This window comes from Streptomyces sp. 8N114, from assembly GCF_052245835.1.
Lineage (GTDB): Bacteria > Actinomycetota > Actinomycetes > Streptomycetales > Streptomycetaceae > Streptomyces.
Map to the genome: position 1 here is coordinate 167,845 of NZ_JBQQBT010000003.1, position 57,671 is coordinate 225,515.

A 57,671-nucleotide genomic window follows, 5' to 3' on the forward strand; every position below is an offset into this window, starting at 1 on the left:
GGCGATCACGGGCGTCACCGAAGAGGCCACGATCAGTGCCGCGGCCGCGGGCAGCAGCCACAGCCCCGCCGTGATCGGTGAGAGACCCTCCACCAACTGGAGGTACTGCGTGATGAACAGATACAGCCCGCCCATCAGGCCGAGACCGAGCAGCAGCACCAGCAGAGCGGTGGTGAACGCTCGGTCCGAGAACAGCCGCAGATCCAGCAGCGGATCGGCAAGCTTGCGCTGGCGCAGGACGAACAGCACGCCGAAGACCACGCCGGCCAGCAGCGTCACGACAGCCTGGGCGTCAACGCCGTGCTCGGCCACGCGCTTGATGCCGTAGATCACCGGCAGCACCGTCACCAGGGACAGCACCACGCTGGCCATGTCGATACGGCCGGCCTCCGGGTCCTTGTACTCGGGGATCAGCAACGGCGTCGCCACCACAAGCACCACCATCACCGGCACGGCGAGCAGAAAGACCGAACCCCACCAGAACCACTGCAGCAGCGCACCGCCCAGGACAGGGCCGACGGCGATACCGACGGAGAAGCAGGTCACCCACACGCTGATGGCGACCCCGCGCTGCCGGGGGTTCTTGAACATGTTGCTGATCAGGGCCAGCGTCGAGGGCATCAGCGTGGCGCCGGTGATGCCGAGCAGCGAGCGGGCCGCGATCAGCGTCTCCGGGCTGGTGGACTTCGCGGCGAGGACCGAGGCGAGGCCGAAGCCGAGCGCCCCGATCATCAGCAGCCTTCGACGGCCGATGCGGTCGCCCAGCGTGCCCATGGTCACCAGGAATCCGGCGATCATGAATCCGTAGATGTCGACCGTCCACAGCAGTTCGGTGCTGGTGGGCTTGAGGTCCGCGCTGATGTGCGGGACCGCGAGGTTCAGCACGGTCGCGTCGAGGGCCAGCAGGATCGTGGGGAGCGTGAGCACGAAGAGCCCGAGCCACTCCCGGGGTCCGGCCCTCAGGTCCGCGGGGGCCTGAGCTTCTGTCGTCATAGTGAACCCTCCAAGGTTCGTGGATCGTCTGCGCCCTGGTGGTCCGGGGCAGGGGGAACGGGGGTGAGGGCACCGTCGAAGGCACTCCAGGAGCCAGAGCTCTTACGGACGGACGTCCCGGGCGTCGTGCAGCACCGCGCCCACCAGGTGAGCTGGTCGAGCGCCGTGACGGAGGCCGTGAACCCCGCGGATGTCCTGTGTCAGCGGCCGTCGGCGCCGAGGCCCCCGCGCCGACGGGCCTCTGCGGCGCGCCGGCGGGCCACAGTGGGAACCGAGGCGACCCCGGCACGTACTGCCGATGCGAATCGTTGACCGCAGACGGCGGTTGTCGGACATCGGAAACGCTCCTGTGCCGGGTCGGCGTACCGCCGACGGTGGTGGACATGGCCCAGCTTGCGTCGAGGCACTCACCACCGGCTCACCACCCGCTCACGGCCGACTCCCGGTACGCCACGGGGGCTGCATTACGGTGGCGCTCATGCGATTCGGGGTACTGGGGCCACTGGCCGTGTGGAGGGCGGACGGCAGCCCGGTCACCGTGCCCGGACTCAAGACCCGAGCGCTGCTGGCCGCACTGCTGTCGCAGGAGGGGCGCCCGGTGTCCGCGGACCGGCTCGTCGACCAGCTGTGGGAGCAGGGGGAGCTGCCGGGAAATCCCTCCGCAGCCCTGCAGACCAAGGTCTGGCAGCTTCGGAAGGTGTTCGAGGATGCGGAAGCGGGCGGCCGTGAGCTGCTGATGCTGCGCGACGACGGCTATCTGCTGCGTACGGAACCCGAGAGCGTCGACATGGACCGGTTCGCAGCCCTTACGGCGCGTGCCCGGGCTGCCGAAGCGCCGCGCACCCGCGCAGCGCTCCTGTCGGACGGCCTCGCGCTGTGGCGGGGCATGGCGTTCTCCGGCTTCGAGGACGCCGCGTTCGCCCGCCCGGTCATCACCCGCCTCGAAGAGGCCCGCCTCGCCGCCCTCGAAGCGCTCGCCGAGACCCGGATCGAACTGGGCGAACCCCTCGACGTGGCGGGAGAATTGCATGAGCTCGTCGTGCGCTACCCGCTGCGCGAGCGGTTGCGGGCCCTCCATATGCGCGCTCTGTACGCCGCCGGCCGGGTGGGCGAAGCACTGGCCGGCTACCAGGAGCTGCGGACCCGGCTCGCCGACGAACTGGGCCTCGACCCCGGCCCCGAACTCACCGCTCTGCACCAGGCGATGCTGGAGCAGGACACGGAGCTGAGAACAACCACCGGCGTCGCGGACCCGCTGTGGCGCACGGTCTCGAACCTGCCTGCTCCACTGACCGAGCTGGTCGGCCGCCGGCGGGCGGTTGCCGAGTTGAAGGGCCTGCTCGCCACCGCGCGGCACGTGACGCTGACCGGCTCCGGCGGCGTCGGCAAGACCAGGCTCGCACTGGAGACCGCAACTCAGCTCGCCGCTGACTTCCCCGACGGCGCCTGGCTGGTCGAGCTCGCGGCGCTGGGCCGTACCGGCAGCGCGAAAGCGGTGGACCCGGTGGCGGAGGCCGTCATGACGGCGCTCGGCATCCGGGAGGAGCCGGGGTCCGCATCCCCCGGCACGAACAGGTCCTCCTCACCCGCCGAGCGTCTCGCCGAGGCACTCGGCGGCAAGCGGCTGCTGCTGCTCCTCGACAACTGCGAGCACATCATCGACGCGGTCGCCGAACTGGCGGCGCTGCTGCTGAAGCGCTCCCCGGGCCTGCGCCTCCTGGCCACCAGCCAGGAACCGTTCGGCATTCCCGGCGAGGTGGTCCGGGCCGTGCCCCCGCTGGAGGTGCCCGACCCGGCCGGCGAGCCGGGACTCGACGAGGTGGCACGCTCCAGCGCCGTCGAGCTGTTCGTCGCGCGGGCAGCCGCCGCGGCGCCCGGCTTCGCGCTCGACGCCGGCAACGCCCGGGACGTGGCGGTGATCTGCCGTCGGCTCGACGGAATTCCCCTGGCGCTCGAACTGGCCGCCACCCGGGTGCGCGCTCTCAGCGTACGAGAGCTGGTCCACCGCCTCGACGACCGCTTCCGGCTCCTCGCCACCGGCTACCGGGGCGCCCCGCCCCGCCAGCAGACACTCCGAGCCATGATCGACTGGAGCTGGGGCCTGCTGACCTGCCCCGAGCGTGCCGTGCTGCGCCGCCTCGCCGCCCATGCCGAGGGATGCACCCTTCAGGCGGCGGAGGCTGTCTGCGCCGGGGAAGGTGTGGACTCCCACGACGTTCTCGATCTGCTCGCCCGCCTGGTGGACCGCTCGCTGGTCGTCATGGACGACAGCGGCGACGAACCCCGCTACCGGCTCCTCGAATCCGTCGCGGACTACGGCCTCGCCCGCCTGGACGAGGCCGGCGAGAGCGAGGAGGTACTACGGCGCCACCGCCGGTACTACACCGAACTCGCCGAGCGCGCCGCACCGCTGATGCACGGCCCCGACCAGCGACGCCAACTGCGCCTCCTGGACGCGGAGACCGCCAATATCCGCCGGGCGCTCGACCACGCCGTACAGCACGGTGCCGTCGAGGACGCTCTCAGGCTGGTCAACGCTCTGACCTGGTACTGGTTCCTGCGTGGCCGACTCCGGGAGGCGGGCCGGTCACTGGAGGCGGCGCTCGCCGCGGCAGAGCAGACCGAGACCGCCCGGAACCCGGAGGCAGCTGCGTCCCTGCGGGCCCAGGCCCGGGCGTGGCGCGCGGGGTTCGCCGTCCTCGTCGGCGACGGCACCGAGCGGACGCAGTACAGCCGCGTCGCCGTGGACCTGTCCCGGGAAGTGAAGGACCGGCGGGAGCGGGCCAGAGCACAGTGGTTCCTCGGCTTCGCCCTGTTCGGCGTCGGCGACCAGGCTGCCAGCGAGGTACTCATCGACCAGGCGCTCGAAGCGTTCCAGGCCCTCGGCGACCCCTGGGGAACCGCTGCGGCGCTGAGCGTACGGGCCAACCAGGCACATGTGCGCGGCGACCTCACCCGGCTCGCGCACCACGGACAGCGCAGCGCGCATCTCTTCTCCGAACTGGCCGATAGCTGGGGGCAGTTGCAGACCGTCGAACCGCTCGCCTCGCTGGCTGAGATGGCCGGTGACTACGAACGCGCGGCGAAACTCCACCAAGAGGGGCTGCGCCTGGCCGAGGACCTCGGATTGTGGCCCGAGGCCGCCGACCGGCTGACCAGCCTGGGCAGCACCGCCATGCTCACCGGTGACCACGCCAGGGCACGGGAGTTCCATCAGCGGGCGCAGCGCCTCGCCGCCGAGCACAGCTTCAAGCCGGGAGAGATCCACGCCGAGGTCGGCCTCGGCCTCGGCGCTCGCCGCGAAGGACGGCTCGAGTCCGCCGAGGCCCACATGCGCCAAGTGCTGCGGTGGCAGACCACGATGTCCTTCGAACCCGGCCGCGCGCTCGCCCTCGCCGAACTCGGCTTCATCGCCGAACAGCGCGGCGAAGCGGACCAGGCTCTGCGCCTGCACCAGGACGGCTGGACCTCGGCCCGCAACACGGGAGACTCCCGGGCCATGGCGCTGGCCCTGGAGGGCCTGGCAGGCGCCCACACCCTCGCGGGACGCCACGCGCACGCCGCCGTGCTCCTCGGCGCCGCGTACGCGGCCAGGGACTCCGTGGGCATGCCGCTTCCCCCGGCCGAACGAGGCGATGTCGACCGGATCACGATGGCGATACAGAAGCACCTGGACGAGGACGCCTACCGGACCGCCTACCGGCGCGGCAGCACGCTGACACCCGAAGAGGCACTGTCTGCAGAACCCGGCTGACCCGCCCGCACCCGGCGTTCGCTGCCCGAATCAGAGGCAGCCTGGTCGGGAATCGGCGGGGAAGAGGATGTACGAGCTCTTCGACGAGCTGGAGGTCGGCGCCGGCGAAGTAGCCGGACCCGTGGGGGAGTCAGTGCCGAATGGCAGGATGCCTTCATGAGTGCGTCATCCGTCACCGCTGCCGATTTCACCTGGCTCGCCGAGCGCTACCCGACGCTGAGCGAGGGGCACTGTCTGACGTACGTCAGAGGGCTGGACCCCGACGAAGCCCTGCGCCGCATGGGCGTCACTGAGGCGATGCGCACCCTGTCCGGTGTCGCGGAGGTGTGCAAGGCCGCCGAGGAGGCGTGGGACGAGTACGACGACGACAAGCTGTTCGTTGCCGCCGTCGAGGCTGAGGGCGCCGGGGAGGACGGTACGGCCGCTCCGTGGACGCTGCTGGTCGAGCCGAACGGCTTTCTGGGCAACGATTCTTCTCGGCAAGAGGCGCTCTCGAGGCAGAGTGCCCTCGTCTCGCATTACTACAACATCGGGGCAGGCGACCACTTCCATTGGGTGGAGGACGGCAGGCTGCGGCTGCACTTCGAGCCGCTGTTCCCCGCACAGCGCGAAGGCAGCGACGCCGAGCAGGTGGCCGGTGTGCTGCGGGAGTCCGGCTTCGATCTGCGGGAGGGCGAGGAGCGTGACTTCCGGCTGTGCACGGAGGCCGCTTTCGCGCTCGCCGCCCGGCTGACCGGGGTGCTGCTGACCCCCCAACTGCTCGACTCCCTCAGGTACACGGGTGGCCTTGTCCCATATAGGTGAGGCCCTGCTGAGGGCATGCTATTCAGGCCGCCGAGGCTGAATGCAAGATCAGGGTATCGACTGCCGATGAAATAGCCATGTCCGCGGGATTTCCGTCTCCTTTCCTGGCGTACTGGCCGTAGTGCCGTTCCTGTCGTAGTGCCGTTCCCGCGCACCACTTTCCCGCCATACTGCGATACCGAGGCCCGGAATGGGACGGAGGCGGGAGCGAAGCGGTTCCATCTCGACGGTGCGACGGGCGGACGAACTCCACTCCTCGCTGGTGCGACCCTGCTGACCTGCGTAAATCCCGCCCTTCGCAGGCTACTTGGGTGGAATCGGGTGAACTGGGAAAACGCGACTTCGCGGGAAGGTGATCGTTGCCTTCCCATCTCGTAGCCGGTCATGTCAACCGCGTCTACGCGCGGTGATGCGCTCTTGCTCAGGGGCGAATAGGTCTGGTTAAACTCAGCCTTCATGCATCACACCCCCCACGGTACGACGCAGAACAAGCAGGGCAACCGCCCGATATTCATTGAACGTTCAGGTAAACGAAGGAGGGTGCTCCGGCCTATTGCCGTGGCACTCGGAACTGCCTGCGGCGCGTATTTGATGTTCGTCGCAGTCGTCCTCGCCGGGATCTGGCAGCCCGCCGGACAGCAGCAGCCTCCCCGTACCGGCGAGGCCGCCCCCACCGGCCCCGCACAGCAGGGGCGTGCCCCGCGCGGCGGCACCGATCTCAGCGACACCGAACGGGGCGCCGCCGCGCGGCACGGCACCGACCCTGCGGATGACACTCGGCGGGACACCGGCGCCGGGGCCGAACGGCGCGGGCCCGGCTCCCGGCCGCCCTCCCGTACCCCGTCCCCCGTCGAGTCCCCGCATCCGGCCATCCGCGGATGAGCGCCCGGCACGCACTGCGCCGTCCCCCACGCGGGCACTGGGTGCTGTTACTGCTCGTCCTCACGGTTGTCATCGTCACTCTCCTCTTCGAAGGCTGGACCACGCACGAAGTCGACGCCGCCCGCACCAAACGTCCCTGCGCCGAGCCCATTCCGCGCAGCGCCGACACCGGGCAGCCGGTCCTGAGATTCACCGGCGACGGCGTGGAGACGGCCGCCATGCCCGCACGTACGGCGGCCCTCACCTTCAACGGCGGTCCGGACCCCGTCTGGACCCCGCGGCTGCTCGACCTGTTGGCCGCGCACCGCGCCCACGCCACCTTCTTCGTCTACGGCAAGCAGGCCGCCCGGCACCCGGAACTGATGCGGCGGATCCGTGAGGACGGACACGAGATCGGCTCGTACACCTACACCGGCGGCGATCTGGGTGCCGCGTCGCCGTTGCGGGCCCGTATGGAGCTGTCGTTGACGCAGACGGCGCTGGCCGGTACGGCGGGCGTGCGCACCCGGCTGCTGCGGCTCCCGCACACCACGGCGGCGGACACACTGTGTGGCCCGGAATGGGCCGCGGCCCAGCGCGCGGCCCGGCAGGGGTATCTGGTCGTCGCCGCCGACCGGAAGAGCCACAAGCCCGCCGAGGGCGTCGTACGCCAGTACAGCCACACCGACCTCGGCTACCGCGAGGCGCGGGCGCTGCTGCGCGACCGGGAGGTGGAGAGGTTCACCACCGTCTCGGCCGGGCTCGGGCAGCTCTCTTTCACCGCGCCCGCACCGCTCTCCGAACGGGTGAAGGGAGAGGGCCTGATCCGTGCCCAGGAACTCGGCCGGATCTTCTCCCGGGCGATGGCCTGGGCGCTGGTCGTGGCGGGCGTGCTCGGGCTGCTGCGGCTGGCGATGCTGGCCTGGTTCGCCCGCGTCCACGTGCGCCGCCGCGACCGGTGGCGACCCGGCGCACCGCGGTTGCGCGAGGTGACCGGCCCGGTGACCGTGCTCGTCCCCGCGCACAACGAGGAGGCAGGCATCGGCGCTACGGTGCACTCGCTGCTCGCCTCCACCTATCAGGACCTCCAGATCATCGTCATCGACGACGGCTCGACGGACAGCACGGCAACGGTCGTGGACGGCATCACCGACCCGCGCGTCACCCTCGTGCGCCGGCCCAACGCCGGCAAGCCGGGTGCGCTCAACACCGGGCTGGCGCACGCGCTGCACGACATCGTGGTCATGGTCGACGCCGACACCGTCTTCGAACCCGACGCGCTCCACCGCCTCGTCCAGCCGCTCGCCCACCCCGCCATCGGGGCCGTCAGCGGGAACACGAAGGTCGGCAACCGCCGTCACCTGCTGGGCAAGTGGCAGCACCTGGAGTATGTGCTGGGCTTCAACCTGGACCGGCGCATGTTCGAGGTGCTGGAGTGCATGCCGACCGTCCCTGGCGCCATCGGGGCGTTCCGGCGCGACGCGCTGATGGGCGTCGGCGGCGTCAGCGAGGCCACCCTCGCCGAGGACACCGACCTGACGATGGCGCTGTGGCGGGCCGGGTGGCGCGTCGTCTACGAGGAGTCCGCCGTCGCCTGGACGGAAGTCCCGGACAACCTGCGACAGTTGTGGCGGCAGCGCTACCGCTGGTGCTACGGCACCCTCCAGTCGATGTGGAAGCACCGGCACGCCGTACGCGAGGTCGGGCCGGCCGGCCGGTTCGGCCGCCGCGGGCTGAGCTATCTGGCTCTCTTCCAGGTCGTGCTGCCGCTGTTCGCCCCGGTCGTGGACGTTTTCGCGCTGTACGGCGTGTGCTTCCGCGACCCGACAGAGGCGGTCGCCGTCTGGCTGGGTTTCCTCGCCGTGCAGATGGCCACCGCCGGATACGCGCTGTGGCTGGACGGGGAGCGGCTGCGCGCCCTGTGGTCGCTCCCTCTCCAGCTCTTCGTCTACCGGCAGTTGCTGTACCTGGTCGTCATCCACTCGGTGATGACGGCCTTGCTCGGCTCGCGCCTCAAGTGGCACCGCATGCACCGCACCGGCACCGCCGATCCGTACCAGGTGGAGGAGGCGGCGGAGCGCGGCCTGCTGCACCAAGGACCGAGGGGAGAACTGCGATGACCCGCCCGCTCGACGTCCCCGGGGTCCCCGATGTGCCCGACGCCCCCGATGCGCCCGACGTGCCCGGTGCGACCGCGAGTGAGCCGAGGGCCGCGGCCGTCGCGCCCGGTCGTCCTGCCCCGCCCGTGCTCGGCGCCCGGCGCGAGGTGTACGGCTGGCGGGGCACCGCGCTGGTGCGCATGCGCACGCCCGCGCAGAGACACGCCCGTCCGAGGCGTCGCCGCCGGGTGCTGCGGCCGGCCCTCGCGCTCCTGGTCGCCATGCTGGCCACCGCCTGCGGCACCTACACCTGGGCGGAGACCGAACTGAACCGGGAGGTGAACCTCGGCGCCTTCGGCGGGCGCCACCCGGCGGGGGAGGGGACCAACTACCTGATCGTCGGCTCCGACAGCCGCGAGGGCCTCTCCGACACCGACGTGCGGGATCTGCACGCGGGCGGCGGCGGAGGCCGCCGGACGGACTCGATGATCGTCCTGCACAAGGGCGCGCACGGCACGGTGATGGTCAGTCTGCCGCGCGACTCGTGGGTCACCATCCCCGGCTTCCACAACCCGGCGACCGGCAAGCAGGTCCCGCCTGCCAAGAACAAGCTGAACGCCGCGTTCGCGTACGGCGGTCCGGAACTGCTCGCCCGCACGGTCGAACACAACACCGGCCTGCGGATCGACCACTACGCGGAGATCGGCTTCGCCGGCTTCGTGAAGATCGTCGACGCGGTCGGCGGGGTCCGTCTGTGTCTCGACCGGGACATCAAGGACGAGAAGTCCGGAGCCGACCTGAGACGCGGCTGTCAGACGCTGCACGGTCGGGAGGCGCTCGCCTTCGTCCGGCAGCGCCACCAGGAAACCGAGGGCGACCTCGGCCGCTCCCGCAATCAGCAGCGTTTCCTCTCGGCACTGGCGCACAAGGCCGCCAGACCGGGCACCGTCCTTGACCCGTCGCAGCTCTACCCGGCACTTCACGCGGGCCTGGAGACGCTTGTGGTGGACCAGGACATGGATCTACGGCGTCTGATCGAGATGTTCCGTTCGGTGCAGGGCGCGGGCGGCCGCAAACCGCAGCGGGTCACCGTGCCGGTGGACGCGGTGGGCCTCCCCACGTCCAAGGGCAACGTCATCCGCTGGGACGCCGAGCGCTCCGCCCGACTGTTCCGGCAGCTCCGTGAGGATCACCCGGTGACCGTCACTGGCGGACGCCGCGGCTGACCCGGGCCCGGGTGTGCCGTTGGCGTACGGGCGGCACACCCGGGCGGGACGCTCGGCCACCCGCTTCCGGACCGGGCCGGTTCACCCTGCCGGATCGATGCCGCCCGCGTTCCGTCCCGCGTTCTCCGCCTTGTGGTCGAATGTGTCGTTGTCCGCCGCCGAGGTGGAGTCCGACCAGTCGCTCAGCGCCTTGAGCTTCTGCCGGAACACCGCGTTGGGGTCCTTGCCCTGCGCCTCGTTCCGGGCCTCCTGCTGGAGCTGGTCGAGGGTTTTCAGACTGCCGTCCGCGTTGAGGAGTTCCTTCGGCGGCGGGGGCTGCGCCGGGTAGCCCGCGTTGTAGAGGTACTGGATCATGCGATATTCCTGGATTCCGGCGAAGTTCTGATACTCCTGCGTCGCCTTTTTCTGATTCGGGTCGTCGCCGGTGGCCCAGCTGCCCACGCCCTTGCCGATGGCGAACTTGACGCCCTTCCAACCGTAGTTGAGGGCCGTCTTCGCGATGGTGAGCTCCCCCAGGCCGAGCGTCATGATGTCCTTGAAGACACCTCGGACCGATGCCTGCTGGGCGTCCATGTCCTTCCCCGCCGCAAGCTCCGCGTCGTACTGGGCCTTGGCCAGGCTTCCGAACGCTTCGGAGAGACGGGAGAACTGCTCCGGGTCCTTGCCGCCGCCGCGCACGGCGTCGGCGTCGATCTTCGCCGCTCCCCTGAGGGCCTGATCGCTGAACTGCCCCGCCGCCTGGTCGAGCACGTCCGTCGCCGGCCGGCTGTCGGCGAACGTGGTCAGGAACTTCTTGGCGTCGTCCACACTCAGATAGAAGGCCGGGGTGACGCCGGGCAGGTCGGTCCAGTTGGGCGGCTTGCCCATGCTCGACGGGTGCCCCTTCGCATCCTGGCCCCGTACCCCGGTGGTCAGTTCATGGATGTAGGAGGCGCCCAGGTTCGCCATGGATGTCTTCATCGGCCAGGGAGTGCCGTCCTTGCCCTTGCCGGCCATGTACGTCATGGCGTTGAAGGCGAACTGGGAAGCGGCCAGACTGTGCCGGCCCGGCTGCTCGGTGCCCACACCGGCCCCGGCCTCGATGGCCCGGCCCAGCCCGGCGGCGACGTCGTCGCCCGAGCCGTAGGACTTGGCGTAGCCGAGGAAGAGGTCGTACGTCTTTTTGTAGTCGCCCTGGTGCATGCCGCCCAGCACGTCGCGGGCCGCGGCGCCGTCCTTCCCCAGCAGATTGAGGGCGAGCGCCAGCGTGTCGTCGCTGAGGCCGAACTTGGCGGCATCCGACAGCGAGGCGCCACGCCAGTCCTGGCCTTCGGGGTTCTTGACGAACCTGTCCAGGCCCAGGTTCTTCGCTGCCGTCTTGATGTACTCGGTCGGGAAGTGCCCGTACTGCATCAGCGCGAGCCGTCCCCAGGCGTCCGCCGGATATTCCGACGGGCGCAGCATCATCTGCGTGACCTTGTCGAAGCCGGGCGTGGCAAGATACGCGGCGCTGCTGGCCGTACCCAGAGCCCGGCTGAAGGTCTTGAGGTCTTCCCTGGCGGTCTTGCTCCCCGACTGTGCCAGGAACGTCGGCAGCATCGAGAGACGGTTCGGGCCGAGATTGGCGTAGAAGGCGGCCAGCACCTCGGGGTCGTCCTGGTAGCGGGCCAGTTCACCGGCGATACGGTGCATCTCCTCGGCGCCCGAACCGTCGACCCGGTTGATCCGGTTCATCCGGTCGGCCAGTTCCTTGCCCTTGCCCTGGGCGTCGGCGAGCGAGAGAAAATTGTCCGGAACCTGCACCATCTTGCGGGCGGGGTCGGGGTGGTTCCGCTCCATGGTCTGGGCCAGGTCGAAGCGGCGTTTGAGGGCGGGAAGCTGCTGATCCACCCAGTTCCCCACGGCCACCAGCCGGTTGAGGCCGCTGGTGTCCACGCCGAACTGGCCGAACCGCTGGCTCCAGCCGTTGGCGCTCCTGAGTACGTGGGCGCCGTTCACCAGGGAATCGATCATTCCCTTGAGCCGCCCCGGATCGATTCCGCTGAACGTTCCGGACCCCGGCCCACCTGTCGGCGGTGGCGTGGCATTCAACGCCGTCTCCCCCCTCGTACGACTGCTACGACTCGCTCGGAACAGCGCGTTCACACTGCCTTGCGGTAAGCCCTCGCCTGGCTGAGTGGTACCTGCTTCGGTGTCCGGTTGATCACCGCGTTCACCGCGTCCACGATCTCCTGGGCAAGGCTGTGCACCTCGCCCTTGCGGCCCTCGACCTCGGTGGCGAACGTCTTCGCCGCCGGCCCCTCCCAGACCCCGCCGCCGCCCATGTCGGACGCCGCGCGGTCCAAGGTGGCGGCGATGTGGTTCTGCTGAGAGGCCACGCTCTGCCTCAACTGCACCAGATCCGCGTACAACGGGCTGTCCACCAGTTGCTTGTCGTAGTCGTGCTCGCTCATCGTCCCGCCTTGCGGTTGCGCGTCCCCGAAAGCCCCGTCCGGACGGTCCGTCTCGGAGCTCTCTCCAATTCTAGGATGAATTGCCCGGCGCATACGCGCTGTTACCTCTTACTTCATAACACAGAGCGCATCTGTTCAATTGACGCCAAAGCTCGGACAAACAACGGACGTCGAGCGACCCCGGGCGGTACTCGGGGAACTGCGACTGAGCAGGAACGTCACAATGTCGGAACCCGGCTTCTGCTCCACATCACGGAGCAGGGAGAATGCCGCACCGATCAGTTTCGGCGGCCTGCGGTGAAGCACTGTCCGCCGCAGGGCCAGAACCGAAGGAGCAAGCGGGATGGGTGAGTTCACCGGAGTCGACCCACTGCGGCTGCGCGAGTTGGCCAACGCGCTGCGGGGCTTGGCGGACACGCTTCAAACAGAAGGCGGCACCATTCGCGACTTGTTCTCGAAGTGGGAGGGAACACTTAATCAAGCTCCGCTGACGCAGCAGACGACACAGGTCGGCGATGACGCCCGGAACATGGCCCTGCGCGCCAGTCTGGCGTACAGCCTGCTGCTGCAGCCCCGGTACGTCGACCCGAACAGCCCGCACAAGGACTGGGTGAGCATCCCCTGGGATGTCACGAAGATCGACACGAAGACGGAAGGGCAGCGGGAAGCACTGAGCCTGCTGAAGGCGCTGAACTCCCCGGACGACCCGCAGTCGCGGACGACCATCCAGCTGCTCTCCCAGTCGCTCGCCGACCATGCGGACGACCCGGCGTACCTCCAGGCGTTCATGAACGCCGGCGGGCTCGATGCGTCGGTACGCGCGGCGCGGGTTCTGCACGGGCAGGACGGCACACACGGCGAGAAAGTGCTGTCCCAGGAGTCGGAGCAGATCCTCAGCAGGTTCGGGCAGGCCTTGCAGACCGCCACCAGCCTGGCCGAGCAGGGAAAGATCCAGCTTCTGCCCAACTACATGCAGAAACTGACACATCCGCCGGGCGGGGACATGTGGTCCGTCGGCATGCTCTTCAAGTACGGCCCCAAGGGCGATAAATGGGACCCGAAGGTGCTCTCCACAGTCGGGGGCGCCATGCTGGATTGGCGCTCCAAGCAGGAGATGCGGCCCAGCTACACCCCTTCGCAAGTCATTCCGGGCGCCCGTTACGGTTACATCCCGGGCGGTTACGCCGGGGACGAGAACGCTTGGTACCAGAGCCTGGGGTTGAAGGTCTCAGGCATCACGCTGAACGCCGATGACGTCGCCGCCAGCCTCCGGGGCATCACCGCTAACGACCCGTCGATCGCTCTTATGCAGCGCGTCAGCGAGAACGGCGACGCGTCGCGTCAACTGCTGACCGGGCCCGACGGTTCCCGGCACGCCAAAACGCTGGTCGACAACAAATGGCAGACGCCAGGCCCCCAGCCGCTCGACGACGCCAAGTGGCCGGCCGCCGTTATCACTGCCGCCACCATGGACCGGACCGGCCACCCGAAGGAGTCGGCGGAAGCGGCAGCCAACGTCATCAACGCCGGGTCGACCGAGTACGGCGACGAGGGGAAGACGAGCGCCTACGAGAAAGAGCAGTATCCGGGACTACCACCCGGGATCACCCGCGCGCTGTCCCAGGTGTTCGCGGCATACGTACCCGACTTCGCCCAATCGCACCGCATGCCCAACCAGCCGGCAGCACCGGCGACAGGCGGGGAGGAGAACGTCGGCACGCTGATCGTGGGCCAGCCGACGTCGCTTAATTTCCTCGGCCTGATCATGAAGAACAACAAGGACGAATCCGGGAACGTGGTCAACGCCGTGAACTCCCAGATCTCCGTGGCAGCCGCACTGGGTTTGGACAGGCCGGAGGCACAAACCTACCTGAAGAACCTGGCCGAGTTGCAAGGCGTGGTGACCGCCACAGCGGAGAGGAACGGTCTCAAAGAGGCGCAACTGAAGGACGAGGCCAACAAGAAGAGCCTGCTGTGGGCCAACACCGTGACCGGCGCCATCGGGGCCATTCCGGGCCTGCCCGATGCCGGCCAGTGGATACAAGCAGCAATCGCGGGCGGTATGCCCGCGGTGCGGGAAAGCTATTCCACCGACAACGCGGCCAAGTACGAGCAGCAGGCAAAGACGACCTCCTTCGAGGCCCAGTCGGCCATGCGGCTTCCGCTGCTGCGCGGACTGGTGGCGAGCGGCCAGATCAAGCCGCCCAGTAACCACCCGGAGTGGGCGAACGGGCAGATTCAGATCCAGTCACAACAGGATGTGACGGACCTCAACAGCTGGTGGAAAATTGTCGCCCCACAGCAAGGCGGTCGGCTGGACAACTTCGACGACGAGATGGCCACCGCCTTCAACCGCGGCCAAACAGCCAACTGACGACAACAGCGGGCACCGAAGAGGACCGGGAGGGGAACGATGGGCCAGCCGGAAGCTGATCTCTGCAAACAGGACATGGCAAAGATCGAAACGGCAGTGCGCAATATCCGCGTCGCTATAAAGAGCGTCACCGACCTGATGGGCGCCGACACGTGGACGGGCCCCACAGCGGACTACTGGGGAGGGGACTTCCATGGCCGCATGGGCACGCTGAACTACCTCTTCAATTCGTACCCGGCAGAGGCACAGCGGCTCATCACCAAGGCCCAGGAGGAAAAGCCGAAGTAGGACGGTGCCTGGCACTGATGCTCCAGCTGCGGGACCGTCGAGTCCGCGTTCAGGCGGCCAGTAGCTGGCCAGTAGACTCGACGGCTGTGGCGGACACTCAGTACGAAGACCTGTTGCGGCTGGTGCTCACGTCCGGGACGGCCAAAGCCGACCGGACGGGCACCGGCACCCGGAGTATCTTCGGGCACCAACTACGCTACGACCTCTCGCAGGGGTTCCCGCTGGTCACCACCAAAAAGGTGCATCTCAGGTCCATCGTGTACGAGCTGCTGTGGTTCCTGCGTGGCGACTCGAACGTCGGCTGGTTGCATGAGCACGGCGTCACCATCTGGGACGAGTGGGCCGACGCGAACGGCGAACTCGGCCCGGTTTACGGCGCACAGTGGCGCTCCTGGCCCACCCCCGACGGCAGGCACATCGACCAGATCAGCGAGGTTCTCGACACTCTGCGCCGCGACCCGGACTCCCGCCGGATGATCGTCTCTGCCTGGAACGTCGCCGAGCTGGACAAGATGGCACTCGCGCCGTGTCACGCCTTCTTCCAGTTCTACGTCGCCGACGGCAAGCTTTCCTGCCAGCTGTACCAGCGCAGCGCGGACCTGTTTCTCGGCGTCCCGTTCAACATCGCGAGCTACGCCCTGCTCACGCACATGGTGGCGCAGCAGGCCGGCCTCGAGCCGGGCGACTTCATCTGGACCGGCGGCGACTGCCACATCTACGACAATCACGTCGAGCAGGTGACCAAGCAGCTCTCGCGCACCCCGTTCGAGTTCCCCAGGTTGCGCCTGCGCGAGGCCGACTCGCTTTTCGACTACGCCTACGCCGATGTGGTGGTGCTCGACTACCAGCACCACCCGGCCATCAAAGCCCCGGTCGCGGTGTGAACGTCGGGCTGATCTGGGCGCAGACGCCCGATGGCGTGATCGGCGCGGACAACGCGATTCCGTGGCGACTTCCTGAGGACATGGCGCATTTCAAGGCAACCACCCTCGGTCATCCAGTGGTGATGGGGCGCAAGACATGGGATTCGCTGCCTCCGCGATTCCGCCCGCTGTCCGGCAGGCGCAACATCGTGGTGACTCGCGATCCACAATGGGTGGCCGAAGGCGCGGAACGTGCCGGGTCCATCGCCAAGGCCCTGGAACTCGCAGCCGAGCCGTTGGAGCCAACCGCCCCTACTGCGGCATGGGTGATCGGCGGCGGTGAAATTTACCGTGCCGCCCTGGGATACGCCACGACGCTCTCGGTGACTGAAGTCGACTCGACGGTCGACGGCGATATCTACGCCCCGACACCGGACCCGACGTGGAAAGTCGCCGAGGACAAAGGCTGGCAGTTCTCGACGACCGGGCTGCGCTACCGCATCCGCAAATACACCCGGTGACAGTTGACCACGACTCCTGATTCACTTCCGAAACAGGCCCTGGCGCCGCAACACTATCGAACGCTGTATCAACAAGCTCAAGCAGTGACGGCGGCCCGGCCACCCGCCACGACAAGACCGCCACCATCCGTTCCGGTCGTCCGGTCGGACATGTCGCGGCCGAGCTGGGTGTCTCCCGAGCCACCGCTTACACAGAGTGCGGCGCTGGCGGGTCGAGGGCGAGGCGGGGCTGCATGACCGCTCCGGCACCCGACCACGACGCCGCACCGCACGACGCCGCACCGCGCGGCGTCGGCCGCTGAAGCCCGCGTCTGCAACCTGCGCAGGACCCGCAAACTGGGCCCTGCCCGGATGGGGTCCTGGACATGTCCACGTCCCCTGTGCGCACAGACGGCCGACGCCGCCCCCCGTGCCACGCCGCCGCAAGCCCAGCACCGGCCTGGCACCGTCATCCGCCCCTGAAGCCCTCGGCCACCGATGCCGGGCCCACAATCAAAGCACGGCATCACCCCGGCTACCTGCGGCCATACGAGCCATCCGCTCGCAGCAAGCTGCCCCACCGCCAAACGGGCACGCCTTCGCGTTCGGGTCGATGCCCGACTCGCGAGTCGCCGTTCCCCGGTCTGCCGTATCGGCCATGGTTCGGTAGGCGGGGAGGGTGCCGGACAGAAGGGCGTGGCCGTAGCCATGGAACTTGCTGGGGTCATTGCGATCATCGTCGTCGCGTTGATCTTCGACTTCACCAACGGTTTCCACGATGCGGCGAACGCGATCGCCACCTCCGTCTCCACCAGGGCACTGACTCCCCGGGTAGCCCTGGCGATGGCGGCGGTCATGAATCTCATCGGGGCCCACATGGGCACGGCCGTGGCCAAGACAGTGGGCAGCGGGATCATCGATACGCCCACCGGCGGCGGTGGTCTCACCATCGTCGCCTCCGCCCTGGTGGGGGCGATCGGCTGGAATTTGCTCACCTGGAGACTCGGGCTGCCCACCTCCTCCTCGCACGCGCTCATCGGCGGCCTCATCGGCGCCGCACTGGCCGCCGTCAGCGGGGTGCAATGGATGGGCGTACTGAAAAAGGTCGCCGTGCCGATGCTGCTCTCCCCGCTCCTGGGCTTCCTCCTCAGCTATGTGGTGATGGTGGGGATCCTGTGGCTGTGCCGACGTGCGAACCCGCGCAAGGCCGGGAGACGGTTCCGCTTCCTGCAGACGCTTTCCGCCGCCGCGATGGGTCTGGGGCATGGTCTGCAGGACGCCCAGAAGACGATGGGTGTGATTGTGCTGGCCCTGGTCACTGCGGGTTACCAGAGTGGTTTCGAGGTGCCCGAGTGGGTGATCTTTTCCGTGGCTGCGGCGATGGCGCTGGGTACCTACAGTGGAGGTTGGCGGATCATCCGCACCCTTGGGAGGCGCATCGTGCAGCTCGATCCTCCCCGCGGCTTCGCTGCCGAGGCGACCGCCTCGACGGTCCTGTACGCCACCGCGTTCATCTGGACGGTGCCCATCTCCACTACGCAGACCATCACCTCAGCCGTGATGGGCGCGGGGGCCACCCGGCGCTTCTCCGCCGTGCGCTGGGGCGTCGCCCGGAACATCGTGATCGCCTGGGGTTCCACCCTGCCCGGAGCGGGTCTCGCCGCCGCAGCAGCCTTCTGGATCTTGCACCACCTCTTCGGAATCTGACCCGCATCTTCCCCTCGGAGACGGTCATGTCCGCACACCGCACCCCACCTGACCTCGCAGCCCCCGACGGTCTGCCGACACCGCGCCCCTTCGGTCATCTCTCCCCGCAGGACGGGGCCTGCCTGATGGAAGCCGCCTCCTTGCTGACGGGCGGCTTCACCGACAGCCCTCGCACCACGCACCCGATGCTGGCTGCCCTGGCCCGCGTGGTGAACGACACCGTCGACGACTCCACCCGTCACGGATTGTGGCCGCTCGTCGCCGACCTGGCGCGGGCGTATCCGCGTGCCCGTGACTTCGCACCGATAGTGATCGGAGAGGTGCTGCGGGAGGCCCAACGAGTCCGCCCCCACTCGAGGACATTGCATGTGCGCCGGACGCTGTGCAGACGCCGGGCCCTGAGGGTCGGTCAGGCTGCTGCTCCCACTCCGGTGGTCCGGCGCCTTGATGCACTGTGGTGGCGCGGCCCCGGACGGCACCACCTCGAACATGCTCTGCGGGTGCTGCTGCGTACGCCAGACGTCGACGAACGCCTCGCGCGCCTGCTCCGAGAAGCCGTCGCCCTCGCCACAGGCCGAGCGCTGGCTGCGGAGGCAGGCCCCTCTGAGCCATGCTCCCTGGAAGCCGGGGTGGCTGTGACCGGACGGCAGGGGTGCTGACCGGTCCACGTGTGCCACTTGGCAGGCCGTCGCACCGATGGCGTGCCAACTCGCCGGGGCGGCGCCGCTCCGGCGCCGCCTCATTTCCGTGAGAGCGGTGCGCGGTCGGGGCACTCCAAGCGGTAGCCGAGGCGCTGTCCGGGCCAGGGAGGGGCTGGTTTTGCTTAGCAAGCGGCGGTGCAGACGACGGCATCAGCGGCCTACCTGTCAGGCGGGGCCATTGCCCGCCTCACCCTGATGCCTGTCAGGTACTGCCGACGGGCGAACTGCCGCAAGCTGGGACCAGCGGGGCAGTTGGCACCGCTGAGCAAGAAGAGAGCAGGCACAAGGGGGAATGATGAGGAAAGCGAGGACGACGAAGCGGGGGACGGCGCGAGTGGTCACGCGAGCCCTGGCCGTCGGCGTCGCCACGCTCGCGCTGGGGGGCGCGATGACGCAGACCAGCTACGCCGAGCCCGTCCACACCGCGGGCGTCGAGTGCACCACGAGCTACGGAGAGCGGATCGAGGTCTACCCGCCCGCCCACAACGGGGACGGCACCGCCACCGGGGTCGGAAAGCGGCACGGCAACGGGGCGGAAGAAGAGATGACGTATCTCATGCGCGATGTCCCCTGGGGCCTGGATGAGGAGGTGGCACGCGCGCCCGGCCGTAACGACGGCCACAAGATGCTGCCCACCTTCCGCCCCACGCCGGGCAAGTACTACACGACGATCATCTACGACAACAATTCCTACTGCGAAAGCCAGCACGTGGACCTGTGAACCAGCGCCTGCGGTTGTGCCGGGGCCCGGCTCCGGCACAACCGCCCGCGCTCCCGCTTCGTCAGATGCGTGAACGCCTCAAGAACGTGGGCGGCTTCACCCGCGACGTGCGCGGTGCCCACTCACCGCCGTACCCGGGTACCGAGGGGCCAACTGCGACAGGGAGCCGCCGCGAGTCTGCGCCCCCGAAGCGCGCGCGGTCTCGCTAGGCGACGCGCGGTCTCGCCGGGCGCCTCGGGATTCATCGGCCTGGCTCTTGCCGACGCCATTGCATGGCCGCTCCTGCGCGCGTCCCGTGCCCGGTGCGGCTCGCCCTCCTGCGACTCCAGCACGGCCGCCGCGATCGCGACCAGCTTGCCGGCATGCGCTGGAGAGCGTCTTCGGCCCGTCGTCATGGCTGAAGCGACCATGCCATCGGCAGTGTTCAACGGCCGGTCGGTTACGGATCTGTCTCAGCGGTCGGCGGCTGTGGAGATCCACGGTGAGGGCTGCGGAAACCGGTGGTCCGGCGAGCGGCAGCGCGTATCGACGCGGCGCTCCACACGGCTCTCGGGCCCCATTTCCCGGGGCGGACGGCGGCGCGGGGACGGGTGCGCCGTTGGGCTCGGGCGGTGCGCGCCCGGTGGTGGTCAGGGCTCGTGTCCCCTGGTCGCGTGTAACAGGTATGTAAGACGGGCGGTCGGGCGTGAACATTCCATGGGCCGGGTGGATCGGAGTGATCAGTAACGCTCACTCGTGCCGGGCAGACGGCACCGACCGCTAAGGAAGAAACGATGCGCGCTCAGAAGCTCACCCTCACCGCCCTGGCCCTCGCCGCGGGTCTCTCGCTCACCGCCTGCCAGGGGAACGAGGACTCCAACGCGGGCACGAACGCCTCCAAGTCCTCCTCCTCGAAGGACTCGAAGGGGAAGTCCGGTGGCAGCGAGGGCCAGGCCGGCGGCGACGACGTGGAGACGCAGGCCCGCGACAAGTCCGCAGGCGGCGGTAAGGGTGTCAGCGGCACTTGGTTCGGCACGGTGTCCTATCTGGCTCCTGGTAAGTACACGGTCAGTGACATGAAGGGCAAGCAGCAGGCGTTCTTCACTTCCACGACGACCAACGTCCAGGGCTCTGGCGATATTTGTGGCGATGCTGACGGGCAGGCGGCTCAGAAGTGCACCGAGACTCAGCTCGAAGCCGCCGCCAAGAAGGGTGTCTCCGCGAAGGTGCAGATCAAGAACGGCACCGCCGTCAGCATCGTCGACGACCACTGACGCGTGCGCTGGTCAGGGGTGGTCCGGGCGGGTCACCCTTCGATCGCGTGGCCGCGCCGCTGGTGGTGAAAGCGACGGGCGACCGCTTGGCATCGTCGACGCCAATTCGGCCACCTCACCGTGTGACGGCGGCCCCCGTCGTGCTGCAGGCAGGAAATTGATCTGCCGGTCAATTGAGCGGTGAGAGCTGGGCGACGTCCTCGCCCTCGATCTCACCGACTTCGGCGCGAACCTGGGCGACAGCGCACGAGGTGCCGGCCGTGGCCGACTACCGGGGGTGCGTATGTCTTCCGAGTCCGGGGGCGACACTGGTCGAGTGATTGTCGAACGCGCCTATGCCCATCTCTCCTCGTATGACGAGGATGCCTGGCCCTGGTCTGTGCCCTGTGTCCGGCAGCTGCTCGACGAAGGGCTGCGGTTCACCGCACCGGTGACCTTCCTGGTCGGTGAGAACGGCTCGGGGAAATCGACCCTGGTCGAGGCGCTGGCGGAGGGGTTCGGTCTGGACTCCTACGGTGGCTCCCACGACTGGCGCTATGCCTCCCCGCGTGGCAAGTCGGCACTCGGCGAGCGGATGAGGTTCGACGCGGCGTCGCGCGGGCGCCGCATGGTCACCAGCTGGTCGGCCCGAAAGGGCTTCTTCCTGCGGGCCGAGACCGCACTGGACGCCTTGGACCGGGAGGGGTTCTCGCCGGACTCGGTCAGCCACGGTGAGGGCTTTCTCGCGGCGTTCCGCGGGAAGTTCCTGCACGCCGGACTCTATGTTCTCGACGAGCCGGAGGCGGCGCTCTCCTTCTCCTCGTGTCTCGAACTGGTCGGACACATCGACCGGTTGGCCAAGGAGGGCGGCCAGGTCATCTGTGCCACGCACTCCCCGTTGCTGACCGCCCTGCCGGGGGCGGACATCGTCGAGGTCGGCGAGTACGGCATGCGGAGGGTCCCCTGGCGGGAGCTCGACATCGTGGACCACTGGCGCCGCTATCTCACCGATCCGCACATCTACCTGCGGCATATCGTCGAACCGTAGGGAGGCGTTCCCTCTCAACTGTCGGTCACGGGGGCGGTGTATCCGTCGCTGCCACCGATCACGGAACGCGACCAGCACGAGCCCCGTGACCAGCAGCTTCAAGATGCAACTGGCTCAATGGGACGCGGAAAGGCCGGGACCTTGTCCCTTCGTGTCGAGCCTCTCGCGGAGCCACTGCTCGACCTCGCCGACATGTGCCGCGGCCGCGGTCCGGGCCGACTCCGGATCCCGGTCGACAAGGGCTCGGTAGATGCGGGCATGCTCGCGGCGGGTGCGGTCGATGGCGCCCTCCTCCTGGTAGCCACGCCATACTCGGGCGCGGAAGGTGCGGGAGGACAGACCCTCGAGGACTGCTGCCATGGTGTCGTTGCCCGCGGCTTCGGCGATGGCACGGTGGAAGGCGAGGTCGTGGGCGAGGATCGCCTCGGTGTCGTCGGTGGCGTCCATGGCCCTCAGATGCCGTTCGACTTCGGCGAGCTGCCCGGCGTCGATCCGGGCGGCGGCCAGCGCGGTCGCGGTGGACTCCAGGATCTTGCGCACTTCCAGGAGTTCGACCATCTGCGGTCCGCGGGAGAGGTCGGCGACAACCCCGAGGGATTCCAGCAGGTCACCGGCATCGAGCTGGGTGACGTAAACCCCTGATCCGTGCCGTGCCTCCAGCACACCCATGAACGTCAGTGCGCGTACGGCCTCGCGCATCGAGCTGCGGGAGACACCCAGCTGCGCGGCAAGGTCCCGTTCGGTGGGCAGCCGCTGGCCAGGATCCAGCCGGCCTTCGGCGATCAGCGCCTTGATCTGGTCTATGGCGCGCTGCGTCACCGTGCCCTTGTGCGGGGCGGTGCGTTCGTGCAGACCTTCCACAGCTGTTCCTCCCTGTCCGGTGCGCTGGAGTCTAGCTCGGAAGTGCTCGGATGAGTATCTCCGATTGAATCGAAAAAGCCCATGCAGGGGCGTTGACGCGGACAAGTGATCTGATGAATATTCGGGTCGGCCGACGCCGGGACGTCGGTCCTCCACCCACCACTTGTTTGGAGCCGAGCCATGGCCGGACGCACTTCGGGAACCAGATCACAGGCCGTGCGCATAGCGGCGGTTGCTGTCGGCGCCGCCATGGCGCTGTCGGCGTGCGGGAGTACGAAGGACACCGGCGCGTCCGGTGGGAAGGGTGGCGGCGAGGGGGAGGTCGGCGTGGTTCTGCCGCTGCTGACCTCGCCGTTCTGGCAGGCGTACAACGACTACGTGCCGAAGATGGCGAAGTCCGAGGGCGTCGACGCGCGTAAGACCGTCAACTCCAACAGTGACCCGGCGCAGCAGATCACCGACATCAACAACCAGCTCAACCAGGGCGTGAAGGGCCTGGTCGTGGCCCCGCTCGACAGCACCGCCATCTCCGCCGGGCTCGACCAGGCCGAGCGCAAGGGCGTCCCGGTCGTCGCTGTCGACGTCGCGCCCAAGGAGGGCAAGGTCGCCATGGTGGTGCGGGCCAACAACGTGGCGTACGGCGAGAAGGCGTGCGAGTACCTCGGCAAAAAGACCAAGAGCGGCAAAGTCGTCCAGGTCATGGGCGATCTCGCCTCCGTCAACGGGCGTGAGCGCTCCCAGGCGTTCCGCGCGTGCGTGAAGAAGAAGTACCCGAAGCTGAAGGTGCTGGAGATCCCCGCAAAGTGGGAGTCCGACACCGCAGCGTCCAAGCTCGACACGCTGCTGAACTCCAACCCCGACATCAAGGGGATCTACCTGCAGGCGGGCGGGGTGTACCTCGCGCCCACCCTCCAAACCCTCAAGTCCAAGGGGATGTTGAAGAAGGCGGGCAGGAAGGGACACATCACCGTCGTCTCGAACGACGGCATTCCGCAGGAGTTCAACGCCATCCGCAAGGGCCAGATCGACGCGACCGTCTCGCAGCCGGCGGACGCCTATGCCAAGTACGGCATGTACTACATCAAGGCAGCGATGAAGGGGCAGAAGTTCAAGCCGGGCAAGACCGACCACGGCTCCGAAATCGTGAAGCTGCCCAACGGCATGCTCGAGGACCAGCTCCCCGCCCCGCTGGTGACAAAGAAGAACGTCGGGGACAAGAGCCTGTGGGGGAACACCGTCAAATGAGCACCGCCGACACCCTGAGCCGGCCGCTCGTGGCAGCGGACGGCATCACCAAGCGCTACGGTCCGACCGTGGCCCTCGCCGACGGTCGGCTGACCGTTCTTCCGGGCGAGTCCCACGCCCTCGTGGGACGAAACGGCGCCGGAAAGTCGACCCTCGTGTCCATCCTCACCGGACTGCAGGGACCGGACTCCGGCACTGTCGCGTTCGACGGCGAGCCTGCCCCGCCGCTGGCCGACCGCGATGCCTGGCGCAGCAAGGTGGCCTGCGTTTATCAGAAGCCCACTGTCGTGCCGGAGCTGACGGTTGCCGAGAACCTCTTCATCAACCGGCAGCCCCAAGGGCGCGGCGGCTTCATCAGCTGGCGCAAGCTGCGCGCGGAGGCCGCCGATGTCCTCGACACCTGGGACGTGCGTGTCGACCCCGAGGTCTCCACCCGTGACCTCAAGGTCGAGGACCGCCAGATGGTGGAGATCGCCCGGGCGTTGAGCTTCGGTGCGCGCTTCATCGTTCTCGACGAGCCGACCGCGCAACTCGACAACCGCGAGATCGATCGGCTCTTCACCCGGATGCGAACGCTTCAGGAATCCGGCGTGACCTTCCTGTTCATCTCGCATCACCTCCAGGAGGTGTACGAGGTGTGCCAGACCGTCACTGTCCTGCGCGACGCCCGCTGGATCACCACCGCCCCCGTCGCCGAACTACCGCGCGCCGCCCTGATCGAGGCAATGGCGGGGGAGGAGGTCGCCGAGAGTGGGGCCCGGCGCACGGTGCCCCCGCCGGTCGACGCCCCTGTACGGCTGCGGGCGCGTGGCCTCACCGGCGCCGACGGAAGCTTCACGAACGTGGATCTCGTCATTCGCCGTGGCGAGGTCGTCGGCCTCGCAGGCAGCAGCGGCAGCGGGAAGATCGAGCTCGCCGAGAGCCTCGCCGGGCTGTACACGCCGGCCCGGGGCGAGGCGGAACTCGACGGGGAAACACTGCCGTTCGGTGATGTCGGCGCCGCCCTGGAGGCGGGTGTCGGGTGTGTTCCGCGGGACCGGCACCAACAGGGCATGGTCGCGGGGATGACCATCGGCGACAACACCACCATGAGCGTGCTCGGCCGGCTCGGGCGGTACGGGTTCATCGGCACCGAGCGCAAGCGGGCCTTCGCCGGTGAGCTCATCGAGCGGCTCGACATCCACGCCGCTGGACCCGAGCAGCCGGTCTCCGATCTCTCCGGCGGCAATGCCCAGAAGGTCGTGATGGCCCGCGCCCTCGCCTCCGACCCAGGGCTGCTCGTCCTCATCAACCCCACCGCGGGCGTGGACGTGAAATCGAAGGAGTCGCTGCTCGCCCACCTGGACAGCGCCCGGGAGGACGGCACCGCGGTGCTCGTCGTCTCGGACGAACTCGACGATCTGCGCCGGTGCGATCGCGTGCTGGTGCTCTTCCACGGACAGGTGGTGGCCGAGTACCCGGCGGGCTGGAACGACCACGAATTGATCGCGTCGATAGAAGGAGTGGACCATGGCTGACACCAAGCCTTCGGCGACCGTGGCCGCCACCCGCAAGCCGGCCGTCGCCGACGTGCCCTCCGGCGCCCCGAAGAACGTACTGTTGCGCCGAGCCCGCGAACTCGCCCTGGTACCGGCTCTGCTCGTCCTGCTGATCCTGGGCGCTGTGGTCAACGACTCCTTCCTCACCGAGCGCAACCTGATCTCGATCCTCGGCGCCTCGGCGGCGCTGGCCATGGTGGTGCTGGCGGAGTCGCTGGTGCTGATCACCGGCAAGTTCGACCTCTCGTTGGAGTCGGTCCTCGGTATCGCGCCGGCGCTGGGCGCTCTGCTGGTACTGCCGGCGGCGAACGCCGGGTTCGGTACCGAGTGGCCGACGGCGCTCGGCCTGCTCGCCATCGTCGTAGCCGGGGCGGCAGTCGGCGCGTTCAACGGCGTTCTCGTCGTGAAGTTCAAGCTCAACGCGTTCATCGTGACGCTCGCCATGCTGATCGTGCTGCGCGGCCTCCTCGTCGGCGCCACCAAGGGCAAGACGCTCTTCGGGATGCCCGACGCCTTCTACGCCCTTGCCACCTCGACCTTTCTCACCATCCCGCTGTCGGTCTGGCTCGCTGCGGCCGCGTTCGGCATCGCGGGCTTCCTCCTCAAGTACCACCGTGTGGGGCGCGCGCTGTACTCGATCGGCGGCAACCCGGAAGCAGCGCGTGCCGCCGGGATCCGAGTCGAGCGGGTGATGCTCGGCGTGTTCATCGTCGCCGGTGTGCTCGCCTCGGTCGGCGGGCTCATGCAGACCGGCTACGTCGGTGCCATCAACGCCAACCAAGGTCAGAACATGATCTTCACGGTGTTCGCGGCCGCGGTCATCGGCGGCATCAGCCTGGACGGCGGGAAGGGCACGATGTTCGGCGCCCTCACAGGTGTCCTGCTGCTCGGCGTCGTGCAGAACCTGCTCACTCTTGCCCAGGTGCCGTCCTTCTGGATCCAGGCCATCTACGGCGGAATCATCCTCATCGCTCTCATGATCGCCCGGGTGACGACCGGCCGCGCGCAGGACTAGGAGTACCGAACACCATGAAACTGTTGCGTCTGGGCAGTCCGGGCCTCGAACGCCCCGCCCTCCGCACCGAAGACGGCCGCACGCTGGACCTGTCCTCCCTCACCGCCGACATCGACGGCACCCTTCTCGCAGGCGGCGGCCTGGAACGGGTCCGCGCCGCCGCCGAAGCGGGGACACTGCCGGAGCTGGACCCGACCGGGCTGCGCATCGGCGCCCCCGTCGTCCGCCCCGGCAAGGTGGTGTGCATCGGCCTGAACTACCTCGACCACGCCACCGAGACCGGCGCCGGCATCCCGGGGCGGCCCGTGGTGTTCATGAAGGACCCCGGCACCGTCATCGGCCCCTTCGACCAGGTTCTCATCCCGCGTGGCTCCACCCGGACCGACTGGGAGGTCGAGCTCGCCGTCGTCATCGGCGCGCGCGCCCGCTACCTGGCCGGGCCGCAGGAAGCCCTCCACCATGTCGCCGGTTACGCGATCAGCCACGACGTCTCCGAGCGCGAGTTCCAGCTGGACTTCTCTTCCCAGTGGGACCTCGGCAAGTCCTGCGAGACCTTCAACCCGCTCGGGCCTTTCCTCGTCACCGCCGACGAGGTGCCCGACCCGCAGCAGCTCACGCTGCGGCTGGCCGTCAACGGCATCGAGCGGCAGCACGGCCGCACCAGCGACATGATCTTCGACGTCGCGCATCTCGTGGCCTATCTGAGCCAGTACATGGTGCTGGAGCCCGGCGACGTCATCAACACCGGCACCCCGGCCGGCGTCGCCCTGGGTCTGCCCGGCAACCCCTTCCTCCGCGCTGGCGACACCACCGAGCTCACCATCACGGGGCTCGGCGGCCAGCGCCAGACCTTTGCGCAAGCGTGAGAGGCGCCACAGTGACAGCATCCACAGCCCCCCGGGCCCCGCGGATCATTGCCGTCGACACCTACGACATCCGCTTCCCCACCTCACGCGAGCTCGACGGCTCCGACGCGATGAACCCGGACCCCGACTACTCCGCCGGCTACGTGGTGCTGCGCACCGACGCGGGCGACGGACATGAGGGGCATGGCTTCACCTTCACCATCGGGCGCGGCAACGAGGTCCAGATCGCCGCCATCGAGGCTCTGCGGCCGCACATCGTCGGCCGGTCCGCAGAAGAGCTGTGCGCCGACCCCGGCGCCCTCAGCCGGGACCTGAACGGCGACAGCCAGCTGCGCTGGCTCGGTCCCGAGAAGGGCGTGATGCACATGGCGATCGGCGCTGTCGTCAACGCCGTCTGGGACCTCGCCGCAAAGCAGCAGGGCAAGCCGCTGTGGCAACTGCTCGCCGACGCCGAGCCGGACTGGCTGGTCGACCAGATCGACTTCCGCTACATAGCGGACGTCCTCAGCCCCGAGGACGCGCTCGCACTGCTCAGGAACGGGCGCGAGGGCGCCGCCGACCGGGAAGCGGCTCTGCGTGAGCGCGGCTATCCCGCATACACCACCTCTCCCGGCTGGCTCGGCTACTCCGACGCCAAGCTCAAGCGGCTCGCCGAGGAGGCCGTCGCCGACGGCTTCACGCAGATCAAGCTCAAGGTCGGTGCCGACCTGGAAGAGGACATCCGCCGCTGCCGTACCGCGCGCGCCGCCGTGGGGCCTGACATCCGTATCGCCATAGACGCCAACCAACGGTGGAACGTGGACGAGGCGATCGTCTGGGTCCGGGCGCTGGAGGAGTTCGACCCGTACTGGATCGAGGAGCCGACCAGCCCGGACGACGTCCTCGGGCACGCCGCCGTCCGCCGAGGCGTCTTCCCGGTGCTGGTTGCCACCGGCGAGCACGTACAGAACCGCATCGTGTTCAAACAGCTCCTCCAGGCGCGCGCCATCGACATCCTCCAGCTGGACGCGGCACGCGTGGGCGGCGTCAACGAGAACCTCGCGATCCTGCTGCTCGCCGCCAAGTTCGGCATTCCCGTCTGCCCGCACGCGGGCGGGGTGGGCCTGTGCGAACTCGTCCAGCACCTGTCGATGTTCGACTACGTGGCCCTGACCGGCAGCACGAAGAACCGGGCCATCGAGTACGTCGACCATCTGCACGAGCACTTCGAGCACCCCGTGCACGTGGAGAACGGCCATTACGCGGCACCCACCGCACCTGGGTTCTCGGCGCAGATGAAGGCACAGTCGATCACCACCTTCCGCTACCCGGGCGGCACGTACTGGGCTGCTGACGCCGCCGACAACGAGGAGGCAACCGCATGAGTGGCGAACTGGACGGTCTCAAGGCGCTCGTCACCGGCGGCGGGAGCGGCATCGGCCTGGCCACGGCCCGGCTGCTGGCCGAGCGCGGCGCCGGCGTCGCGGTGCTCGACCTGAACCCCGATGTCGACGCGCCGCTGCACGGCTACACCGCCGACGTCTCCGACGGGGCTGCGGTGGCGGCTGCCGTCAGCACGGCCGCCGACGACCTGGGGGGCCTCGACATCCTGATCAACAACGCCGGCATCGGCGCCGTCGGGACCGTCGAGGACAACGACGATGCCGAGTGGCACCGGGTACTCGATGTCAACGTGCTCGGCGTGGTGCGTACGACGCGCGCAGCCCTGAGCCATCTGCGCCGCTCCGCCCATGCCGCAGTCGTCAACACCTGCTCCATCGCCGCCACCGCCGGCCTGCCGCAGCGCGCCCTGTACAGCGCCAGCAAGGGCGCCTTGCAGTCACTCACCCTGGCCATGGCGGCGGACCACATCCACGAGGGCATCCGGGTCAACTGCGTCAACCCCGGCACGGCCGACACTCCTTGGATCGGCAGGCTGCTCGCCGCCGCCGACTACCCCGCACTGGAGCGGGCCGCCCTCAACGCCCGCCAGCCGATGGGCCGGCTGGTGACCGCAGAGGAGGTCGCCGCCGCCATCGTGTACCTGTCGAGCCCCGCAGCGGGAAGCGTCACCGGCACCGCGCTGGCGGTTGACGGCGGCATGCAGGGCCTGCGGCCGCGCCCGCCGGCGGACAGCGCGGACCGGTGATGCGTATGCGTACGCACCCGATCGGGGCGGCCGGCGTCGAGGTGACGGAACTGGGCTTCGGCAGCGCCTCGATCAGCGGCCTGTACGAGGCGGTGGACGAGGACACCGCCGCGGCCACGGTCGCGGCGGCCTGGGATGCGGGCGTGCGGTACTTCGACACCGCCCCGCACTATGGCGTCGGCCTCGCGGAGCGCCGCCTCGGGGCCGCGCTGCGGGACAAGCCACGTGACGCATACACCCTGTCCACCAAGGCCGGGCGGCTACTCGTTCCGTACGCCGAGGGGGAGGGGCCCGGCGACGACCTCGCCCACGGCTTCGCCGTCCCGGCGACGCATCGCCGCGTCTGGGACTTCAGCGCGGACGGCGTGCGGCGCAGCCTGGAGCAGAGCCTGGAGCGACTCGGCCTCGACCGCCTCGACATCGTCTACCTCCACGACCCCGACGACCACGGGGAACAGGCGCTGCGCGAGGCATACCCCGCGCTGGAGCGGCTGCGCGCCCAGGGCATCGTCCGCGCGATCGGCGCAGGCATGAACCAGGCCGGGATGCTGACGCGTTTCGTCACCGACACGGACGTGGACCTGGTGCTCTGCGCCGGCCGCTACACGCTGCTCGAACAGACCGCGCTGCGCGAGCTGTTGCCTGCGGCGGAGGAGCGCGGCAAGCGCGTCGTCATCGGCGGCGTGTTCAACTCCGGTCTCCTCGCCGACCCCGGTCGGCCCGACGCCACGTACGACTACACCGCCGTACCCGACGCGATACGCGCCCGGGCCCTGCACATGCGGGCCGTCACCGAGGCGTACGGCGTCCCGCTGCGCGCCGCCGCGCTGCGCTTCCCCTTCGGCCATCCGGCGGTGGCGAGCGTGCTGACCGGGGCACGGTCGGTGGCCGAGGCACAGGACGCGGCAGCGATGCTGCGCCTCGAGATACCGGACGGGCTGTGGGAGGGGCTGCGGGCGGAGGGGCTGCTGCCCGCCGAAGTGCCGGTCCCGGCGGCCGGAGGGCAGGAGGAGCGATGCGCATAGCGCTCTTCATCACCTGCTTCAACGACACGATGTTCCCGGAGACGGGCAAGGCGGTCGTGAAGCTCCTCGAACGCCTCGGCCACACCGTGGAGTTCCCGCAGGAGCAGACCTGCTGCGGGCAGATGCACTTCAACTCCGGCTACCGCCGCGAGGCTCTTGTCATGGTGCGCCGGTTCGTGGACGTCTTCAGCACGTACGACACCGTGGTGACGCCTTCCGGCTCGTGCGCCGGGATGGTGCGTGACCATCACCGGGTGCTGGCCGAGCAGCACGGCGACGCACCGCTCGCCGCGGCGGTCGAACAGCTGGCCCCGACGGTGTTCGAGCTCTCCGAGCTGCTGGTGGACGTCCTCGGTATCCGCGACGTGGGGGCGTACTTCCCGCACCGCGTCACGTATCACCCGACCTGCCATTCGCTGAGGATGCTCCGCGTCGGCGACCGGCCGCTGCAACTGCTGCGCGCGGTCAAAGGGATCGACCTGGTCGAGCTGCCGGGCGCCGAGTCATGCTGCGGCTTCGGCGGCACCTTCGCTCTGAAGAACGCCGACACCTCCAATGCCATGCTGGCCGACAAGATGTCCAACGTCCTGGGCACCGGTGCCGAGGTGCTCTCGGCGGGCGACAACTCCTGCCTGATGCACATCGCCGGCGCCCTCTCCCGGCTGCGTACGGGCGTCGGGACGCGGCACCTCGCGGAGATCCTGGCAGCCACGGAAAGGGATCTGCCGTGAGCGGAGCCGGCAACATCACCTGGCTGGGGACGCCCGCATTCCCCGACGCCGCCCGCACCGCCCTCGCCGACACGCAGCTGCGCGCCAACCTGCGCAAGGCCACCGGCACCATCCGCGACAAGCGCCTCGCCGCCACCGGCGAACTGGGCGGCTGGGAGCAGCTGCGCGAGGCCGGGGCCGCGCTGAAGCGGCGCACGCTACGCCACCTCGACACATATCTGCTCCGCCTGGAGGAAACCGTCACCAAGGCCGGGGGCACGGTGCATTGGGCCACCGACGCCGCCGAGGCGAACCGCATCGTGACGTACCTCGTGCGTGCGACGGGCGAGCGGGAGGCCGTCAAGGTCAAGTCCATGGCCACTCAGGAGATCGGACTCAACGAGGCCCTTGCGGCAGCGGACATCCGCGCGTACGAGACCGATCTCGCCGAGCTCATCGTGCAGCTCGGCGACGACCGTCCCTCCCATATCCTGGTCCCCGCCATCCACCGCAACCGCGCCGAGATCCGCGAGATCTTCCGGGATGTGATGGCCGAGTGGGGGCGGCCGGCGCCCGACGCACTGACCGACGATCCGGGGGACCTGGCGGAGGCGGCCCGGCTGCATCTGCGCGAAAAGTTCCTGCGGGCCAAGGTGGCGATCTCCGGGGCCAACTTCGCGGCCGCCGACACGGGAACGGTCGGGGTCGTCGAGTCGGAGGGCAACGGACGGATGTGCCTGACCCTCCCTCAGACGCTGATCACCATCATGGGCATCGAGAAGGTCCTGCCGTCCTTCGCCGACCTCGAGGTCTTCCTCCAGCTCCTGCCGCGCTCGTCCACGGGGGAGCGTATGAACCCCTACACGAGCATGTGGACCGGCACCACGCCCGGCGACGGGCCGCAGGACTTCCACCTGGTCCTCCTCGACAACGGCCGCACCGCCACGCTGCGCGACCCCGTCGGCCGGCAGGCGCTCGGCTGCATCCGCTGCTCCGCCTGCCTCAACGTCTGCCCGGTGTACGAGCGGACCGGCGGTCACGCGTACGGCTCGGTGTACCCCGGCCCGATCGGGGCCGTGCTCACCCCGCAGTTGGTGGGCGTCGAGCACGCCGCCTCGCTGCCCTTCGCCTCCTCACTCTGCGGGGCCTGCTACGACGCCTGCCCGGTGAAGATCAACATTCCGGAGGTACTGGTCCACTTGCGCGCCGAGGCGGTCGAGGCCGAGCGGGGACCCGTACCGACCCCGGAGGCCCTGGTGATGAAGGCCGTGGCGGCGACGCTCGGGTCGCCGCGACGGTTGGCCTGGGCGCAGCGGTTCGGCTCGGCGGGCAGTCGGCTGCTGACGCGGCGCGGGCGGATCGGCAGGCTGCCGGGGCCGCTGCGCCGCTGGTCGGACACCCGGGACACAGCGCCACCGGCCCGGGAGTCCTTCCGGGCGTGGTGGCGGCGCACGCGCGGCACGGAAGGCGGCAAACGATGAACCCCCGCGACACCGTCCTGCAGCGCATACGGGCCGCACTGACGGACGTGCCGGCGTCGGAGACCCCGGACGACGTGCCGGTGCCGCGCGCATACGCGTCCAGCCACGCCGGACCCGACCCGGTCTCGCTCTTCGCCGAACGCGTCGCGGACTACCGGGCCACGGTCACCCGTACCTCCGCCGTCGGGGCGCGCGCCGTCGTCGCGGACGCACTGTCCAGGCGCGGTGTCGGCTCCCTGGTGGTGCCCGAAGGCTTCCCGCCACAGATGCTGCCGACGGGGGAGTGGACGGTCCTGGCCGAGGAGCCACGGCTGAACGTGGAACATGTGGACGCGGTGGACGCAGTGCTGACCACCTGCGCCGTGGGCATAGCCGTCACCGGCACGATCGTGCTGGACGCGGGTCCTGGACAGGGAAGACGGGCACTGACGTTGCTGCCCGACCACCACCTGTGCGTCGTGCGGGAGGCGCAGGTCGCCGGTGACGTGCCCGAGGCGCTGACCCGCCTGGACCCCGCCCGCCCGCTCACGTTCATTTCCGGCCCGTCGGCCACGAGCGACATCGAACTCGACCGGGTGGAAGGCGTACACGGCCCACGCACCCTGGACGTCGTCATCATCGAGGAGCCGTCGAGCGAAGAACCGTCGAGCGAGGAGCCGTCATGAGTACACGAGTCGCCCTGCACACCAAGGTCCGCTCCGACCGCATCGAGGAGTACGAGGCCGCCCACCGCGAGGTCCCCGCCGAGCTGCGGGAGGCCATCCGCACGGCCGGGGCCACGTCGTGGACGATCTGGCGCAGCGGCACGGACCTCTTCCATCTGATCGAGGTCGAGGACTATCCGAAGATGATCGCCGAACTGAACGAGCTGCCGGTGAACATCGCCTGGCAGGCACGCATGGCCGAGCTCCTCGACATCGTCCACGACTATTCCTCCGAGGGCGCGGATGCCTCGCTCCCCGTCGTCTGGGAGCTTTGAGCCGATGTCACGCCCGCCGATCACTGACGCCCACCATCACGTCTGGGACCTGTCCGTCCGCGGCCAGGACTGGCTGAGCGGCCCCGAATTCGCCCCGATCCGCCGCGACTTCTCCCTCTCCGATCTGGAGCCGGAGGCCCGCGCGGCGGGCGTCACCCGCACGGTGCTGGTCCAGACGGTCACGGTGGCGGAGGAGACCCCCGAGCTCCTCGCACTGGCGGCGAACAGCGATCTGGTCACCGGAGTCGTGGGCTGGACCGACCTCACCGTTCCAGGGATCGCCGACGAGCTCGCACGCCTCGCCGCGCTGCCCGGCGGCGACCAGCTGCGCGGCATCCGCCACCAGGTCCAGGCCGAGCCCGACCCGCAGTGGCTCGTCCGCCCCGATGTTCTGCGGGGTCTGCGCGCCATCGAGGCCGCCGACCTCGCGTACGACTTCGTCCTGCTGCCTCACCAGCTGCCCGCGGCGATCGGGGCCGCGACCGAGCTGCCCGGCCTGACCTTCGTCCTCGACCATCTGGGCAAGCCGCCCATCGCCTCCGGCGAACTGGAGCCCTGGGCGCGGAACGTCCGTGCGCTCGCGGCCCTCCCCAACACGGTCTGCAAGCTGTCCGGCATGGTGACGGAGGCCGACTGGGACACCTGGTCGGTGCGGGACCTTAGCCCCTGCGTCGACACCGTGCTGGAGTCCTTCGGGCCGGACCGGCTGATGTTCGGTTCCGACTGGCCGGTATGCCGGTTGGCAGCCACGTACACCGAGGTGGTCGAAACAGCCATGCTGCTCATCGCGGACCTCACACCCACCGAGCAGGCGTGGATCTGGTCGGGCACCGCGAAGCGTGTGTACGGCAGCTGAATGCCGGATGCGGGTGAAGGCGGCGCACGGAGGCATCCGGCTGCCGAGCGCGCTCGGCAGCCCGATGCCCTCTGCGCGGACCGGCTGTTGGTCTACTTCACCTGGTACGTGCCGTGCAGCGGCAGCCACCGTGAGGAGCCGCCGACGGAGATCTCGTACTCACCGCTCTGGACGCGGTAGTCCTTCGCCTCGCTGTCCCAGTACGACAGCTCCCGCGGGTCGACCTCGAGAGTGACCGTCTTGGTCTCGCCCCTGTCGAGGTGGACCTTGGTGAAGGCGCCGAGTTCCTTCGGCGGCGTCTGTGCCTTCGTGTCCGGCTTGCCGACGTAGAGCTGCGGAACTTCAGCCCCCTCCCGCTCACCGGCATTGGTCACCTTGAACGACACGGTCACCGGATCACTGGGGCCGCCCGAGGACTTCTCCAGCTTCAGGTCCTGGTAGGAGAAGCCGGCGGTGTAGGACAGGCCGTGGCCGAACGGGAAGAGAGGGGCCTGGTTCTCCTTGTCGTACCACCGGTAGCCGACGTTGACGCCCTCGGTGTACTTGCTCTTGCCGCCGACGCCCGGGAACTGCTCCTTCGTGCTCACCGGCGTCTGCGTCTCGCTCGCCGGCCAGGTCTGCGGCAGCTTGCCGCCGGGATTGACGTCGCCCCACAGCAGTTGTGCCGTGGCCGCGCCGCCCCGGGCGCCGGGGTACCAGGTCTGCAGGACGCTCTTGACCTTGGGCAGCCACGGCATCAGGACGGGCGCACCGGTCTGGAGTACGACCACCGTGTTCGGATTGGCGTCCGCCACCGCGTTGACCAGGGCGTCCTGGTTGCCCGGCAGGCTCAGGTTCTTGCGGTCCTCGCCCTCTTTCGCTTCGTCCTTGACGAACACCACGGCCGTCTTGGCCTTCTTCGCTTCCTCCGCCGCCTGCTTCAGGTCGGACCCGTCCGCGTACGAGACCTTGGTCGAGGACCCGGCACGGGAGGCGATGGCGTCGTAGGCGTTGTCCATCGACAGCGGCTTGACCGCGCTGCTGCCGCCGCCGCTCGCCGTCTGCTTCGCCGGGCCCCCGATGACCGCGACGCTGTCCGTCGAGGAACCGAGGGGGAGCGCGGCATCCTCGTTCTTCATCAGGACCGCGCTCTCGGCCGCGATCTCCTGGGCGGACGTGCTGTCCTTGCCTTCATCGATCTCGCCCCGCGCCATGGGATCGCGGTCGAACATCCCGAACCGGAACAGGGTGGTGAGCGTCTCGCGTACCCGGGTGTCGACGTCGGCCATCGTGATCGAGCCGTCGTTCAGCGCAGCCTGGACCTTGGGCAGGGTGGCGTGCACCCCGGTCGGCAGCTCGACGTTCAGTCCGGCCTTGACGGACTTGGTGCTGTGGGTGGCCGGGTAGTCGGACACGATGTAGCCGTCGAAGCCCAGCTTCGAGCGCAGGTCCCCCAGGGTCTGGTTGTTCTCGCAGGCATGCACGCTGTTGATCTTGTTGTACGAGCACATCACGGAGCCGGGCCTACCACCGGCGATGGCGACATCGAAGTTCTTCTCGTAGATCTCGTGCAGCGTCCGGTCGTCGATCTCGGACGACCCGCTCATCCGGTCGGTCTCCTGGTTGTTGGCCGCGTAGTGCTTCAGGGTGGCGATCACCCCTTGGTCCTGGATGCCGCGCGTGCTCGCGCCCGCCAGGGTGCCGGAGAGATACGGGTCCTCGCTGTAGTACTCGAAGTTGCGGCCGTTGACGGGCACGCGCTGGATGTTGTGTCCAGGGGCGAACACCTGGGCCTGGCCGAGCGCCCGCGCCTCGGAGCCGAGCACCGAGCCGTGCTCCTCGGCGAGCTCTGTGTCGAAGCTTGCCGCCAGGGCTGAGGGCGAGGGCAGTGCGGTGGCCTTGTCCTGAGTGTCGGGGGACTGGCTGTCCCGCACGCCGGCCGGGCCGTCGGTCATGGTGATGCCGGGGACCTTCAGCCGCGGAATCGGCGGAATGTAGCCAATGGTGGGGAGGGGTGACTCCGACTGCTCGACCCCGTGCAGCATGTGCACTTTCTCTTCGAGGGTCATGGCCTTGAGCAGGTCGTTCGCGCGCTCTTCAGGGGGCTGACCCTTGTTCATCCAGGCGTGTGTGTCGGCTGACGCGGTGTGGGCGGGGGCGAGCAGCCCGGCCGATGCGACGGCCATGCTCGCAACCCCGATGAGCAGGCGCCGGGTTGTCACTCCGCGCCGATGTGTTCTGGTCATGGAACCTCCAGTGCTCCGTTGCATGAATGAGTGGCACGTGCAGGTGGTCCACCGACGTCGCGCGGGCACAACGGCCTCGAATGGCGGAGCCGGTGAGCGCCAGAAGAGCGCTACTGAGCACCAGGTGTCCCCGCGAGAGGAGTGGCAGGCGGCAGGCGGCAGGCGGCAGGCGGCAGGCGGCAGCCCGGCATGTCGAGCCCCGCGCACGGGCGCATACCGATCAGGGCCGGCGCGTCGGTCGCCGGCCGGCGAGGCGGCTCATTGTTGGATCGTGTGCGGCTCTGTTGGGGGACCGTAGGGGTGAAGCGCGTAGCCGTCAACGGTTCCGAGGCGACCGGCAGTTGCGGGGAGACGGAGCGATGAGCACTCTTTGCACGTCCACCGCAGAGCGCAGGACATCAGATCACTTGTGAACGACGTCGAAGGCCCCGGTGGGTAACCGGGTAATTAGCACCGGATTTTGTCTTCCCTCTGGACGGGGGCGGCGCGATGCCCGTTAATACATCTGATGACTCTTCGGCGGAGCGCGCGTCTCATGCGGCTCTCCCAGCGCCCCGCCCCTCGTGGGTTCCCCCACCCGATCTGTTGGTCACCGGGCCGCAGTCAGAGCACCCCTCCCGCGCTGTGTCCCGAAAATCAAACAGGAGCGACCACGATGACCGAGCACATGACGCGCAGAAGAGTGCTGGCCGGTATGGCTGCCATGACGGCCGCCGCCAGTGTCACGCCGACGTTGGCGACACCCGCGTTCGCGGCCACTCAGCCGTTGCCGCTCCTGCCACCGCGTGTTCCCCAAGGGGACATGGGCATCGAGCAGCAGCCCGACGAGAAGATCCAGTGGATGCAGGACGCCAAGCTCGGCATGTTCATCCACTGGGGCGTCTACGCCGGCCCGGCCAAAGGCGAGTGGCACATGGAGAACGACGCCATCACGCCGGACAACTACAAGAAGTACCTCACCGACGCATCGGATACGCAGTTCACCGCGAGCGCCTACAACCCGGCCGACTGGGCGCAGTTGGCCAAGGACATGGGCGCCGCGTACTCGGTGCTGACCACCCGCCACCACGACGGCTTGGCCCTGTGGCCGACCGGCCACCCCAATGCCTGGCACTCCGGACAGGAGCCGCTCAAGCGGGACTTCATCGACGAGTACGTCAAGGCCGTCCGCAACGCCGGCCTCAAGGTCGGCCTGTACTACTCCCCGATCAACTGGCGCTACCCCGGCTACTACGACTGGAACGGCACCGGTGCGGTGGAGAACGCGTGGGGCTACACCACAGACCCCGCGCACAAGGAGAACGCGCGGGTCATGAAGAACGAGGTGTACCAGTCCGTCCGGGAGCTGGTCACCAAGTACGGCAAGATCGACGACATCTGGTGGGACGGCGGCTGGCTCGGCCAGCAGGGCACCGACCGGGACTCCGCCTTCTTCTGGGAGCCCGGCAAGCTGCGCGACACGTCCAACGACTGGAAGGTCGACGCCGCCTACAGCGAGACCGACCCCGCGACCGGCCGTCCCCTCGGCCTGATGGGCATGGTCCGCAAGCACCAGCCCGACATCATCGTCAACACGCGATCCAGCTGGATGGGCGACTACACCAGCTACCCCAGGGACGAGGGGCCCGGCGTCCCCTCCGGCGCCGTCCGGACCACCGAGCTGTCGGAAAAGGCGTTCACCCTCGGCGGCAGTTGGGGCTACTCCGGTGACGAAGCGATGGACTTCGGCCAGGCCGTCAACATCCTGGTGAACTGCTGGGTGCGGAACATGACGTGCCTCGTCAATGTCGGACCGGACCGCACCGGGAAGGTACCTGACTCCCAGGTGGCCCTGGCCCGCAAGATCGGTTCCTTCATGGACACCTACGGCAAGGCCGTCTACGGCACCCGCGGCGGGCCCTGGAACCCGGAGGACGGCAAGTACGGCTTCACCCACAAGGAGAACACCTTCTACATCCACCTGCTGCCCGGCTACAGCGGCACCGAGTTCATCACCCCCTCGACCGGTGACGCGAAAGTGAAGCGGGTCTTTGATGTGGCATCGGGCGGCGATCTGCGGTTCAGCGTCGACGGGGACGGCCAGGTGAAGATCACCGGCATCGACCGCGGCCGCACCCCCGAGGACAGCGTGGTGGGAGTCGAGCTGGACCGCTCCGTGCAGCCCGCCAACATTGCTGTCGGGGCGAAGGCGACGGCCAGCAGCGAGGAAATCAACCACGGCAACACCGCGGCGAAGGCCGTCGACGGATCGACGGCGACCCGCTGGGCCGCGGCCAACGGCAGCTCCGGGCAGTGGCTCACGGTGGACCTCGGCGCGCCGAAGTCCCTGACCGGAACGCGCATCGTCTGGGAACTCGACAAGAAGAACTACCGCTACAAGATCGAGGGCTCCCACGACAACGCCAACTGGAGCACTCTGGCCGATCTGACCGGCACCGACAGCACGAGGCAGGTGCAGACCGCCCAGTTCAAGGCGCAAGCCCGGTACGTGCGGGTGACGGTCACCGGGCCCTCGGGCACCTGGGCCTCCATCCGCAGCTTGGAAGTCTACGACCGGCCCTTCAGTACCAGCCTGGCCGCAGCGCCCTGAGGAGGGCATCGGGCCCCTGCCGACCCTGATCGACGGCCTCGCGTGGGACGTGCTGTCGATCGACAGCTGTCAGGTGCACGCCAGTCCGTCGGAGGAATCCGGCATCCGAATATCCACCGCCGCTGCGGCGCACGTCGTGGCTGAGAGGCCCGGAGGGACGGGCCTGTCACCGTGCGCGCGCCGCGGACAGCAGAAGAGGAGAGGTACACGACCATGTTTTCCACAAGAGGCAGAGCGATCGCGCTGACCGTCGCACTCGCCACCGGTTCGCTGGCGCTCGTCCCGGCAACGGCGTCGTCCGCCGAGCCGAGGCGGGGAGCGGCAGCTGCCGCCGAGCCCGGCCCGGGGACGAACTACGCGACGGACGACCCCTTCACCTCCGAGCGCACTTCGTGGTTCCGCGATGACAGGTTCGGCATGTTCGTCCACTTCGGCGCCTACTCGAACCTCGAAGGCGAATACAAGCGCCCCGACGGGACGGTGTGCCGGAACGCGGAGTGGATCATGCGCGAGTGCAAGATCCCGAAGGACGAGTACGAGAAGCAGGCCGCGACCTTCGATCCGAAGGACTTCGACGCCAAGGCCCTCGTCGCGGCGGCCAAGAGCGCCGGCCAGAAGTACATCGTCATCACCGCCAAGCACCACGACGGCTACGCGATGTGGCCGACCAAGCAGAACAACTGGAACCTGCGGGACCACTCGTCCTTCGACAAGAACCGCGACATCCTCGCCGAACTGAAGAAGGCCGCCGACGCCGAAGGGATCAAGCTGGGCCTCTACTACTCGATCTGGGACTGGCACGACCCCGACTTCCCGAACGCCGACACGTTCCCGCAGTACAAGAAGCGGATGCACGCGCAGCTCAAGGAGCTGATCGACAACTACGACCCGGACCTGCTGTGGTTCGACGGCGAGTGGGACACGGACAACCCCACCAACCGGTGGTCCGCACGCGACGGCGAGGAGCTGGAGTCCTACCTGCGCGGCCTGAGCCCGGACCTGGTCATCAACAACCGGGTCGGCAAGCGGCGGGTGGCCGACGGCGACTACGGCACACCGGAGCAGGAGATCCCCGAGGCGCCCGTGGACGGACAGCTCTGGGAGAGCTGCATGACCATCAACGGCAGCTGGGGCTACGCGCGCTGGGACGACAAGTGGAAGTCGGGCACCGAGCTGACCCGCAACTTGCTGAACACCACGAGCCGGAGCGGCAACTACCTGCTCAACGTCGGCCCCGACAAGCTCGGACGCGTACCCGCCAAGGCCACCGACGCGCTGAAGGCGATGGGCGACTGGCAGAACCACGCCGGGCAGGGGGCAGCGGTCTCCAAGGCCGGCTTCCCCGGCGTCGTATCCGAGCCGGACTGGGGTGTGGTCAGCCGGTCGGGCAACGACCTGTACGCCTCGGTCTACAAGTGGCCCGGGGCGGGCAAGCCGCTGCATCTCACCGCCAGGACACCGTTCAAGGTCGACAGCGCGCGCGTGCTCGGCAGCGATCAGAAGGTCAAGGTCACCAAGTCGGGTGACGGATACGACATCACCCCGTCCGGCAATGCCACGAACTCGGCCGCCACGGTGATCAAGCTGTCGATCACCCCGGCCTCTCCCACGGCCGAGGGGAGCGGCACCGGCCTGAAGGCCGAGATCTTCGACAACGACCAGCTGTCGGGGAGCCCGAAGGTCACGCGCACCGACCCGACCATCAACAACGCCTGGCGCTTCCGTGGCTCGCCTGCCGAGAACATCCCCACGGACCACTTCAGCACCCGGTGGACCGGCACGATCGAGCCGCGCTACAGCGAGAAGTACCAGTTCACGACCGTCTCGGACGACACCGCGCGGGTCTGGATCGACGGGAAGCTCGTCATCGACAACACGACCCCGCACAACCAGGCGGTCGACAAGGCCGCCGTCGACCTTCAGGCGGGCAAGAAGTACGCCATCAAGGTCGAGCACACCGAGCAGACCGGCGAGGCATACATGAAGCTGCTCTGGTCCAGCCCCAATACGCCCCAGCAGATCGTTCCGAAGAGCCAGCTCTCCCCGAACTGACAGGCGCCGCCCGGCACCCCCCACCGTATGAAGGGGCCCGAACCGACCGGCCCGCGCCCTGACCGTTCACCCCCACACCAATAGGAGAAAGGCTCATGTCCAGACTCACAGGTGGTACGCCCCAAGCCCGTCGTCGGAGGGTCGGGCGGACCGCGACCGCCGCGCTTGTCGTTCTCGCCGCGTGCGGCAGCGGCGTACTGCCCGCGGGCTCGTCGGCCGCGCAGGAGAACCACGCGGCGCGTGCGGCCGATCCGGGGAATCCCGTTGTCACCATCGACGACTCGGACTCACCGGAGCAGATCCGCGAGAAGGCAGCGAAGGTGACGCCGACGTCGCGGCAACTGGCGTGGCAGTACGAGGAGTTGACCGGGTTCGTCCACTTCGGGCCGAACACCTTCACTGGAAGGGAATGGGGCTCAGGAGCCGAGGACCCGGACGTCTTCAATCCTTCCAGCCTCGACACCGATCAGTGGGCGCGCACGTTCAAGGAAGCGGGATTCAAGAAGGTCATCCTCACCGCCAAGCACCATGACGGGATGCTGCTGTATCCCTCGGCTCACTCCAGCCACGGGGTGGCCTCCAGCTCCTGGAGAAACGGCCAGGGCGACGTCCTCAAGGAGTTCGCCGACTCCGCGCGCGAGGCCGGTCTCAAGGTCGGTGTCTACGTTTCGCCGGCCGACGGTGCGGAGCTGCCGCACAAGCGGTGGAAGGAGAAGTGGGTCCCGGACATCGTCAAGAAGCACGACGCGGGACAGCCCCTGTCCACGGTTGAGCAGTCGACCTATGACGACCGCGACCGGACTCCCGGCGGCCAGGGCAGGTACGGCAACGGCAGCGAGAAGAAGACCACGACAATCCCGAGCAACGGCGGCTCAGGCCCGAAGTTCACCTTCGAGGCCGACGACTACAACCGCTACTACATGAACACCCTGTATGAGGTGCTCACCAAGTACGGCAAGTTCGACGAGGTGTGGTTGGACGGAGCCAACCCGTGGAAGGACGCGGGTCTCGACCAGAGCTACAACTTCACCGACTGGTTCAAGATGGTCCGCACGCTCCAGCCGTCGGCCGCCGTCTTCGGCGGCCCGGACATCCGCTGGGTCGGCAACGAGGACGGGCTCACTACGCGTCCCAGCGAGTGGAGCGTCGTCCCGCAGACCGGTAAAGCCGATCCGGACGGCGAACGCAACCCGACGTACGGCTATCAGGACGACAACATCGCCGGCGACGACAAGCTGACCACGGATTCGGACTACCTGGCCTGGCACCCGGCCGAATGCGACGGGAGGCTGCAGGAGGATCGCGGCGACACCAACAAGAAGTACTGGTTCTGGAACAAGGACGTGCAGCCGAGTTCCCTGGCCACTCTGCAGAACATGTACCGCAATTCGGTGGGCAAGAACTGCCAGCTCCTGCTGAACGTCGCTCCGGACAACCGCGGCAAGGTCCCGGAAGCGGAGGAGAAGCGGATGCAGGAGTTCGGCGGGTGGATTCGCTCCACCTTCGACACGGACCTTGCCAAGGGCGCGACCGCCGCCGACGACACAGGCACCTCGCACACCGCCGGGAACGACCCGGGCAATGTGCTGGACAACACCGATGACACCGCGTGGCAGCCCACGGGCACCACCGGAAACCTCGTCCTGGACCTCGGCTCCCAGAAGACCTTCAACACGGTGAACCTTAAGGAGAACATCAAGGTGGGTCAGCGCACGTCGGGCTTCGCCGTCGATGTCTGGGACGGCACGTCCTGGAAGGAGGCCGGCAACGCCACCACGATCGGCTACCGCCGCATCCTGAAGCTGTCGGAATCAGTCACCACTGGCAAGATTCGGCTGCGGGTCACCTCGTCCCGGGCCCTTCCCCCGGCGATCGCCACTGTCAGCCTCCACAACGATCACTCGTAGCCCAGCACTTCGGCATCGGTGTGAACGGCCGCGTCGTATCAAGTCGTTTCAAGGCTTCGGAAAGCCGAGGGACGGCGCGGCCGTTGCCCGCTCTCCGTCGGTCCACCGACCCCGCTCGCTCGGCGTCCCCGCCGACGACCGCGCGCACACGGTCCCGGTGAGTGCCACCAACCCGACGGACGCCGTCCGCGATCCCCGGCGGCTGCGCGCACTCCTGACGGATACAGGCCCTCAGCTTCGCGGCCGTGGGCCCAGGCTCACATGTCGTCAAGGCTCCGCGTCAGGAGGACGGGGCGAGGACGCAGTGGGCGAGGACGCGGAACTCGTGTCCGGGAGGGCGAAGGCTGAGCCGGCACACCGTGCGTGGGAGACGGGCAAACGGATGGTCCTCCGGATCAGCCGGTTTCCGTCAAGGCTGCGCGTACGGTGGTGAGGATCTCCGTCGAGAGCGGGGAGTCCTTGGTGGCGCGAGCCAGGACGAGGGCTCCGAGCATGGTGCACAGCCGGACGGTGCCGTCCTGGTCCTCGGTGGCGAGCGCTTCGGCGAAGGCGCGCACACCCTCGGCGTAGACGCGGTGGGCCTCGTGATGACTGCTTTCCCGCGCCATGTCGGCGGCGAGCCCGGCGGCGGGGCAGCCGTCCGCCGCGTTGTCGCGGTGTTCCAAGGAGAGATACGTGCCGATCAGCTCCCGCTGCGCGGCCTCGCGTTGCCCCGCGTGCCGCTCGATCCCGGACCTGTGGAGCTGGGCGAGTTCGGCGAAGGCGTGCGCGGTGGCCTCGTCGACGAGTGCCTCCTTGGAGGCGAACTGCTTGTAGAAGCCGCCGTGGGTCAGGCCCGCCGCCTTCATCAGGTCGGCGACGCTGACGTGGGTGCCCTGCTCGCGGAAGAGCCGGGAGGCGGTCTGCACCACCCGCTCGCGGTTCTTCTGTGCCTGTGTCTGTGATGCGCGACCCATCGGTCACCTCCTGTTGGATGTCAGGCGTCATCTATCCTATAGTGAATTTAGATTGCATACGTAATCTAATGGTTCGCGGCCCGGCCGCCGGGCGCCAGCAGTGCAGGGAGCAGACATGGAACTCAAGAACGCGGTCGCCGTGGTCACCGGGGCCAACCGGGGGCTGGGACGGCAGCTGGCCACCCAGCTTCTGGACCGCGGGGCCACGGTCTACGCGGCGGCCCGCCGACCCGAGAGCGTGGACCTGGCCGGTGTCACCCCGCTTCGCCTGGACGTGACCGACGAGGAATCGATCCGGGCGGCGGCGCGCATCGCCTCGGACGCGACGCTGCTGGTGAACAACGCGGGGATCTCCACCGGCACCCCGTTGCTCGCCGGCGACCCGGCCGCGGTGCGCCTGGAGATGGCGACCAATTTCTTCGGGCCGCTCGCCGTGACCCGGGCCTTCGCACCGGTTATCGAGGGCAACGGCGGCGGCGCCGTCCTCAACGTCCTGTCCGTGCTGTCCTGGCTGCACCCCGCCGGCGTCGGGGCCTACGCGGCAGCCAAGGCCGCCGCCTGGGCGCTGACCGGCGCCGTCCGCGAGGAACTGGCGCCCCGCGGCATCACCGTCTCGGCACTGCACGTCGGATACATGGACACAGACATGGCCAGTGTCATTCCGGCCGATCAGAAGGCCGACCCCGCCGACGTGGCCGCCCAGGCCCTGGACGGCATCCAGCAGGGTCTGCCCGAGATCCTCGCCGACGACGTCACTCGGCTCGTCAAGCAGGGCCTGGCCCTGGCGCCGAACGCGGCGTGAGTACGAGACCCACGAGACGGAGACGACGATGAGAGCCTTCGTGGTCGAGCGCTACAGGGCAGAGAACGCCCTGCCTTTCCAACGCCGCGTTCGCTGCAGCCAGCCGTCGGGTTCAGCGGCTGCCGGTGTTCCAGAAACGGTAGTGATGGTCTTTGAGGAAGTCGGCGCGCTTCCAGGTGCCTCTGGTCAGTGACTGTACGTGCCAGCCGGTCCGGCCCTGGCTGTCGGTCAGACGGGGCCAGGCCGTCTCCCCGGCGCCGTTGGGGTCGCCGGTGGCGGCGAAGCGCCTCCAGGCCCCGATCATCCGGTTGCCCAGGGCCGCCTGGCCGTCCGACAGCCTCTCGAACAGCGCCAGATCGAACAGGTACGGCAGCTCGGCCATGTGCTGGGCCGCGGGCGGGAAGCTCGGGGTGGCGGTGTCCTTGAACCAGGGGGTCTTCTGGTCGGCGAACTCGTACATGCGGGTGGGTGTCCAGCGCGACAGAACCCTGGCTGTGTTCAGGGTGGGCACTGACCAGATGGCGTCGGTCTTGACCTTGGCCAGCGTCCGGCCCGCTGAGCTGCCCAGCGGATACCGCCGCAGGACGGCGTCGGCTCGCCGGCCGAACTCCTGCCGGACGGCCGGTTCGTAGGCGTTGGCCGGCATCGGCTTGTGGGTCGCCAGTTCCTGACCGAGGATCATGCCGTTCTCCTCGTCGTGGTTGACGCCGACGAGAACTGGGACGCGGTTGATACGGCCCTTGCGCAGCGCCTGGTCGACCGGAAGAGGCAGGCTGCGCGTGCCGCTGACGGGGCGCGGCTCCCGATGGGTGCCGTAGGCGGCCAGCAGGTCCTCGATCGGGAGCTTGCGCAGGCAGTCGGCCACGTCGGAGACGGTGGCACAGCGGGTCTTGCCGATGACCTTGTTGCTTTCGGCCCGTGCCTCGGCCCGGGTGCGGGATGCACCGCCGGGAGCGCCACAGGGCGCGCTCTGGATGATCGCCCGCTGGAAGAGCCCCTTCGAGGCCGGTGAGGCCAGATGCCCGCATACGGAGTATCCGCCGCCGGATTCGCCCATGAGCGTCACGTTGGAGGCGTCTCCGCCGAACCTGGCGATGTTCTGGCGCACCCAGCGCAGTGCGGCCCGCTGGTCTTCCTGTGCCAGGCCGCCGGAATCCGGGAGGCCGGGATGGGTGAGGAAGCTGGTGGCGCCGAGCCGGTAGTTCATCGATACGACGATCGCGCCGTCGGCCGCGAGCCTGTCGGGGCCGTAGAGATGACCCATCCCGAACATCATGCTGCCGCCGTGGACCCACACGATCACCGGCCGCTTCCCGCTCTTGCCCACGGGGGTGGTGACGTTCAGGTTGAGGCAGTCCTCGTCGGTGCTGGGCTTGCCGATGGGCAGACCGGCGGGCTGCGCGCACCACTTGCCGGGCTTGGTGGTGTCACGCACCCCGCGCCACCGGTCGGCCGGGCGGGGCGCGGCGAAACGGGCGGCCTTGGCATACGGGATGCCCTGGAAGGACCGCACACGGGAGCCGACTGTCCCACGCACGACTCCGCCCGAGGTGTGCACGAGAGAGGGATCGCGGGCCGTTGACGGGTCAGGGGCCGTCAAGGCGGAAGACGCCTGGACGACCAGTCCGGATGTGGCAAGCAGGGCGATACCGAGGCCCGCCAACGCGACTTTCTTCATGGTTCGCTCCCATGCCGGTCGAGTAGTGGCAAGACCGTAACCACGATTTGAACGATCGTGCAATGCGTCCGTGCAATGCGTTCGTGCAAAACGATCGCATGACTCGCTCGCGCAAACCGATGTACGCTCCCGGCATGGGAAACCGCGAGGACCTCCTGGCCGGCGCCAAGCGCTGTCTGCGGGAGAAGGGATACGACCGCACCAGCGTCCGGGACATCGCCACCGCGGCAGGCGTGAGCACCGCCGCGATCGGTTACCACTACGGCTCCCGCGAGACGCTGCTGACGCAGGCGCTGTACGAGCTGCTGGACGAATGGGGGGACAGTCTCGGCCGAGCTCTGGCGCCCGAGGGCGGCCACGACGCGGCGGCGGGCTTCGCGCGCATGTGGGAGTCCCTCGTCGAGCAGTTCCGCACGCACCCGGACCTGTGGACGGCCACTGTTGAGCTCTTTCTACAGGCTCAGCGTCAACCCGACATTCGTCCTCGGCTGGCCGACGGCGTCTCACAGGGCTGGCGCGGGATGGCCGCGATCCTGCAGAGCACGCCGGAAGAGGCGGTATCCGACCACTCCGCCCGCACCCTGGGAATGATCCAGGCGGCGCTCATGTCGGGTGTGATGTTCCAGAGCCTCAGCGACCCGGCCAACGCGCCCACGGCCGACGAGGTCCTCGAAGGCATCCGGGAGTTGGCGCGATACGCGAAGCCCGCAACCCCCTGACGGGCATTCTTCTTCTGGTATGTGCGTCGGCACCACGTGCACGGATGCCGGCGTTGCGGGGACGTGGTAAGAGCGAAGCGCCGCGCCGAACGAGCCCGCCTCTCCGGGCCGTTGCGGGGCACGAAGCTGTTGGCGGCGGGGGAGTGATGAGCTGGTTGACCCAATCGACCAGGACCAAACAGCCGAGCAGTCACGCCGTGGCCGGCGCCACCTGCCTGTACGCGATTTACGACCCGGTCAGTGGGCACTGCACCCTGGCCCGCGCTGGCCACCCCCACCCGCCCGTCGGGTGCCCCGACGGCACCGCGGATTTCCCCGACGTGCCTGCCTATCCGCCCCGGGGAGCGGCCTCCCGATCGAAACCGCCGAACTCCACCTGCTCGAAGGCTCCCGCATCGTCCTCTACACCGACGGACTCATTGAGAACCGCCACCACGACCTCGATACCGGCCTCGGTATCCTGCGCACTGCCCTGACCGGACGACCGAGCCTCTCCCCCGGAGGAGACCTGCGGGACATCCTCGACGCGAGGCTTCCCGAATGCCCCAGCGACGACATCGCCCTGCTGGTGGCCCGCAGTGCGACTGTTGGCCCCCGGGGAGGTCGCCCAGTGGGACGTCCCGTCCGACCCCGCAGCGGTCGCCTCCATCCGCACCCAGTGCACCCGTCGGCTGGAGGCCTGGGGACTTGAGGAGATTGTTTTTCCCGCCGAGCTGATCACCAACGTTATCCGCCACGGCACCCAGCCCATCAAGGTGCGGATGCTGCGTCACCTCAACCTGATCTGCGAGGTCTCCGACGGCTCCAGCACCCCCACACCTGTGCCGGGCAGCCACCACCGACGAGGGCGGCCGCGGCATGTTCCTCGTCGCCCAGCGCGCCGAACGCTGGGGCACCCGCTACACCCCCGCGGCAACATCATCTGGACCGAACACGCGCTCCACCACGGAGCCACCGAACCGGGGACCGACCTGGCCGACGTCCTCCATGACCAATGGGGTGAATGATCGTACGCCTGGCTCCGACTAACGGAAGGCCAGGGGGCTGCGAGCGAGGAGCATGCAGTGAGCCAGTTGCAGGAAGGCGTCGTGCACGTCGTCCGGCGCCTCCGAGCGGACGCGCAAGCGGCGTGGCCAGTGGAGGTGGGCGATGGCGGATTCGGCGACCCACCGCACGCGTTCCAGACCCGAGCCGTGCTGCTGTCGGCGACGCGTGATCTTCGGGGTGATGTTCCGCGCCGGCAGGCGACGGCGGTTGATGTCGTGGCCACGGTCGATGTAGAGGGCTCGGAGATTGTGCCGAGGCCGTCCGCTCGGCCGTGGACGGAAGGAACGGAGTCGACGAGTGGTAGCAGCTGGGTGACGTCGTTGCGGTGGCCGCCTGTCAACGACACTCGCAGCGGAATACCAGTGCCGGCGGAGCCGGGGCTTCGCCCTTGGACACCGGCGGTGCCGGAGCCTCGCCCTTTGTCGTACGGCGCGAAGGGGCCTGGGGGCCCGGTAGTCCGCCGGGCGTGTGGAACGATCGTCGCGTTAAGCAGTGCGGAGAGGGGAAATCCATGGCTGGCCGGGCCGGAGAGCACAGTGATGATTCGAACCGCCCCGGGGGCGCGCAGCCAGTGAGCGGTGCGGAGGAGCCTTCTGGACTGGGAGTCACCGTGGCCGAGCGGCTGCGCCGCGTTCAGGGTGGCCTGTCCCGGGCCGAGATGAAGATTGCCCGGGAGTTGACGGCCAATTACCCGGCCGCCGGGCTGGACTCCGCGTCGGGGCTGGCCTCACAAGCGGGGGTCAGCGCACCCACCGTCGTGCGTTTTGTCGCACGGCTCGGGTTCGAGGGCTACCGGCAGTTCCAGCAATCGTTGCGCGAGGAGGTGCAGGCGCGCCAGGCGTCGCCACTGACCCTGGCGCCGGTGATCGGCGCCGACTCGCCGACGTCCGAGCTGGTGGAAGCAGCACGGCGGGTGGGCATCGCCGCGCTGGGGCAGACGTTCACGGCCTTGCCCGAGCAGGAGTTCGACCGTGCGGTGGGTCTGATCTGCGATCCGGGCAAGCGGATCGTATGCTTCGGCGGGCGATTCTCCCAGCTCCTGGCCGAATATCTGGATCTGCACCTCCGGTTGTTGCGCCCTGGCACGGTCGTGCACACCCCCTCCCCGGGGCGGGACGCGGGATTCCGGGTCGATGTGGGCCGGCGGGACGTGTGCGTGGTCTTCGATTTCCGCCGCTATCAGGACGACATCGTGGAGTTGGCCCGGCACACCCGTGAGCGGGGGGCGAAGGTCGTGCTGTTCACTGATCCGTGGCTGTCGCCCGTGGCCGAGTTCGCCGACGTGGTGCTCCCCGCGCGGGTCGAGGCGCCCAGTCCGTTCGACAGCATCGTGGCCCCCCTGGCGCTGGTCGAGACCCTGGTCGCCGCCGTGCACGCGCGCCTGGGCACGGCGGCCGAAGAGCGGCTGCGAGCGGCGGAGGACACGTGGCGGGGCGGGAGCGGTGCCGTCTGAAAAATTTGTTTCAGCTCCACCATTGACGCGCAGCTTGTAATGAATATTTCATGAGGGTTCCCCGGGCCCCATCCACGCGGCCCCCTTCCTGCTCGGGAGTACGTCGTGCCCGATCACCCTCATACCCCACGTAAACTGCGTCTCTGGGAGGCGTTGGCTCTCTCCGTCGGCCTCATGGGCCCCACCCTGGCGATGGGTATCAACGGCGCGGGAGTCGCGGCCACGGTGGGCAAGGCGGTGCCTCTCGTCTTCCTGCTCGGCCTCCTCGGCGTCGCTGTCGTCGGCTACGGCTTCTGGCGGCTGACCCAGAACTTCCACCACGCCGGATCCGTCTACGCCCTGGCCGGGGCTACCATCGGACCCCGCGCTGGGTTCTTCGGCGGCTTCGCTCTGCTGGGCGCCTACCTTGCCTTCCTCGTGTGCACCCTCGCCGCGACCGGCGTCTTCGCCCACGCGTTCTTGCACGCCCTCGGTGTGACGTCCGCAGGCCCCTGGGCTGCCGTGGCCATCGCCGCCGGCGTGGGTGTCACCGTGCTCAACGCACGTGACACCCGGGTCACTGCCCGCACTCTGCTGGTCGTCGAAGGCATCGGCATCGTGGCCATGCTTTTGCTCGCGGTCGTCGTGCTCGGTCGCACGAGCACCGGGTCAGCCCCTCGCCACCAGCCGTTCGACCTGTCGGTGTTCACACCCGGCACAGCCAGCTATGGCGCCGTGATGACCGCGACCGTCTTCGCCTTCTTGTCCTGGGCCGGGTTCGAAGCCTGCGCGTCCCTGGGGGAGGAGACCGATGACCCCCGGCGCAACATCCCCCGTGCCCTGGCGGGCAGCGTGTTGCTCACCGGCGTCCTTTACATCCTGATGATGTTCGTCCAGACCATCGGATTCGGCACCGACGACGAGGGAGTGAGTGCGTTCGCCGGGGCGGAGTCAGCGCTGGTGACGCTCTCCGACAGCTACATAGGCACCTGGTTCTCGCTCGTCGTCGCCTTTACCGCGGTGGCCTCCGCCTTCGCTGCCGCGCTGTCCTCGTCCGCCGCGGCCTCCCGCATGGTCCTCGCCCTGGCCCGCGACGGTTTCGGGCCGGCGGCACTGGCCCGGACCGATCCCGCCACCGGCGCACCCACCAGGGCCCTGTGGCTGTGTGGCGGAGTGGGAGGCGCACTGGCCGCGGGCATGTACGGCCTGGGCACCTCCGCGTTCGACACCTACTACTGGTACGCGACCATCGGCGTGTTGTGTGTCCTGGTGGTCTACGCCCTCGCCGGAATCGGCGTCATCGTCTTCACCCTCTCGGGCCGCGGCACCATCCCCCGCCGCGAACTGCCCATCCCCCTCATCGGCCTGGGCTACCTCTGCTTCGTCTTCTTCAAGCAGGCCGTGGGGCACAGCGCGCCCTACAGCTACTTCCCCTGGGTCACCGCCGCCTGGTGCCTGACCGGCGTCGCCATCGTCCTGCTCGCGCCCTCGCTCGCACGGCGCATCGGCACCCGCCTCACCAGTGAGCTGAACGGGACCACCGGCGGCGAACAGGAACAGGGCCCCGCGCCGACCGCTGACAACACAAAGGTGACTTCATGACCTTCCTCGCCGACGGCTCCACCACGGTCTTCGTCGCCACCTGCGACCTGGCCGGGCTGGTGCGGGGCCGATCAGTGCCCTCTGCCGCACACGACGCGGTGCTGCGCAGCGGCACCGGCTGGGTACCCGCGAACCTCGCCATCTCCTCCTTCGGGCCGATCGCCCCCGACAACGTCTTCGGCTCCCGCGGCGACCTGCGGCTGGTCCCCGACGCTGCCACCGCGGTCGGCATACCGGCAGACGGCACCGATCCCGGCATGCTGCTCTACCTTGCGGACCAGACCTTGCCGGACGGGCAGCCCTGGCCCTGCTGCCCACGTACCGTCTTGCGCGACGCCCTGACAGAACTGCGCGAACGCACCGGTCTGGAGGTCGTCGCAGCCTTCGAGCATGAATTCGTCCTCGGCGGACTGACCGAGAGCGCCCCGTTCTCGCTGCGCCGCTTCAGGGACGCCGAACCCTTCGGTACGGACCTGGTGCGGCTGTTGGAGCACGCCGGTCTTGAGCCGGAGACATGGATTCCCGAGTACGGCGACGGCCAGTTCGAGCTCACCCTGCGCCCCTCCGAAGCCCTGGTCGCGGCCGACCGCGCCGTCCTTCTCAAGGAACTCGTCCGTGACCTGGCCCGGCGCAGAGGGCTGCCCGTCACCTTCTCCCCCCTCCTTGCCGGCGCCGGAGTCGGGAACGGTGTGCACATCCATCTGAGTCTGCGCGACGCTTCCGGACGCCCCGCCCTCTACGACCCGCAGCGCCCCGGACGGCTCTCCGCCACCGGTGCCCAGTTCAGCGCCGGGATCCTCGCCCACGCCCCCGCCCTCGCGGGCCTGACCGCACCCAGTCCGGTGTCCTTCCTGCGCCTGACGCCTCACCGCTGGAGTGCCGGTGGGGTGTTCCTGGCCGAGCACAACCGCGAGGCGCTGCTGCGCATCTGCCCCACCACTGCACTGGGTGGCTCTGACCCCGGCGCCCAGTTCAACCTCGAATACCGGGCTGCCGACGCCACCGCCAACCCCTGGCTCGCTCTGGCCGTCCTGGTCCGCGCCGGTCTGGCGGGCCTGACCGGCCACTACGACGAGCCCATCGTGTGGCCGGAGGACACCGACGACGCCGGGCTCGCCCATGTCCCATCCCTGCCTGCGAGCCTCGACGAGGCCCTGGACGCCCTGGAGAAGGACCACACCGTCCGGTCCTGGTTCGACCCTCAGCTCCTGGCCACCCACCTGTCCGTCAAACGGTCCGAACTCGCCCAACTCGACGGCATGGACGACGCTGAGCGCATCCGGAGGGTGCGGAATGTCTACTGACCTGCTCGTAGCGGAGATCGAACAGCTTCCCCTCATCGACCATCACGTACACGGCGCTCTGCGTGATGAAGTCGACCGTGCCGCACTGGAGCATCTGCTCACCGAGTCCGACCGCCCGGTCCCCCCGTGGATGACGCAGTTCGACTCACAGATCGGCTTCGCAATCCGCCGTTGGTGCGCCCCCGTTCTCGGTCTTGCACCGCATGCCGATCCTGTTGCCTATCTGGCTCGGCGCCGCGAACTCGGCACGGAGGAGGTCAACCGCAGGTTTCTCGGGGCCTCCGGCGTCGGACACTACCTGCTGGAGACCGGCTACAAGGGGGAAGACATCCTCGACGTCCAGGGCATGGCCACCGCCTCCGGCCGCCGCGTCGACGAGGTGGTGCGCCTGGAGACCGTGCTGGAAGACGTGGTGCGCGCCGGTGTCACAGCCGCCGCCCTCCCTGACCGGTTCCGCGAGACCCTGGCCGCGCGCACGGCCACCGCGGTCGGTCTCAAGAGCATCATCGCCTACCGCCACGGCTTCGACTTCGACCCCGGACGTCCCGCCGACATTGAGGTAGCCGCTGCGGCGGACCCCTGGCTCGCCGCGTGCGAAGACACCGGCACAATCCGCGTCGACGACCCGGTCCTGCTGCGCTTCATCCTGTGGTGCGGTGTCGACCGCGGTCTGCCGATCCAGCTGCACGCCGGGTACGGCGATCCGGACGTCGAGCTCCATCGGTGCGACCCGCTGTTGCTCACCCGCTTCATCAAGAACGTGGAACCGCACGGCACCGACCTCTTGCTGCTGCACTGTTACCCCTTCCAGCGCAACGCGGGCTATCTCGCCCAGGTCTTCCCGCACGTGTACTTCGATGTCGGGCTCGGCATCAACTACACCGGGGTGCGCTCCGATGCCGTCATCGCCGAGTCACTGGAACTCGCCCCGTTCGCCAAGATCCTCTTCTCCTCGGACGCCTGGGGGCCGCCCGAACTGCACCACCTTGGGGCCCTGCTGTGGCGGCGCGGTATGGCCAAAGCCCTCACCACATGGACCGACAGCGGGGAATGGGCCTTCGACGACGCCCTCAAGGTGGTGCGCATGATCGGCCACGACAATGCCTGCCGCGTCTATCGGCTGGAGACCGCGGAATGAACGAGCACCACCTCGCCACGCTGGCCGCCGCGCTGGAGGCGGAACTGCCGGCCGCTGTGGAGTTGCGCCACCGCATTCACGCAAGGCCCTGCCTGTCCGGTGCCGAAGCTCCCACCCGCGATCTCCTGCTCGCCGCACTGCCCGCCGGTTCCACCACCAAGGTCGCCGATACCGGGGCCGTCGTCCGTGTCGGTGGCCCCGGGCCCGCCGTCGCGGTACGAGGCGAACTCGACGCGCTCGCCGTGCAGGAGACAACGGGTGCACCGTGGGCGTCCGAACACCCGGGCATCATGCACGCCTGCGGCCACGACGTGCATCTGGCCGCGCTCACCGCTCTCGCCCGCGCCGTCGACCGGACCGGTGGCCCCGCCCCGCTGCTGGCGGTCCTGCAACCGAGGGAGGAGACCTACCCTTCCGGTGCCCAGAGCATCGTCGAAGACGGCCTTCTCGACCGCGAGTTGTGCCAGGCCGTGATAGGGGCGCACCTCCAGCCGCTGCTGCCGCCCGGCACCGTCGCCTGCACCCCCGGGGGAGTCAACGCCTCGGCTGACGAGTTCACCCTCACGGTGCGTGGCCAGGGCGGTCACGCCGCCTACCCGCACCGCACCCGCGATCCCGTCGTCGCGCTGGCCCACGTCGTCGTCGCCCTGCAGAGCCTGGTAAGCCGTGGCGCCGACCCGATGTCACATGTCGTGCTGAGCGTGGGCACCCTTGCGGCGGGTACGGCCGCCAACGTCATTCCCGGCACCGCCGAAGCCCGCGGCACGCTGCGGACGCTGCACGACGGCGACCGCCACACCCTGCACCGGAGGCTGGCCGAGGTCGCGAAGCTGGTGGCACAGACCCACGGCTGCACCGCAGAGGTGACCATCGAGCACGGAGAGCCCGTCCTCCACAACGACGAAGCGCTGACCGCCGCGACCCTGCCCCTGCTCGGCAGCCTCGGCCTGCGCACCGGTGGCGACTTGAGGTCGGCAGGCTCGGACGACTTCTCCTTCTACTGCGAACGCCTGCCCTCGCTGATGTTGTTCGTGGGCACCCGCGGGGGCTCCGAACAGCTGCATTCACCCACCTTCATGCCTGCCGACGAGCGGATACGCGATGTCGCCCGCGCCCTGCTCGCCGGCTACCTGGCCGCAGCCGAACCAACCGCCTGCCCCCCCCGACACCTCGCACAAGCACCAAGGACCCCGCTATGACCACCACCAGTACGCACACCCACCCCACGCCCGACTCGAACACTGCCCATCATCTGTCCCTGGCCGAGACGGCGATCGCCCACAACTACCGTCCCCTTCCCGTGGTGCTGGCTTCAGGTGAGGGCGCCTGGGTCAGCGATGTCGAAGGCCGCTGCTACCTGGACTGCCTCGCGGGATACTCGGCCATCAACTTCGGCCATGGCCACCCCCGGTTGCTGGCCGCGGCCCGCGAGCAGCTCGAACGCATCACCCTGACCAGCCGGGCCTTCCACAACGACCGCCTCGGCCCCTTCTGCCAGGACCTGGCCGACCTCGCGGGCATGGATGCGGTCCTGCCGATGAACACCGGCGCCGAGGCTGTCGAAACCGCCATCAAGGTCGCGCGCAAATGGGGCCGCGAACGCAAGGGCGTTGCCCCGGACCACGCCACCATCATCGTCGCCGACGGCAACTTCCATGGCCGCACCACCACCATTGTCAGCTTCTCCTCCGACCCCGTCGCCCGCGACGGATTCGGCCCCTTCACACCCGGCTTCCGCACAGTCCCCTTCGGCGACGCCGCAGCCCTGGAGAACGCCGTCGACGAGAGCACCGTGGCCGTACTGCTCGAACCCATCCAAGGCGAAGCCGGCGTACTCATCCCGCCGCCGGGCTACCTGCAGCGCGTACGCGAGATATGCAGCCGCGAGAACGTGCTCTTCATCGCTGACGAAATCCAGTCAGGACTGGGCCGTACCGGCACCACGTTCGCCTGCGATATCGAGGACGTCACCCCTGACGTCTACGTACTCGGCAAAGCTCTCGGCGGCGGAATCGTGCCCGTCTCCGCGGTCGTCTCCCGCCATGACGTCCTCGGTGTGATCGGTCCTGGCAGTCACGGTTCCACCTTCGGTGGCAACCCGCTGGCCGCCGCCGTCGGCCACGCCGTCGTCGAGTTGCTGCGCAGCGGCGACTACCAGGCACGGGCAGCCAAACTGGGTAAACAGCTCCATGACCGGCTCGAATCCCTGATCGGGCACGGCGCCGTCGCCGTCCGGTGCAGCGGCCTGTGGGCCGGCATCGACATCGCCCCTGCCCTCATGACCGGACGGCAGGCGTGTGAAGCACTGCTGGCCCGGTCGGTTCTCGCCAAGGACACCCACGGCTCCACCATTCGTCTCGCCCCACCTCTCACCATTGGCCCCGACGAGCTCGACTGGATGTGCGAGCAGTTGGCCGCGGTTCTGACGGGGCCAGGGTCGGCGATCTGAGTCAGGGATTCCTCGGCGGCAGGCGGCGACTCTGTCGAGGATCTCGTCGTCGTTCGGGAAGGGTCCGTCGGGAAAGGACCCCGCAAGAGGCACCTCGTTGACGGCCTACTTCACACAGACGCTGGTCGGCCGACGGGCCCTGGGAAAGGATCTTCGCGGCGTCGTGGCTCTTCCATCGAAGGCGCGGCGAACGTCCACTTCGCCGTCTGACCGAACTCGTCACTACTGCTCGACCCGTCGGAGGCGAGGGGGAGCGGACCGACCGGCGGGGCGCCCTCGGCGGATGTCCCGGTTCAGGGGCCGGTCCGCTCCGACTCAGTCAGTGATCTCCATGCGCTGCGCCTTCCCTTTCTCGGCCTTGGGGGCGCTCATTGTGAGGATCCCGCTGGTCAGCTCCGCGCTGATGTGCTCGGCATCGGGGGTCGGCGGCAATCATGCGGCAGCCGAACCGCCCGATGCCGCGGGTGCGGCTGCGGGCTGCTCGGTGCGTTCCCGCTGCGTGACTCACCGTGGACATCGAGATCAACGTCGGCGACCTCCACGGTGATCTGGTCCTTCCCCATGCCGGGAGCTCCGGTTCCACCAGGTAGGCGTCCTCGGTCTCCTCGACGCTGGCCAGCGGCGCCCACGGCTCGTCCCGCTACAAGCGGTCGGGACGGGGCTGATTTACCTGTGCCGAGGTCGTCACGTGAGCCATCCGGTGACCTGGCGGTCCCTCGGCCGGGGTGCGCCTACGCCTTGGACGTCGCGCTCGGCAATGTTCAGCAGCTGCTGGGCGAGGTCGCGCATGGCCCTGCCCGCCGCCAGTTCGTCGCCGATCTCCGGCACGTTTGTATCCGCCGGGTGGCAGTGCGCGGATCCATGGCCGGTGAGCGCTGTGGCGCCGGTGTCCAGTACTACGTCTGCCTTCGTCGCTCCCTCGTCGTCCTCGAAGAGGTCGAGACGAACCTTCCATTCCGTGGTGCGTGCCATGACTCTCTCCTCACCTGCTTACGGAACGATGTGGACTGGATACGGACTGTTCTGAGGTCAGGCCGTGCGAGAAAGTGACACCGGTCCGTGCGCGGCGCAGTGGCTCGGATGCGTACGGCGAGTGCTGTGAACTCACAGCCAGCCTCCAGAGGGTCGCTGGTCCGTCGATTCCATTATCGAACGGCAGCGGCTTCGGTCGCAGGGCCGAAAGTCCGGCAGACGCTTCCTGTCCCTCCGCCACCGTCCACATGCGCCGCGGAGGGGATTGGGGTATTCCTCGACTGAGAGAGATCTACCGTCACTTTCGGTTTCCTTCGCGACGGAGGACGTCGCCATGCAATGCTTCTGGTCCGCTTCTCATGACTGAGCGTGGCGCCCGCGGGGAGTCGGCACCGCCGGAGCCGCGGGCGGACGTGTGCGAGACGCACACCGCCATCGTGTTCTTCGCCGGCGATCGCGCCTACAAGCTCAAGAAGCCGGTGGACCTGGGA

The 57,671-nt window shown here is 68.8% G+C and carries 47 protein-coding genes and 3 pseudogenes (2 of these 50 only partly in view); 40 read left to right on the top strand and 10 right to left on the bottom strand.

The annotated features are described in order from the left end of the window. Positions 1-993 carry the 5' portion of an MFS transporter gene (locus ACTWQF_RS08885; protein WP_443278638.1) on the bottom strand. It extends 621 nt beyond the left edge of the window, so the window shows 993 of its 1,614 coding nt (coding positions 1-993); the start codon lies at positions 991-993; its stop codon lies beyond the left edge, outside the window. 478 nt (positions 994-1,471) lie between these two features. Here ACTWQF_RS08885 and ACTWQF_RS08890 point away from each other — a divergent pair, with 478 nt between their 5' ends. The 5 genes from ACTWQF_RS08890 (at position 1,472) to ACTWQF_RS08910 (ending at position 9,737) form a co-directional block, all read left to right on the top strand. Next, positions 1,472-4,747 carry an AfsR/SARP family transcriptional regulator gene (locus ACTWQF_RS08890; RefSeq protein WP_443278639.1) on the top strand — a complete coding sequence of 1,092 codons (3,276 nt, stop codon included), beginning with the start codon at positions 1,472-1,474 and terminating at the stop codon, positions 4,745-4,747. Between the two features lie 156 nt (positions 4,748-4,903). Continuing rightward, the gene (locus tag ACTWQF_RS08895; RefSeq protein WP_443278640.1) at positions 4,904-5,551 is read left to right on the top strand and encodes a DUF6461 domain-containing protein; all 648 of its coding nucleotides are present in this window, start codon (positions 4,904-4,906) and stop codon (positions 5,549-5,551) included. Between the two features lie 558 nt (positions 5,552-6,109). Beyond that, positions 6,110-6,433, top strand: coding sequence for a hypothetical protein (locus tag ACTWQF_RS08900; RefSeq protein WP_443278641.1), 324 nt, complete (start codon positions 6,110-6,112; stop codon positions 6,431-6,433). After that, positions 6,430-8,532: a bifunctional polysaccharide deacetylase/glycosyltransferase family 2 protein gene (locus ACTWQF_RS08905; RefSeq protein ID WP_443278642.1), complete on the top strand. Its 2,103-nt coding sequence runs from the start codon at positions 6,430-6,432 to the stop codon at positions 8,530-8,532. The genes ACTWQF_RS08900 and ACTWQF_RS08905 overlap by 4 nt, the downstream gene beginning before the upstream one ends. Next, positions 8,529-9,737 (top strand): LCP family glycopolymer transferase, encoded by a 1,209-nt coding sequence (locus ACTWQF_RS08910; protein ID WP_443278643.1) that lies wholly within the window; start codon positions 8,529-8,531, stop codon positions 9,735-9,737. Before ACTWQF_RS08905 ends, ACTWQF_RS08910 begins: the two co-directional genes overlap by 4 nt. An 81-nt stretch (positions 9,738-9,818) precedes the next feature. Here ACTWQF_RS08910 and ACTWQF_RS08915 read toward each other — a convergent pair whose 3' ends face one another. Then, complete coding sequence (locus tag ACTWQF_RS08915) at positions 9,819-11,729, bottom strand: hypothetical protein (RefSeq protein WP_443278644.1); 1,911 nt, start codon at positions 11,727-11,729, stop codon at positions 9,819-9,821. Positions 11,730-11,857: 128 nt separating this feature from the next. Continuing rightward, positions 11,858-12,169 (bottom strand): hypothetical protein, encoded by a 312-nt coding sequence (locus ACTWQF_RS08920; protein WP_443278645.1) that lies wholly within the window; start codon positions 12,167-12,169, stop codon positions 11,858-11,860. A 343-nt stretch (positions 12,170-12,512) separates the two neighbouring features. Between ACTWQF_RS08920 and ACTWQF_RS08925 the strand changes: the two genes are divergently transcribed. The 10 genes and pseudogenes from ACTWQF_RS08925 (at position 12,513) to ACTWQF_RS08970 (ending at position 21,603) form a co-directional block, all read left to right on the top strand. Further along, on the top strand, positions 12,513-14,543 hold the full coding sequence (locus ACTWQF_RS08925) for a hypothetical protein (RefSeq protein WP_443278646.1): 2,031 nt from the start codon (positions 12,513-12,515) through the stop codon (positions 14,541-14,543). A 39-nt stretch (positions 14,544-14,582) separates the two neighbouring features. Next, entirely contained in the window at positions 14,583-14,831 is a 249-nt protein-coding gene (locus ACTWQF_RS08930; protein WP_443278647.1) for a hypothetical protein, read from the top strand. 86 nt (positions 14,832-14,917) lie between these two features. After that, positions 14,918-15,715, top strand: coding sequence for a thymidylate synthase (locus tag ACTWQF_RS08935; RefSeq protein ID WP_443278648.1), 798 nt, complete (start codon positions 14,918-14,920; stop codon positions 15,713-15,715). Continuing rightward, complete coding sequence (locus ACTWQF_RS08940; RefSeq protein WP_443278649.1) at positions 15,712-16,215, top strand: dihydrofolate reductase; 504 nt, start codon at positions 15,712-15,714, stop codon at positions 16,213-16,215. The genes ACTWQF_RS08935 and ACTWQF_RS08940 overlap by 4 nt, the downstream gene beginning before the upstream one ends. 125 nt (positions 16,216-16,340) lie before the next feature. After that, positions 16,341-16,572, top strand: a pseudogene (locus tag ACTWQF_RS08945) (helix-turn-helix domain-containing protein); the annotation flags it as partial. Between the two features lie 330 nt (positions 16,573-16,902). After that, positions 16,903-17,901, top strand: a complete 999-nt coding sequence (locus tag ACTWQF_RS08950; RefSeq protein WP_443278951.1) for an inorganic phosphate transporter — start codon at positions 16,903-16,905, stop codon at positions 17,899-17,901. A gap of 26 nt (positions 17,902-17,927) precedes the next feature. Then, positions 17,928-18,560 carry a hypothetical protein gene (locus ACTWQF_RS08955; protein WP_443278650.1) on the top strand — a complete coding sequence of 211 codons (633 nt, stop codon included), beginning with the start codon at positions 17,928-17,930 and terminating at the stop codon, positions 18,558-18,560. Positions 18,561-18,936: 376 nt separating this feature from the next. After that, the gene (locus ACTWQF_RS08960; RefSeq protein ID WP_443278651.1) at positions 18,937-19,323 is read left to right on the top strand and encodes a hypothetical protein; all 387 of its coding nucleotides are present in this window, start codon (positions 18,937-18,939) and stop codon (positions 19,321-19,323) included. A 773-nt stretch (positions 19,324-20,096) separates the two neighbouring features. Then, on the top strand, positions 20,097-20,576 hold the full coding sequence (locus ACTWQF_RS08965; RefSeq protein ID WP_443278652.1) for a hypothetical protein: 480 nt from the start codon (positions 20,097-20,099) through the stop codon (positions 20,574-20,576). 316 nt (positions 20,577-20,892) lie between these two features. Next, positions 20,893-21,603 carry an AAA family ATPase gene (locus tag ACTWQF_RS08970; protein WP_443278653.1) on the top strand — a complete coding sequence of 237 codons (711 nt, stop codon included), beginning with the start codon at positions 20,893-20,895 and terminating at the stop codon, positions 21,601-21,603. 114 nt (positions 21,604-21,717) lie between these two features. On the opposite strand, the gene ACTWQF_RS08975 is transcribed toward ACTWQF_RS08970, so the two are convergent. Beyond that, positions 21,718-22,455 (bottom strand): FadR/GntR family transcriptional regulator, encoded by a 738-nt coding sequence (locus ACTWQF_RS08975; RefSeq protein WP_443278952.1) that lies wholly within the window; start codon positions 22,453-22,455, stop codon positions 21,718-21,720. Between the two features lie 189 nt (positions 22,456-22,644). On the opposite strand from ACTWQF_RS08975, the gene ACTWQF_RS08980 reads away from it, so the two are divergent. From ACTWQF_RS08980 to ACTWQF_RS09035, 12 genes are read left to right on the top strand one after another with little or no spacing between them, the layout of a single operon-like run. After that, complete coding sequence (locus ACTWQF_RS08980; RefSeq protein WP_443278654.1) at positions 22,645-23,709, top strand: sugar ABC transporter substrate-binding protein; 1,065 nt, start codon at positions 22,645-22,647, stop codon at positions 23,707-23,709. After that, positions 23,706-25,226, top strand: coding sequence for a sugar ABC transporter ATP-binding protein (locus tag ACTWQF_RS08985; protein ID WP_443278655.1), 1,521 nt, complete (start codon positions 23,706-23,708; stop codon positions 25,224-25,226). Before ACTWQF_RS08980 ends, ACTWQF_RS08985 begins: the two co-directional genes overlap by 4 nt. Continuing rightward, positions 25,219-26,262 carry an ABC transporter permease gene (locus ACTWQF_RS08990; RefSeq protein WP_443278656.1) on the top strand — a complete coding sequence of 348 codons (1,044 nt, stop codon included), beginning with the start codon at positions 25,219-25,221 and terminating at the stop codon, positions 26,260-26,262. Before ACTWQF_RS08985 ends, ACTWQF_RS08990 begins: the two co-directional genes overlap by 8 nt. Before the next feature lie 14 nt (positions 26,263-26,276). After that, on the top strand, positions 26,277-27,128 hold the full coding sequence (locus ACTWQF_RS08995) for a fumarylacetoacetate hydrolase family protein (protein WP_443278657.1): 852 nt from the start codon (positions 26,277-26,279) through the stop codon (positions 27,126-27,128). An 11-nt stretch (positions 27,129-27,139) separates the two neighbouring features. Continuing rightward, a complete protein-coding gene (locus tag ACTWQF_RS09000; RefSeq protein ID WP_443278658.1) occupies positions 27,140-28,492 on the top strand; it encodes an L-fuconate dehydratase in 1,353 nt (450 codons plus the stop codon). Continuing rightward, the gene (locus tag ACTWQF_RS09005) at positions 28,489-29,256 is read left to right on the top strand and encodes an SDR family NAD(P)-dependent oxidoreductase (RefSeq protein WP_443278659.1); all 768 of its coding nucleotides are present in this window, start codon (positions 28,489-28,491) and stop codon (positions 29,254-29,256) included. Before ACTWQF_RS09000 ends, ACTWQF_RS09005 begins: the two co-directional genes overlap by 4 nt. A 5-nt stretch (positions 29,257-29,261) precedes the next feature. Next, a complete protein-coding gene (locus tag ACTWQF_RS09010) occupies positions 29,262-30,281 on the top strand; it encodes an aldo/keto reductase (RefSeq protein WP_443278660.1) in 1,020 nt (339 codons plus the stop codon). Then, complete coding sequence (locus ACTWQF_RS09015) at positions 30,272-31,012, top strand: (Fe-S)-binding protein (protein WP_443278661.1); 741 nt, start codon at positions 30,272-30,274, stop codon at positions 31,010-31,012. Before ACTWQF_RS09010 ends, ACTWQF_RS09015 begins: the two co-directional genes overlap by 10 nt. Then, positions 31,009-32,472 carry a lactate utilization protein B gene (locus tag ACTWQF_RS09020; protein ID WP_443278662.1) on the top strand — a complete coding sequence of 488 codons (1,464 nt, stop codon included), beginning with the start codon at positions 31,009-31,011 and terminating at the stop codon, positions 32,470-32,472. Before ACTWQF_RS09015 ends, ACTWQF_RS09020 begins: the two co-directional genes overlap by 4 nt. Further along, entirely contained in the window at positions 32,469-33,137 is a 669-nt protein-coding gene (locus ACTWQF_RS09025) for a LutC/YkgG family protein (RefSeq protein ID WP_443278663.1), read from the top strand. The genes ACTWQF_RS09020 and ACTWQF_RS09025 overlap by 4 nt, the downstream gene beginning before the upstream one ends. Continuing rightward, positions 33,134-33,451, top strand: a complete 318-nt coding sequence (locus ACTWQF_RS09030) for an L-rhamnose mutarotase (RefSeq protein WP_443278664.1) — start codon at positions 33,134-33,136, stop codon at positions 33,449-33,451. Before ACTWQF_RS09025 ends, ACTWQF_RS09030 begins: the two co-directional genes overlap by 4 nt. A gap of 4 nt (positions 33,452-33,455) precedes the next feature. Next, positions 33,456-34,307 (top strand): amidohydrolase family protein, encoded by an 852-nt coding sequence (locus ACTWQF_RS09035; RefSeq protein WP_443278665.1) that lies wholly within the window; start codon positions 33,456-33,458, stop codon positions 34,305-34,307. Between the two features lie 92 nt (positions 34,308-34,399). Here the strand turns inward: ACTWQF_RS09035 and ACTWQF_RS09040 are convergent, their stop codons facing one another. Next, positions 34,400-36,532 carry a beta-glucosidase family protein gene (locus ACTWQF_RS09040; RefSeq protein WP_443278667.1) on the bottom strand — a complete coding sequence of 711 codons (2,133 nt, stop codon included), beginning with the start codon at positions 36,530-36,532 and terminating at the stop codon, positions 34,400-34,402. A gap of 655 nt (positions 36,533-37,187) precedes the next feature. Here ACTWQF_RS09040 and ACTWQF_RS09045 point away from each other — a divergent pair. From ACTWQF_RS09045 to ACTWQF_RS09055, 3 genes are all read left to right on the top strand, one after another. Beyond that, positions 37,188-39,122: an alpha-L-fucosidase gene (locus ACTWQF_RS09045; RefSeq protein WP_443278668.1), complete on the top strand. Its 1,935-nt coding sequence runs from the start codon at positions 37,188-37,190 to the stop codon at positions 39,120-39,122. Between the two features lie 213 nt (positions 39,123-39,335). Beyond that, positions 39,336-41,174: an alpha-L-fucosidase gene (locus ACTWQF_RS09050; protein ID WP_443278669.1), complete on the top strand. Its 1,839-nt coding sequence runs from the start codon at positions 39,336-39,338 to the stop codon at positions 41,172-41,174. A 95-nt stretch (positions 41,175-41,269) separates the two neighbouring features. Beyond that, a complete protein-coding gene (locus ACTWQF_RS09055; RefSeq protein WP_443278670.1) occupies positions 41,270-43,081 on the top strand; it encodes an alpha-L-fucosidase in 1,812 nt (603 codons plus the stop codon). 395 nt (positions 43,082-43,476) lie between these two features. On the opposite strand, the gene ACTWQF_RS09060 is transcribed toward ACTWQF_RS09055, so the two are convergent. Next, the gene (locus tag ACTWQF_RS09060) at positions 43,477-44,037 is read right to left on the bottom strand and encodes a TetR/AcrR family transcriptional regulator (protein WP_443278671.1); all 561 of its coding nucleotides are present in this window, start codon (positions 44,035-44,037) and stop codon (positions 43,477-43,479) included. Positions 44,038-44,152: 115 nt separating this feature from the next. Here ACTWQF_RS09060 and ACTWQF_RS09065 point away from each other — a divergent pair, with 115 nt between their 5' ends. Beyond that, positions 44,153-44,839, top strand: a complete 687-nt coding sequence (locus ACTWQF_RS09065; RefSeq protein WP_443278672.1) for an SDR family oxidoreductase — start codon at positions 44,153-44,155, stop codon at positions 44,837-44,839. 112 nt (positions 44,840-44,951) lie between these two features. Here the strand turns inward: ACTWQF_RS09065 and ACTWQF_RS09070 are convergent, their stop codons facing one another. Next, positions 44,952-46,517: a carboxylesterase/lipase family protein gene (locus ACTWQF_RS09070; RefSeq protein WP_443278673.1), complete on the bottom strand. Its 1,566-nt coding sequence runs from the start codon at positions 46,515-46,517 to the stop codon at positions 44,952-44,954. 134 nt (positions 46,518-46,651) lie between these two features. Here ACTWQF_RS09070 and ACTWQF_RS09075 point away from each other — a divergent pair, with 134 nt between their 5' ends. Both ACTWQF_RS09075 and ACTWQF_RS09080 read left to right on the top strand, forming a co-directional pair. After that, complete coding sequence (locus tag ACTWQF_RS09075; protein WP_443278674.1) at positions 46,652-47,236, top strand: TetR/AcrR family transcriptional regulator; 585 nt, start codon at positions 46,652-46,654, stop codon at positions 47,234-47,236. A 145-nt stretch (positions 47,237-47,381) separates the two neighbouring features. Further along, positions 47,382-48,243, top strand: a pseudogene (locus ACTWQF_RS09080) (SpoIIE family protein phosphatase); the annotation flags it as partial. A gap of 18 nt (positions 48,244-48,261) precedes the next feature. On the opposite strand, the pseudogene ACTWQF_RS09085 reads toward ACTWQF_RS09080, so the two are convergent. After that, positions 48,262-48,704, bottom strand: a pseudogene (locus tag ACTWQF_RS09085) (transposase); the annotation flags it as partial. A gap of 189 nt (positions 48,705-48,893) precedes the next feature. On the opposite strand from ACTWQF_RS09085, the gene ACTWQF_RS09090 reads away from it, so the two are divergent. From ACTWQF_RS09090 to rocD, 6 genes are all read left to right on the top strand, one after another. Further along, positions 48,894-49,736 carry a MurR/RpiR family transcriptional regulator gene (locus ACTWQF_RS09090; protein WP_443278675.1) on the top strand — a complete coding sequence of 281 codons (843 nt, stop codon included), beginning with the start codon at positions 48,894-48,896 and terminating at the stop codon, positions 49,734-49,736. A gap of 105 nt (positions 49,737-49,841) precedes the next feature. Continuing rightward, on the top strand, positions 49,842-51,317 hold the full coding sequence (locus ACTWQF_RS09095) for an APC family permease (protein WP_443278676.1): 1,476 nt from the start codon (positions 49,842-49,844) through the stop codon (positions 51,315-51,317). Then, the gene (locus ACTWQF_RS09100) at positions 51,314-52,621 is read left to right on the top strand and encodes a glutamine synthetase family protein (RefSeq protein ID WP_443278677.1); all 1,308 of its coding nucleotides are present in this window, start codon (positions 51,314-51,316) and stop codon (positions 52,619-52,621) included. The genes ACTWQF_RS09095 and ACTWQF_RS09100 overlap by 4 nt, the downstream gene beginning before the upstream one ends. Then, the gene (locus tag ACTWQF_RS09105; protein ID WP_443278678.1) at positions 52,611-53,759 is read left to right on the top strand and encodes an amidohydrolase family protein; all 1,149 of its coding nucleotides are present in this window, start codon (positions 52,611-52,613) and stop codon (positions 53,757-53,759) included. Before ACTWQF_RS09100 ends, ACTWQF_RS09105 begins: the two co-directional genes overlap by 11 nt. Continuing rightward, positions 53,756-54,958 carry a M20 metallopeptidase family protein gene (locus ACTWQF_RS09110; protein ID WP_443278679.1) on the top strand — a complete coding sequence of 401 codons (1,203 nt, stop codon included), beginning with the start codon at positions 53,756-53,758 and terminating at the stop codon, positions 54,956-54,958. Before ACTWQF_RS09105 ends, ACTWQF_RS09110 begins: the two co-directional genes overlap by 4 nt. Beyond that, positions 54,955-56,208, top strand: coding sequence for an ornithine--oxo-acid transaminase (rocD, locus tag ACTWQF_RS09115; RefSeq protein ID WP_443278680.1), 1,254 nt, complete (start codon positions 54,955-54,957; stop codon positions 56,206-56,208). Before ACTWQF_RS09110 ends, rocD begins: the two co-directional genes overlap by 4 nt. Positions 56,209-56,523: 315 nt before the next feature. Here rocD and ACTWQF_RS09120 read toward each other — a convergent pair whose 3' ends face one another. Next, positions 56,524-56,640, bottom strand: a complete 117-nt coding sequence (locus ACTWQF_RS09120) for an Hsp20 family protein (RefSeq protein WP_443278681.1) — start codon at positions 56,638-56,640, stop codon at positions 56,524-56,526. Between the two features lie 252 nt (positions 56,641-56,892). Further along, complete coding sequence (locus ACTWQF_RS09125) at positions 56,893-57,180, bottom strand: DUF1876 domain-containing protein (protein ID WP_443278682.1); 288 nt, start codon at positions 57,178-57,180, stop codon at positions 56,893-56,895. 359 nt (positions 57,181-57,539) lie between these two features. Here ACTWQF_RS09125 and ACTWQF_RS09130 point away from each other — a divergent pair, with 359 nt between their 5' ends. Then, on the top strand, positions 57,540-57,671 hold the 5' portion of the coding sequence (locus ACTWQF_RS09130) for a bifunctional aminoglycoside phosphotransferase/ATP-binding protein (protein ID WP_443278683.1). It continues 1,398 nt past the right edge of the window; 132 of the gene's 1,530 nt are visible here — the first part of the coding sequence; it begins with the start codon at positions 57,540-57,542; its stop codon lies beyond the right edge, outside the window.

What these genes read in the sequence shown, in the direction of transcription:
- ACTWQF_RS08890 (WP_443278639.1), top strand. Translation starts at nt 1,472, where the DNA reads ATGCGATTCGGGGTACTGGGGCCACTGGCCGTGTGGAGGGCGGACGGC.
- ACTWQF_RS08895 (WP_443278640.1), top strand. Translation starts at nt 4,904, where the DNA reads ATGAGTGCGTCATCCGTCACCGCTGCCGATTTCACCTGGCTCGCCGAG.
- ACTWQF_RS08905 (WP_443278642.1), top strand. Translation starts at nt 6,430, where the DNA reads ATGAGCGCCCGGCACGCACTGCGCCGTCCCCCACGCGGGCACTGGGTG.
- ACTWQF_RS08910 (WP_443278643.1), top strand. Translation starts at nt 8,529, where the DNA reads ATGACCCGCCCGCTCGACGTCCCCGGGGTCCCCGATGTGCCCGACGCC.
- ACTWQF_RS08915 (WP_443278644.1), bottom strand. Translation starts at nt 11,729, where the DNA reads ATGATCGATTCCCTGGTGAACGGCGCCCACGTACTCAGGAGCGCCAAC.
- ACTWQF_RS08920 (WP_443278645.1), bottom strand. Translation starts at nt 12,169, where the DNA reads ATGAGCGAGCACGACTACGACAAGCAACTGGTGGACAGCCCGTTGTAC.
- ACTWQF_RS08925 (WP_443278646.1), top strand. Translation starts at nt 12,513, where the DNA reads ATGGGTGAGTTCACCGGAGTCGACCCACTGCGGCTGCGCGAGTTGGCC.
- ACTWQF_RS08930 (WP_443278647.1), top strand. Translation starts at nt 14,583, where the DNA reads ATGGGCCAGCCGGAAGCTGATCTCTGCAAACAGGACATGGCAAAGATC.
- ACTWQF_RS08950 (WP_443278951.1), top strand. Translation starts at nt 16,903, where the DNA reads ATGGAACTTGCTGGGGTCATTGCGATCATCGTCGTCGCGTTGATCTTC.
- ACTWQF_RS08955 (WP_443278650.1), top strand. Translation starts at nt 17,928, where the DNA reads ATGTCCGCACACCGCACCCCACCTGACCTCGCAGCCCCCGACGGTCTG.
- ACTWQF_RS08965 (WP_443278652.1), top strand. Translation starts at nt 20,097, where the DNA reads ATGCGCGCTCAGAAGCTCACCCTCACCGCCCTGGCCCTCGCCGCGGGT.
- ACTWQF_RS08980 (WP_443278654.1), top strand. Translation starts at nt 22,645, where the DNA reads ATGGCCGGACGCACTTCGGGAACCAGATCACAGGCCGTGCGCATAGCG.
- ACTWQF_RS08985 (WP_443278655.1), top strand. Translation starts at nt 23,706, where the DNA reads ATGAGCACCGCCGACACCCTGAGCCGGCCGCTCGTGGCAGCGGACGGC.
- ACTWQF_RS08990 (WP_443278656.1), top strand. Translation starts at nt 25,219, where the DNA reads ATGGCTGACACCAAGCCTTCGGCGACCGTGGCCGCCACCCGCAAGCCG.
- ACTWQF_RS08995 (WP_443278657.1), top strand. Translation starts at nt 26,277, where the DNA reads ATGAAACTGTTGCGTCTGGGCAGTCCGGGCCTCGAACGCCCCGCCCTC.
- ACTWQF_RS09005 (WP_443278659.1), top strand. Translation starts at nt 28,489, where the DNA reads ATGAGTGGCGAACTGGACGGTCTCAAGGCGCTCGTCACCGGCGGCGGG.
- ACTWQF_RS09010 (WP_443278660.1), top strand. Translation starts at nt 29,262, where the DNA reads ATGCGTACGCACCCGATCGGGGCGGCCGGCGTCGAGGTGACGGAACTG.
- ACTWQF_RS09015 (WP_443278661.1), top strand. Translation starts at nt 30,272, where the DNA reads ATGCGCATAGCGCTCTTCATCACCTGCTTCAACGACACGATGTTCCCG.
- ACTWQF_RS09025 (WP_443278663.1), top strand. Translation starts at nt 32,469, where the DNA reads ATGAACCCCCGCGACACCGTCCTGCAGCGCATACGGGCCGCACTGACG.
- ACTWQF_RS09030 (WP_443278664.1), top strand. Translation starts at nt 33,134, where the DNA reads ATGAGTACACGAGTCGCCCTGCACACCAAGGTCCGCTCCGACCGCATC.
- ACTWQF_RS09035 (WP_443278665.1), top strand. Translation starts at nt 33,456, where the DNA reads ATGTCACGCCCGCCGATCACTGACGCCCACCATCACGTCTGGGACCTG.
- ACTWQF_RS09040 (WP_443278667.1), bottom strand. Translation starts at nt 36,532, where the DNA reads ATGACCAGAACACATCGGCGCGGAGTGACAACCCGGCGCCTGCTCATC.
- ACTWQF_RS09045 (WP_443278668.1), top strand. Translation starts at nt 37,188, where the DNA reads ATGACCGAGCACATGACGCGCAGAAGAGTGCTGGCCGGTATGGCTGCC.
- ACTWQF_RS09050 (WP_443278669.1), top strand. Translation starts at nt 39,336, where the DNA reads ATGTTTTCCACAAGAGGCAGAGCGATCGCGCTGACCGTCGCACTCGCC.
- ACTWQF_RS09055 (WP_443278670.1), top strand. Translation starts at nt 41,270, where the DNA reads ATGTCCAGACTCACAGGTGGTACGCCCCAAGCCCGTCGTCGGAGGGTC.
- ACTWQF_RS09060 (WP_443278671.1), bottom strand. Translation starts at nt 44,037, where the DNA reads ATGGGTCGCGCATCACAGACACAGGCACAGAAGAACCGCGAGCGGGTG.
- ACTWQF_RS09065 (WP_443278672.1), top strand. Translation starts at nt 44,153, where the DNA reads ATGGAACTCAAGAACGCGGTCGCCGTGGTCACCGGGGCCAACCGGGGG.
- ACTWQF_RS09070 (WP_443278673.1), bottom strand. Translation starts at nt 46,517, where the DNA reads ATGAAGAAAGTCGCGTTGGCGGGCCTCGGTATCGCCCTGCTTGCCACA.
- ACTWQF_RS09075 (WP_443278674.1), top strand. Translation starts at nt 46,652, where the DNA reads ATGGGAAACCGCGAGGACCTCCTGGCCGGCGCCAAGCGCTGTCTGCGG.
- ACTWQF_RS09100 (WP_443278677.1), top strand. Translation starts at nt 51,314, where the DNA reads ATGACCTTCCTCGCCGACGGCTCCACCACGGTCTTCGTCGCCACCTGC.
- ACTWQF_RS09105 (WP_443278678.1), top strand. Translation starts at nt 52,611, where the DNA reads ATGTCTACTGACCTGCTCGTAGCGGAGATCGAACAGCTTCCCCTCATC.
- ACTWQF_RS09110 (WP_443278679.1), top strand. Translation starts at nt 53,756, where the DNA reads ATGAACGAGCACCACCTCGCCACGCTGGCCGCCGCGCTGGAGGCGGAA.
- rocD (WP_443278680.1), top strand. Translation starts at nt 54,955, where the DNA reads ATGACCACCACCAGTACGCACACCCACCCCACGCCCGACTCGAACACT.
- ACTWQF_RS09125 (WP_443278682.1), bottom strand. Translation starts at nt 57,180, where the DNA reads ATGGCACGCACCACGGAATGGAAGGTTCGTCTCGACCTCTTCGAGGAC.